We start from the raw sequence: 56839 nt of genomic DNA, 5'->3' as shown, positions 1-56839 counted from the left end.
TCGCTGTACAGGCCGCTGGTCGATTCGCGGATGACGGTGCCGAACCAGCCGAACAGCATGACCACCAGCAGCGCGATGCCAGCCCAGAAGATGTAGACACCATTGCCACCCTCGGGCTTGCCCGCCTGCGTCACCCACGATGCGGCCCCGTAGCCCACCAGCAACAGCGCGACCGCGCCGAAGATCGGCCAGCCGCTGTCGTGCGGCACGTAATACCTCTGATGCGTGGTACTCATGCTCATGCCTCCATTTGTGCGTGGGCCGCGGTGCGTGCGAGCCCGCCCGGATACGGACGCTCAGCGGCTGGCGGTGTGGGCGCTCTTGTACAGGCGATAAGACAAAGTCATGTTCCGAAAACGCTCGGGCAGTGCAGGATCGATGTAGAACTGCACCGGCATGGATCGCGTCTCGCCCGCGGCCAGTGCCTGCTCCTCGAAGCAGAAGCATTCGATCTTCTTGAAGTAGCGCGCAGCCTCGCCGGGTGATACCGAGGGCACGGCGGTCGCGACCAGGGCTTCGCCGCTGCGATTCGCGACCTCGAACTCGACGATCTGCAGGTCACCCGGGTGGATCCTTACGCGCTCGGTCAGCGGCACGAAGGTCCACGGCATGCCGGCATCGCTGCGCGCAAGGAACTCGACGCTGACCTCGCGCGACAGATCTACACCGGCGGGCTGCGCCGCGGCCACGCCCTCGGTCTTGCCATTGATGCCGGTGATGCGACAGAACACGTCGTACAGCGGCACCATCGCAAAGCCGAAGCCGAACATCGCGACGCACACCAGCAGCAGACGCCGTACCAGGCTTGCGTTGCTCGTCATGATCCTTGCTCCTTGCTACTGGTGCCACACGCTCACTTGACGACCGGCGGCGTGTCGAAGGTGTGGTATGGCGCCGGCGAGGGGATCTCCCACTCCAGCCCCTGGGCACCCTCCCAAACCCGGTCGCTGGCCTTGTCGCCGACACCGCGCATGCAGCGCACCACGCCCCATACGAAGAGCAGCTGCGACAGGCCGAACAGCAGGCCACCGATGCTCATCAGGGCGTTGAGGTCGGCAAACTGCAGGGCGTAGTCGGGAATCCGGCGTGGCATGCCGGCCAGGCCGACGAAGTGCATCGGGAAGAACAAGATGTTGACCGACACCAGCGAGCACCAGAAGTGGGTCTGTGCCAGGCGCTCGCTGTACATCACGCCGGTCCATTTCGGCAGCCAGTAATAGACGCCGGCGATGATTCCGAACACCGCGCCGGTCACCAGCACGTAGTGGAAGTGGGCGACGACGAAATAGGTGTCCTGGTACTGGAAGTCAGCCGGCGTGATGGCCAGCATCAGGCCGGACAGGCCGCCGATGGTGAACAGCACGATGAAGGCGAGCGCAAACATCATCGGCACTTCGAAGGTCATCGAGCCGCGCCACATGGTCGCCACCCAGTTGAACACCTTCACCCCGGTGGGCACGGCGATCAGCATGGTGGCATACATGAAGAACAGCTCGGCCGCCACCGGCATGCCCACCGTGAACATGTGGTGGCCCCACACCAGGAAGGACAGGATGGCGATGCTGGCGGTCGCCACCACCATCGACTCGTAGCCGAACAGCGGCTTGCGTGCGAAGGTGGGGATGATTGCCGAGATGATGCCGAAAGCCGGCAGGATCATGATGTACACCTCGGGGTGGCCGAAGAACCAGAAGATGTGCTGGAACATCACCGGATCGCCGCCGCCTGCCGCATCGAAGAAGCTGGTGCCGAAATACTTGTCGGTCAGCACCATCGTCACCACGCCGGCCAGCACCGGCATCACCGCGATGAGCAGGAAGGCGGTGATGAGCCAGGTCCACACGAATAGCGGCAGTTTCATCCAGGTCATGCCCGGTGCGCGCATGTTGAAGATGGTGACGATGATGTTGATCGCGCCCATGATCGAGGACACGCCCATCAGATGCACCGCCAGCACGAAGAAGGCGGTGGAGTCGCTGCTGTAGGTGGTCGACAGCGGCGCGTAGAAGGTCCATCCGGCCGCCGGGGCACCCCCCTCCATGAACAGCGTGGACAGCAGGATGGCGAAGGCGCAGGGCAGGATCCAGAAGCTCCAGTTGTTGACCCGCGGCAGCGCCATGTCGGGCGCGCCGATCATCAGCGGCACCATCCAGTTGGCCAGCCCGACGAAGGCCGGCATCACCGCACCGAACACCATCACCAGCCCATGCACGGTGGTCATCTGGTTGAAAAAGTGCGGATCGACGAACTGCAGCCCGGGCTGGAACAGCTCGGCGCGGATCACCATCGCCAGGCTGCCGCCGATGAACAGCATCGCCAGCGAGAACAGCAGGTAGAGCGTACCGATGTCCTTGTGGTTGGTGCTGTAGAGCCAGCGCGTGATGCCGCGCGGCTTGTGCTCGTGGTCCAGATGCTCGCCGGGGTGCAGGGCACCGGTCTGTTCTGTGCTCATCGCTCACTCCCCTCCCTGGATCGCGGCGGCCACGTCGGCCGGCTGCACCATGTCTCCGGTGTCGTTGCCCCAGGCGTTGCGCTCGTAGGTGATCACGGCCGCCAACTCGCTGGTGCTCAACTGGCGGGCGAAGGCCTGCATCGCCGTACCCGCCTTGCCAAATACGACAATGCGGATGTGACCGGGAATGTCGGCGGTAACCATGGCGCTGCCCTTGAGGCCCGGGAACACGCCAGGCAGGCCCTCGCCGGAAGCCTGATGGCAGACGGCGCAGGCCGTGCCGTAGACCTTCTCGCCGAGCGTCATCAACTCGTCCATGCTCATCGGCGTCGCTGCCGCATCGGCCATGCGCGCCGCCTCCTGCAGCGCGACCTGCTCGGCCGCCCAGGCTTCGAAGTCGGCCTCGCTCTTGACCTCGACCGCCACCGGCATGAATCCGTGGTCACGCCCGCACAGCTCAGCACACTTGCCGTAGTAGAGGCCGGGCTTGTCGACCCGCGTCCAGGTCTCGTTGATGAAGCCGGGGATCGCGTCCTTCTTGATCGCGAAATCGGGCACCCACCAGGAGTGGATCACGTCGTCGGCGGTGAGCAGGAAGCGCACCTTCTTGCCGGTGGGGATGACCAGCGGCTTGTCGACCTCGAGCAGGTAGAGCGCGTCCTTTTCCGCCTCGTTGGAGATCTGCGCCCGCGGGGTGGCGAGGACCGAGAAATACTCGATCGGGTAATCGAGATACTTGTAGTGCCACTTCCATTGCGAGCCGGTGACCAGCACGGTCAGATCGGACTCGGAAGCATCCTCCATCGCGATCAGGGCCTGCGTGGCCGGAATGGCCATGACGACGAGGATCACCACCGGAATCGCGGTCCACAGCAATTCGATCTTCATGCTGCCGTGGAACTGCGCAGGGACAGCGCCGGCCGACTTGCGATGGCGCACGATGGACCAGAACATCAGCCCGAACACGATGATGGCGATCACCACGCAAATGTAGAAGATCGTCATGTGCAGGCCATACACGCGCTGGCTGATCTCGGTCACGCCACGCGTCATGTTGTATCTGCTTTCCTGGGCAATTGCCGCCTGGCACAAGAACATGAACAAACCGCCAAGGCACAGCCGCGAATACCTTGCCGAATACAACGCGCTCAGGATGTGGTGTCTCACTGCACGACTCCTAATTATCGTTTGGGGGCTTGGCAACCCTGTAGGCGGAGGTCTGATGCAAAGGCCTTGGCGGACGCGTCGTGCACGCGGCCTGACGATTCACTATATGCAGGGAATCGGGAAACGCAAGAATCAGCGAGAACCTTAAGGAGAATTAGTCCAAGTTGAGAAAAAGCACAAAATCAATGGGCTACGGTCAATTGGGGATTACCTGCATGAGGCTGGTGCTCCGATGCTGCGACATCGCACCGCCCGGCTCGACTGATGGCATCAAAAATGGCGTGTGTCGGCTTTTTTTACACCCCGCACATGGCTGGATCATGGCGTTTGGCGATGAATGCGCGCGCACCCGCAAGAAGGGCGCGACCGTCAAGTTCCAGATCCGGCAGTCGGCGAATCATCCGTGACACACATCACAAATGAATGAGGGAACTGGGCGCTGTGTGAGCGCAAGAACACCCTGAAGAACGTCTCGCCGCGACGGAATCCTGCCTGGCACGGCTATTGCTTAGAGTCCTGCACTTAAAAACCGCTGCCTCGAAATCAGCAAAAAGCACAGCAGCCTTCTCCGCTGCTGGTCTGAACAGCCTCTGACGGAACGAAAGAAATGCTCAAGAAACTCGCGATTGCCCTTACCGCATCCATTGCCCTCGCCAGCAGCGCCAATGCTGCAGTGATCAACACCTTCAGCAATCTCGCAGCCTTCAGCGCAGCGGCAGGCACGACCGCGCTGGAAGACTTCAACGATAGCGCACTCGGGCGCTTCAGCTATGGCGTCGCCTACGACTTCGACGGTTTCACGCTGACTGCGGCAGCGAACCCGCGCGGCACGGGCCCCGGCGTCGGGATCGGGAACACGGCACGAAGCACGATCGACAACACGGCAAGACTGATCTGGGGCTCTCAGACCTTCGGCGCCAATGGCAGCGGCTGGGGTCCCCAGATCGAATTCATCTTCGACGCCCCGACCTACGCCTTCGGCTTCGACTGGCGCGACACGGACTCGACGGACTCCTACAAGCTGACCGTACTCGGCGTCGATTTCGGTGGCGCTACCACCGGTGGGCTCTTCCCGCGCAATGGCACGAGCACCTCCGGCTTCTTCGGCCTCGTAAGCGACACCGCATTCAGCTCGGTGCTGTTGCAGCAGGTTGCTCGAGGCGGCGTCCTCGACGATATGTCCATCGACAACGTGCGCTTCACCCCAGCGCCTGCCAGCGCGGTGCCCGAACCCACGGTACTCGCCCTGCTCAGCCTGGGCCTGCTCGGTCTTGGCGCGGTCCGCCGCAAGCAGCGCACCGCCTGAAGCTGAGTGCAAGCCACGAAAACGGCGACCCGCGGGTCGCCGTTTTCGTGCCAGCGCAGGCCCGGCTCAGCGCTTGAAGCGCTCCTCGGCAATTGCGTCAGCCACCTCGCCGGTCGGACGCTCCTCCTTGCGCGCGCGCTCGAAGACTTCCATGAGGTTGTCATGAATGCCCTCAATGTGCTTGAGCAATGCGGCGCGATCGAAGCCGATGCGCTCGTGATAGACGTCGATGATGCCGCCGGCATTGATGACGTAGTCTGGCGCGTACAGGATGCCACGCTTCATCAGTTCGACGCCGTGGCGCGGCTCGGCGAGCTGGTTGTTCGAGGCGCCCGCGACGACCTTCGCCTTCAACTGCGGAATGGTGCTGTCGTTGAGGATGGCGCCCAGCGCGCACGGTGCGAACACGTCGACGTCGAGGCCGAAGATCTCATCCGGCGCAACCACGGTCGCGCCCAGTTCCTTGCCCGCCTGCAGCAGCGGCTCGCGGTGGATGTCGGTGACCCACAGCTGGGCACCAGCCGCCTTGAGCTGGCGAGCGAGGTCGAAACCGACATTGCCGACACCCTGCACGGCGACGCGCAGGCCCTCGAGCGAATCGCGCCCGAGCTTCTCCTTCACCGCCGCCTTGATGCCGATGAAGGTCCCGTAGGCGGTGGCGGGCGAAGGATCCCCGCTGCGCGTGCCTTCGTCGGAGGGCTTGTCGTGAATGCCGGCCACATGCTGGGTAAATTGCGTCATGTACTTCATGTCGGCGACGCTGGTGCCGGAGTCCTCGGCGGCGATGTAGCGCCCGTTCAGCTGTTCGAGCGCGCGGGCGAAGGCGGCAAGCAGTTCGGGCGTCTTCTGCGTGCGCGGGTTGCCGATGATCACAGACTTGCCGCCACCGAGCTTCAGGTTGGCCATCGCCGACTTGTAGGTCATGCCGCGCGACAAGCGCAGCACGTCGCGGATCGCCTCCTCCTCGGAGGCGTAGGGCCACATGCGGCAACCTCCGAGCGCAGGGCCGAGGTTGGAATTGTGAACGGCGATGATCGCCTTCAGTCCGCTCTTGTCGTCGCTGACGAACACCACCTGCTCGTGGTCGGCGAAGTCGCTCAGGGAAAATACGGCCATGTTGTGTCTCCTTCCTTTTGGGAACGTGGGGATGAGCCGTCCCGCCGGCACCGCTCGTGGCGGGCCGGTGAGGCGGCGGGGGTAAGAAACGGGAGCGGGCTCAGCCCGGGATGATTGCGATCGTCTTGCGCACCTTGGTCGCCACCGGCGCGCTCACCGGGCGGCGGTGGCGGAAGTCCTCGAGCAGCGCTGCCTGGCGCTTGCGGGCGCTGGCGACATAGCGCTCGCGGACATGACCAAAGCCGCGGATCTGGTCTGGAATGGCCGCCAGCTCGATGGCAGCCTCGACGTTGGCCTGGTCGAGATTGACCAGGATCTCCTCGACGATGCGCTCGTAGTCGGCGATCAGCTCGCGATCAAGCTTGCGGTCGTGGCTGCGCGCAAAGGGATCGAGCATCGAGCCGCGCAGATGGCGGAACTTTGCCAGCACACGCATCGCCTTGAGCATCCACGGGCCGTAGGCCTTTTTCTTGAGCTCGCCGGTCTGGGCATCCTTGTCTGCCATGGTCGGCGGAGCAAGGTGGAAGACGAGCTTGTAGTTGCCCTCGAACTGCTCGTCGACACGCTTGAGGAAGTCGCTGTCGGTGTAGAGGCGCGCCACCTCGTACTCGTCCTTGTAGGCAAGCAGCTTGTGATAGCCGCGTGCCACCGCCTCGGTGAGCAGGCTGATGCCGGGAGCAACCCTCGCCTCGGCCGCACGCACGCGCTCGACCAGCCTGGTGTAGCGCGTGGCGTAGGCCGCATCCTGGTAGTCGTTCAGATGCGCCTTGCGGCGGGCGATGACCTCATCGACGCTGGTCGACAGGCGGTGGTGCTCCGGCGTCCCAAGCTGCGGCTTGGCGGCCTCGACCACTGCCTTGAGATCCACCGCGGCACGGCGCCCCCACAGGAAGGCAGCCTTGTTGGCGTCGACCGCGGCGCCGTTGATCTCGATCGCGCGCTCGATCGCCTGCCGCGACAGCGGCACCAGGCCGCGCTGCCAGGCAAAGCCAAGCATGAACAGGTTGGTCGCGATCGAGTCGCCCAGCAGGTCGGTCGCGAGCTTGGTGGCGTCGAGGAACTCGGCCTTGTCCGCACCCACCGCATCGACGATCTGCGCTTCCATGGGCTGCGCAGGGAACTGCGGATCCGGGTTGGCACCGACGTCGCCACTGCGCGCCTGGGCGGCAAAACCACGCACGAACTCGCTGGTGTTGGTCTGGTCGCGGTTGATGACGACGCGCGTGAGCCCCTTCTGCATCTTGGCCAGCGACTCATCGCTGGCCGCCACCACCAGGTCGCAGCCAATCACTGCGTTGGCCTCGCCGGCGGCGACGCGCGCGGCGTGGAGTTGGTCCTGGCGGTCGGCGATGCGCACATGCGACCACACCGCGCCGCCCTTCTGCGCCAGGCCCGCCATGTCGAGAACGGAGATGCCCTTGCCCTCCAGGTGGGCGGCCATGCCGAGCAGGGCGCCGATGGTGACCACGCCGGTGCCGCCCACGCCGGTGATGAGGATGCCCCAGGGCGCGGCGGTGTCGGGCAACTGCGGCTCGGGCAGCTCGGCCGCCAGTCGACCGGGCGCGCTCGCGCCACTCGCCTTGCCACGCCTGAGCGCGCCGCCCTCGACGGTGACGAAGCTGGGGCAGAAGCCCTTCACGCAGGAATAGTCCTTGTTGCACGACGACTGGTCGATGAAGCGCTTGCGGCCGAACTCGGTCTCCACCGCACCCACCGACATGCAGTTCGACTTGTCGCTGCAATCGCCACAGCCCTCGCACACGAGGTCGTTGATGACCACCCGCTTGGCCGGGTCGGGGAACTTGCCGCGCTTGCGGCGACGGCGCTTTTCGGCTGCGCAGGTCTGGTCATAGATGATCGCTGTCACGGCCGGCACCGTACGCAGCTCACGCTGCACGGCGTCGAGCTCGTCGCGGTGCCGCACGCCGACGCCGTGCGGCAGGTCGGCCGGACCATAGGCACGCGGCGTGCCGTCATTGACCACCACCACCGTGCCCACACCTTCGGCCAGCAGCTGGCGGGCGATGATCGGCACCGACAGCGTGCCGTCGTGTGGCTGGCCGCCGGTCATCGCGACCGCATCGTTGTAGAGGATCTTGTAGGTGATGTTCACCTTGGCCGCTACCGCCGCACGGATGGCGAGGATGCCCGAGTGCATGTAAGTACCATCACCCAGGTTGGCGAACACGTGCGGCGTGGCGGTGAAAGGCGCCTGGCCGATCCAGGGCACGCCCTCGCCGCCCATCTGGCAGAAGGTCTGGGTGTGCTCGGGCGACAGCCAGGTCGCCATGTAGTGGCAGCCGATACCGGCGATGGCGCGCGAACCTTCCGGCACCTTGGTCGAGCTGTTGTGCGGACAGCCCGAGCAGTAGTGCGGCACGCGCTGGATGGACAGCCGCGGCTTGGCAAGCGCCGCCTCCTTGGCCTCGATGAAGGCGAGCCGCGCCTTGATGCGGTCGGAGGTGTAGAAGCGCGCGATGCGGCCGGCGATGGCACGGGCGATCATCGCCGGGGTGAGCTCGCCGGCAGCGGGCAACAGCCATTCGCTGTGCGGCAGCGCCCACTCGCCCTTGTCGTCGAACTTGCCGATCACGCGCGGGCGCACCTCGTCCTTCCAGTTGTAGAGTTCCTCCTTGAGTTGGTACTCGAGGAACTGGCGCTTTTCCTCGATCACCAGGATCTCATCCAGCCCTTCGGCGAACTTGCGCACGCCTTCGGCCTCCAGCGGCCACACCATGCCGACCTTGTACAGGCGCAGGCCGATGGCGGCCGCCTTCGCCTCGTCGATGCCGAGGTCGTCCAGCGCCTGGCGCACATCGAGGTAGCTCTTGCCGCTGGTGATGATGCCGAGCTTCGCGTTCGGGCTGTCGATGATGGTGCGGTTGAGCTGGTTGAGCCTGCAGTAGGCGAGTGCAGCATAGAGCTTGTGATGCAGCAGGCGCTTCTCCTGCACCAGCGGCGGGTCGGGCCAGCGCAGGTTGAGCCCGTCCTCGGGCAGCGGAAAGTCCGCGGCAGTCGGGATCAGCGTCTGCACCTGGAACGGATCGACATTGACCGACGAGGACGTTTCCACCGTGTCGGTCAACGCCTTGAACGCCACCCAGCAGCCCGAATAGCGCGACAGCGCAAAGCCGTGCAGGCCGTACTCCAGGTACTCCTGGATACCGGCCGGCGCCAGCACCGGCATCATCAGGCCCTTGAACACATGCTCGGTCTGGTGCGGCAGCGTGGAAGACTTGGCGGCATGGTCGTCACCGGCGATCACCAGCACGCCGCCGTGCTTCGAGGTGCCGGCAGCATTGGCGTGACGGAAGACATCGCCCGTGCGGTCGACGCCAGGGCCCTTGCCGTACCAGATCGAGAATACGCCGTCGAACTTGGCGTTCGGATCCAGGTTGACCTGCTGCGTGCCCCACACCGAGGTCGCCGCGAGATCCTCGTTGAGGCCGGCCTGGAAGCGGATCTGCATCGGCTCGAGATACTTCTTCGCCTTCCAGAACTCCTGGTCGACGTTGCCGAGCGGTGAGCCGCGGTAGCCGGTGACGAAGCCGGCGGTATTGAGGCCGGCGGCTTCGTCGCGCATCTTCTGCATCATCGGCAGGCGCACCAGAGCCTGGATGCCGGTCATCCAGGCGCGGCCGGTCTTGAGGGTGTATTTGTCGTCGAGGCTGACGGGGGGCATGGTGTTCGACATGGTGGTGTGAACTGCCGCCTGGCGGTGAGCGGCGCGCGGTTGGCGCGGGCTTCCGGCGGGCCGGCGTTGTCTCCTCTGCATTAGGGGTTGTGGGCGCGTCACTCTGGCCACCGCAGGACGAATCGCTCCCCGTCCGACAGCGGCTTACGAACCGAATGCTAGAACGAAGTCGAGAAAAGAAATTCCGCATTCGGCCCGGATTCGGTCGATATAAGAAATATTTTTCCACTCATCAGCACTTACGATCCGCGTCATCCTGACCGCACACCACGGCCACGGATACGACATGGCACGGTGCCGGGTCGAGCCGCCTGCGTGCCAGCACTGGCCGCAGCCCGCCAACAAGCCTAGAATCCGCGGCTTTGCCCGGGCCAGAGGCCCACCGCGCCACAAGCGCAGAAAACTCGAGGAGACCAAAATGAACCATCACGCCGCCAGCGGCGGGCAGCCCATCCGGCAGCCGCGCCCCTGCATCGCCGCACGCCCCGCCGCACCCGATCACGCTTTGCAGGGGGCGTACTGACATGCAGAAGACGCACACCCACGGCCAGTGGACCTCGCGCATGGGCTTCGTGCTCGCGGCCACCGGTTCGGCAGTCGGCCTCGGCAACATCTGGAAGTTCCCCTACATGATCGGCCAGAGCGGCGGCGCAGCCTTCGTGCTGGTCTACCTGCTCTGCATCGCACTGATCGGCCTGCCGATCCTGGTCGCCGAATGGATGATCGGCCGCCGCGGCCAGAAGAATCCGATCAGCACAATGGGTGAGCTGGCGAAGAAGAACGGCCGCAGCGGCGCCTGGGCGCTGATCGGCTTCACCGGCGTGCTCGGTGCCTTCCTCATCCTGTCCTTCTACAGCGTCATCGGCGGCTGGGCGCTCTCCTATACCGGCGATGCGATCACCGGCGGCTTCACCGGCATGGACAAGGATGCCGTGGGCAATGCCTTCACCGGCTTCCTGGCCAATGCCGGCAGCCTGCTGACCTGGCACACCGTGTTCATGGCGCTGACCGTGGGGGTGGTGGCCATGGGCGTCGCAGGCGGCCTCGAGCGTGCCTCCAAGCTGCTGATGCCCTCGCTGGGCGTGCTGCTCTTCATCCTCGTCGGCTACGGCATGACCACCGGCGGCTTCGGCCAGGCCATGGCCTACCTGTTCAACCCGGACTGGAGCAAGCTCACCGGCGACGTCGTGCTGGCTGCGCTCGGCCACGCCTTCTTCACCCTGTCGCTGGGCATGGGCATCATGATGGCGTACGGCTCCTACCTCGGCGAGGACGTCGACCTGCTGCGTACCGCGCGCACCGTGGTGATCATGGACACGGTGATCGCGATCGCCGCCGGCCTGGCCATCTTCCCGATCGTCTTTGCCAACGGTCTCGACCCTGCTGCCGGCCCCGGCCTGATCTTCGTCACCCTGCCGATCGCCTTCGGCAACATCACCGGGGGCGTCATTCTCGGCACCCTTTTCTTCGTGCTGCTGACCTTCGCCGCGCTGACCTCGGCGATCTCGCTGCTGGAGCCGGTGGTGGAACTGGTCGAGGAGCGCACGCCGCTGTCGCGTGCAGGCGCGACCTTCGTCGCCGGTATCGCCACCTGGGCGCTGGGCATCGCCGCGCTGCTGTCCTTCAACCACTGGAGCGACGTGACGATCATCGGCCTCAACATCTTCGACCTGCTCGATCAGCTCACCAGCAAGTTCATGCTGCCGCTGACCGGACTGGGCGCCATCCTGTTCGCGGCCTGGTGCCTGGACCGCGACAGCGTGCGCAAGGAGTTGGGCCTCGGCGAGCTGGGTTTCAGTGTGTGGAACGTGGTGGCGCGCTTCGTGGCACCGGTGGGCGTGCTGATCGTCTTCGTCAGCAACCTCTGATCATCGCGTGCGCCGCACAGGCGCGATGAAGGCGAAAACGGCCCTGACCGCTTACAGCGGCAGGGCCGTTTCGTTCTTGATCTCGCGCAACGCCACCGCGGAGTGGGTGACGTCAATCTCCGGAATCTTGAGCAGGAAATCGTGCATGAAGGAGGACAGCGCCTCCAGATTGGGCAGGTAGAGCTTGAGCAGACAGTCGGTCTCGCCGAGCAGTTCGTAGCATTCGACCACCTGCTGGCAGCCCTTCACCACGCGCTCGAAGCGCTCGAGCACGTCTGCGCTGTGCTGCTTGAGCTTGACCCGCACCCAGACACAGGTGCCCAGACCGACCTTGTGGCGGTCGACGAGCGCCACGTAGCCGCTGATCACCCCCGCCTCCTCCAACTCCTTCACCCGCCGCCAGCAGGGCGTCGGCGACATGCCGACGCGCTCTGCAAGCACCTGGGTGCTGAGCGTGGAGTCCCGCTGCAGCAGGCTCAGGATATGACGCTGGGCCGGATCGAGTTTCATCGCGCGCCCGGCTCAGATCACCTTGAGCAGTTCAACCTCGAACACCAGCGTCGCATTGGGCGGGATCACACCGCCGGCGCCGCGCGCACCATAGCCAAGCGCCGGCGGAATGGTGAGCTTGCGCTTGCCGCCTTCCTGCATGCCTTCGACGCCTTCGTCCCAGCCGCGGATGACATGGCCGGCGCCGAGCGGGAAATTGAACGGGTCGTTGCGATCCTTGGACGAGTCGAACTTGCGACCGTCGGTCAGCCAGCCGGTGTAATGCACCGACACCATCTTGCCCTTGACGGCGGTCTCGCCGGTACCGACCTCGAGTTCATCGATGACGAGGCCGCTGGCTGTGGTGGTCTGGGTCATGCGTTTCTCCTGTGTGCGTGCAAAGGCGGCATTCTACCTGCCACTTCCGCGCCGGCGCTCGGCGAGTTTGGCGCGGTACTTGGCAATCTTGGGCGCCACCACGTACTGGCAGTAGGGCTGATCGCTGTTGTTCATATAGTAGTCGTGATGCTCGGCCTCGGCCGGCCAGAATACCGGCGCCCGCTCCACCCGCGTCACGATCGCCTTCGGGTAGATGCGCTGCTCGCCGATGTCCTCGATCAGCGCGAGCGCATCGTGCAGTTGCGCATCGCTGGTGACGAAGATCACCGAGCGGTACTGCGGGCCGACATCATTGCCCTGACGGTCGACCGTGGTCGGATCATGGATCAGGAAGAAGATCTCGAGCAGTTCGCGATAGCTCACCCGCGCCGGATCGAAATCGACCTTCACCACCTCCGCATGGCCCGTGCCGCCGGTGCACACCTGACGATAGCCCGGGTTATCGACGTGCCCGCCGCAGTATCCCGGCACCACCGACTCGACCCCATCGACGAGGTCGAACACGGCCTCCAGGCACCAGAAACAGCCTCCTCCGAGGATGGCGCTCTCGAGCACGGGGCCCTTCGCTTCTTCAGTCATTCATCCACTCCCTACAAGGAAATGCAGCACTTGCTGCAGACCACGGACAGCCTCATTCATTCCCCATGCGACCGGCTCGGCATCACTGCAGCTCAGCGGAAGGAGAAGCCGTAATGCAGATCGACCGAGGTGTCGGTTCCGCCACGCGCCACGAGCGACAGCCGGCGCGAGAGCTGGTAGCTCAGCTTGACCAGTGTGGCCGCCCCGCCCAGGCTCTGCTCGAAGGACAGGAACAGGTCGGGGCCAAGGCGCTTGCCCAGGCTGAGCACCTGGCCGGACACGGTGGGGCCGCTGGCAACCGTCGAGCCACTGCCGAGCACCCGGCTGCTTTGCGTGCGCGAGGTGCTGGTGAGCTCGCCCTGGCCAATGGAGAATGCGTCGAAGCCGAGGCTGCGCGAGAGCTCCTCGGTCATGCCGCCCCCCGGGCCGCCGAGCAACGCCGCGGCCGCCGGCAGCAACAGGCCCAGATCGGCCCCCGAAGCAGCGTCCGGGGCACGGCCAAGGACGATCCACGACAGCTTGGCGGGGTCGGGCACGTTGGGCTCGGACACCAGGCGCACCTGAGGGCGCTTGGCGCTGCCGGTGACGGCGACCCCAGCCTCCACCTCGAGCCCCTTGCGCAGTGCGACGATATTGAGCCCGGGCGCATCGAGCGGCCCCTGGAAGTTGACGACCCCGCGCTCGATCACCAGGTTCTGGCCATAGCCGCGGTAGCTGCCCCCTACGGTCGATACGGTACCGACGGCCGACAGCGCACGTCCGGGCTGCAGGCGGATACGCAGATCGCCAGCAAGGCGGGTCTCCAAACCCATCGCGGACAGGTATAGCGCATCGCCCAGTCCGACGCGGACATCGGCAGTGACGGCAAAGGCGCCGGCCTCGGCCACCTCGTCACGGCCGAGCACCACCACGTCATCCGACAGGCTGGGGGGCATTGCCTCGGCGAACTCGATGTAGCCGGCATCGGCACGGAACTCGGCGTCGAGCGCCAGCGACGACCAGGTGCTGCGCGCACTCCCCTGGCCCGACAACAGCATCCAGCGGTCGTCACGCTGGAGTAGCGGCAGCCGATCGGCGGCAAAACGGAAGCGGCCGGCGCCGTTGTCGAGCGCCACCTCGCCGCTGGCCTCGAAACGCCCCGGACTGGCCGTCAACGCGGCCACCGGGATGCGTCCATCGCGTGGCTGCACCCGGTTCGGGGATACGAACTCGAGGCGCAGAAGGCGCACGCGCTCTTGATCGAAGGCGAGATCGAGCTCGCCACCGGACAGCACCAGGCCCTGATCGACCAGCGTGAAGCCCAGCTCGCGTCCATTGATCGTGCCGCTCGCACGCGGCGCAGCCAGTGTCCCGGACACGGCGACCGCCCCCCCGATGCGTCCGGCGGTTTCCACATTCTCGCGCACGAGCCGGCCGAGCCAGGTGATCGACGGCATGTCCAGCCTGGCCGACGCACTGAGGGCCGCATCCGGTGGCAGGCTCCAGATGCCTTCGGCACTGCGCCGCGCACGCACGCTCGCTTCACCGGCGAGACTGCCGAATTCGCTGCCGCGCACGTCGAGCGCAAGTTCGAGACGGTCTCCGCGTGCCCGCAGGACGGCGTCGAGACGCTCCAGCCCCAGCCGGGTGCGCAACTCCCCTTCCAGGCGCACATCGCCCGCCTCGCGAAACACCCGCGCTTCGCCGTCGAGCGTGCGGCCGACGCTCAGATCCCAGCGCGCGCCCAGCACCAGCGGGTCGGCGCCACGCCGGCGCTGGCCATCGGCGCGCCGCGGCTCGAGTTCGAGCACGAGCCCGCTGAGCTCGCCACGCAGCACGCTGCGGGTCGGCGACCATGCCGTCTCGAGCAAGCGGATGCGGCCCTTGTCTCCGGCATTGAATTCGGCCGCACCCAGGCGTACCGCATCGGGCGCGAGCTCGAGGGCCACCGGGGCCAGCAGGCGCGCCGCCACGCGCCCAGTCGTCTGCAGCGCCGACAACTCGCCGCGCCAGCGCAGCGCAGTCCCTGCTGCCAGTCCGCCCTTCAACCCGAGCTCGAGGGCATCGGCTTCAACACCGGCCGGCGCCACGTTCCCACCGGCAATTGCAGCAAGCTCGATACGGTGGCTGGCGCGCGTACCCTCGGCCGCCAGGCGCAGGCTGGACACCCAGTCGGACTGCGGCCGGCCGTCCTCATCCGGCGCGCTGCTGCCAAGCCCGCTCACGCCGAGTGCGAGCGCGAACGGCCCGTCGGTGCCAGCATCGAGCTGTACGACACCGTTGACGCCGCCGATGCGCACCTCGCCCGGCAGGCGCAGGCCCTCGCCGAAGAACTGCACGCGCCCCACGGGCGCTGCAAGCGCGCCACCGATCGAGCCCTCTGCCGAGGCCCGCCCGCCGAGGCCCAGGCCAAGCGCTTCGAGCGCCGGCGCATCGAGACGCAGCGCGAGACGATCCTGTGGTGCGCCCAGCGCCCCCTCGGCAACCAGGCTGTTGCCCGCCAGCTGCACATCCAGTGCGAGTTCGGGCAAGCGCTCACCCTCGACCCTGAGCTGGCCCTTGCCGCGCAGCGGCAGACCTTCGAGCAGGCTGTCGAGGATGTCGAAACGCAGCGCCACGGACAGCGGCTCGTCGGCCACCGGCAGCGCGCCTTCGGCATGCAGGTCGAGATCGAGGCGCGCCGACGGCGCCTCGGCCACGAACGCACGCGGGTCGGCCCCGCGCAGACGGGCACTCAGTTCGAACACCTGGCGGCCGGCCGCAGCGGGTCCTGCCGATGTACTGCCGCCGGACTCGGTCTCCGCCGCGGCAGCGTCGGCAGTCACTGCCATGCCTTGCAAGAGCGCCTGGATGTCGATGCGGGCGCTCCCCGCCTCGAGCGCAACACGCGCCTGCTGCCGGGCCTCGTCGCCCTCGGCGTCGATGCGCCCCGCCAGCCGTTGCCGCGGCAGGCGACTGTCGAGCAAGCCCGGGTCTATGGCATCGAGCTCAAGCGCGGCAGCGGCATGGATGCGACCGAGGCCCCCCTCGCGGCGCGCATCGTCATCAGCCTGACCGCCGCGCTGCCACGCCACGCGACCGCCGATGCGCCCCGCGCCGGGCAGGCGCAGGTCGAGCGCATCGACGGCGAGGCCATCGTCCCGCCAGTCCAGGCGGCCATCGAGACTCAGCAGCGGAATACCCCCCTGGTCCACCGCCTGCGGCAGGCGATTGGTGACACGAATCGGCCCGGCAAGCAGGCTCGCCGCATCGGGCGTCGCCGCGAGTTCGGCCTCGAGGCTGAGCGCGGCGCGCGGCGCCCCGTCCACGAACGCAGCCGGGTCGATCTCGCCCGCCTTGACCGAAAGCCGACGCAGCGGCATCGCCGCCAGGCTCTCCGCCTCGACCTCGACCCGGGCGGTCAGCCCCTCGCCCTGGGCGTCGATGCTCAGATGGGGCTCGAGCAGGGTGTTGGTGGCGCCAAAGCGTGCGACCACGGCACGCCCGTCGATGACACCATCGAAGCGGCCCTCGCCATCGAGCGCGTGCGGTGCGGCGCCTTCGACACCCAGCGCGAGCTGCAGTCGTCCCTGGGGCAAGCTGAGCGCGAGCGTGCGCAACCGATGCCGACGGCCATCGCTGTCGAACGCGGCCTCGAGTTCGGTAAACAACGGTTGCGCGGCGTGATGCCCGGCACCGGAGCGGGCATCGAGATCGGCAGCGCCGCCATCCCCGGCCGGCTCGCCGGCACGCTCGTCGGCCTGGCCATGCGCCTCCTCTTCACCCAGCGTACGTATGACGAAAGCGCCCAGCACGAGGCTGCGCAGCTCGATGGCCAGCGGCACGGCGAGAGAGTCCGGCAGGGTGGTGGGGGCCGCGGGCGCAGTGTCGTCCGTGCTTGCCCTGGCGAGCTCGACGTGGCCCGCCGCGAGACGCTCGACCAGAAGGCGGCGCTCGAACAGCGCAGCAGGCTTCCATTCGAGTTCGAAGTCACGTACCTCGAGTTGCAGCCCGGGGGTTTCATAGCGCAGCACGTCGAGCTCGAAACCGCCGAGCACACGGCCTCGCGGACGCTCCGCATGCAGCGCGCCATCGGTGAGGCGGGTGCCGAGCGCCAGCGCGGTCTCAAGTCCGGACTGGGTACCGAGCAGCCAGGCCCCCAGTCCGGCCGCGCCCACAAGCGGCAGCAGCAGCACGGCAGCCAGGCCTCGCAGCCAGCGGCGCCCACGTAGCTCGGGCGGGCGTGTTGCGGGAGTGGCCGGATGCGCCGTCATTGCGCTCGATCAGCCGCCGAACAGGGCCTTGAGCTCCAGGCCCGGATCCGGCGCACGCATGAAGGCCTCGCCAACGAGGAAGGTATGCACGCCCTCACCCTGCATCAGCGCAACATCCTCGGCACGCAGGATGCCCGATTCGGTGACGACGATGCGACCAGCGGCGCCACTGGCGATGCGCGGCAGCAGGTCGAGCGTGGTCTGCAGCGAGACCTCGAAGGTGCGCAGGTTGCGGTTGTTGATGCCGATCAGCGGTGTCTGCAGCTGCAGTGCCTGCTCGAGCTCGGCGCCGTCGTGGACCTCGACCAGCACCGCCATGCCCAGCGCCTGGGCGATCGCCTCCATGTCGCGCATCTGCGCAAGGTCGAGGCAGGCGGCGATGAGCAGGATGGCGTCTGCCCCCATCGCGCGCGCCTCGAAGACCTGGTAGGGATCGACCAGGAAGTCCTTGCGCAGCACCGGCAGCGCGCAGGCCGCACGTGCCGCCTGCAGGTATTCGGGGGCGCCCTGGAAGAAGCCGCGATCGGTCAGCACGGACAGGCAGGCGGCGCCGGCCGCCTCGTAGCTGGCGGCGATGGCGGCCGGGTCGAAGTCGGCACGGATCACGCCCTTGGAAGGGCTGGCCTTCTTGATCTCGGCGATCACCGCGGGCAGGCCACCCGCATGGCGGTTACGAATGGCGGCAACGAAACCACGTGCAGGGGGCTCGGCCTCGGCCAGCGCGCGCACGACGACGAGCGGTGCCGCAGCCGACGCGGCCGCGACCTCCTCGACCTTGACTGCACAGATCTTCTGCAGGATGTCGCTCATGCTGCGGCTCCGAACTGGCGGGTGAACCGTACGAAGGCATCGAGCTTGGCACGTGCCGCGCCGCTCTCGATCACCTCGCGCGCGCGCGCCACGCCAGCGCCGATCGACTCGACCAGGTTGGCGGTGTAGAGCGCGACCCCCGCGTTCAGGACGACGATCTCGCGCGCTGGCCCGGCACGGTTTTCCAGCGTAGCGAGCAGCACGGCGCGGGATTCGTCGGCATCTGCGACACGCAGGTTGCGCGTACCGGCCATCTGCAGGCCGAAGTCCTCCGGGTGGATCTCGTACTCGCGCACCACGCCGTCCTTGAGCTCGCCGACCAGGGTCGAGGCACCGAGGCTGACCTCGTCCATGCCGTCCAGGCCATGCACGACCAGCACATGGTTGGCGCCCAGGCGCTCCATGACGCGCGCCTGGATGCCGACGAGGTCGGGATGGAACACCCCCATCAGGGTGTTGGGCGCGCCCGCTGGATTGGTGAGCGGACCGAGGATGTTGAAGATGGTGCGCACGCCCATCTCGCGCCGCACCGGCGCGACGTTCTTCATCGCACTGTGATGGTTGGGCGCGAACATGAAGCCGATACCGGTCTCCTCCACGCAGGCGGCAACCTGCTCGGGCGTAAGGTCGAGCCTGACGCCGAGCGCCTCGAGGACGTCGGCCGCACCGGACTTGGACGACACGCCACGCCCGCCGTGCTTGGCCACGCGCGCACCGGCCGCGGCAGCGACGAAGATGGTGGCGGTCGAGATGTTGAAGGTGTGCGTGCCGTCGCCACCGGTACCGACCACATCGAGGAAGTGGTCGTGCGGCGGCTTGACCACCACCTTGGTGGACATCTCGCGCATCACGGTGGCAGCGGCGGTGATCTCGCCGATGGTTTCCTTCTTGACGCGCAGTCCGGTGAGGATGGCCGCGGTCATCAGCGGCGAAACCTCGCCCGCCATGATCTGGCGCATCAACGACAGCATCTCGTCGAAGAAGATCTCGCGGTGCTCGATCGTGCGTTGCAGGGCTTGCTGGGCGGTAATCGTCATGTCGTTTTCTCCGACCGGTACTCAGGCGGCAGCCGGCAGTCGCGCGTCGCGGTCGAGGAAGTTCCTCAACAGCTCGTGGCCGCATTCGGTGAGGATGGACTCGGGGTGGAACTGCACGCCCTCGACGTCGAGCGTGCGGTGGCGCACACCCATGATCTCGCCGTCGTCCGTCCATGCGGTCACTTCAAGACAGTCGGGCAGGCTTGCGCGTTCAATGGCCAGCGAGTGGTAGCGCGTGCAGGTGAGCGGATTGGGCAGGCCGCGGAACACCCCTGCGTCGAGGTGGTGCACCGGCGAGGTCTTGCCGTGCATGAGCTTTCGCGCATGCACGATGCGCCCGCCGAAGGCCGCGCCGATGCTCTGGTGGCCAAGGCAGACGCCGAGGATGGGCAGCTTGCCGGCAAAGGCCTTGATTGCCGCCACCGAGATCCCGGCCTCGGCCGGCGAGCACGGCCCCGGGGAGATGACGAGCTGGTCCGGCTGCAGGGCCGCGATCTGTTCGAGCGTGATCTCGTCGTTGCGGAACACCTTCACCTGTGCCCCGAGCTCGCCGAAGTACTGCACGAGGTTGTAGGTGAAGCTGTCGTAGTTGTCGATCATCAGCAGCATGGTCTTCCCTTCGCGAAGGCCGGCCGCGGCCGGCTTCGTCAACATGAACGGCGCCGAGGCGCTCAGACGCGGGTGTCGAGCCCGCCTTCGGCCATTTCGGCAGCGCGCAGCATGGCGCGTGCCTTGCTCTGGGTTTCCTGCCATTCCGACTCGGGGTCGGAATCGGCGACGATGCCGGCACCGGCCTGGACGTGGATCTGACCATCCTTGACCACCGCGGTGCGGATCGCGATGGCGAGGTCCATGTCGCCATGAAAGCCCAGGTAGCCCGCCGCCCCGGCATAGATGCCGCGCTTGACCGGCTCGAGCTCGTCGATGATCTCCATCGCGCGCACCTTTGGGGCCCCCGACACAGTGCCGGCCGGGAAGGTGGCGCGCAGCACGGCGAGCGCGTTGAGACCTTCCTTGAGCCGGCCCTCGACGTTGGAGACGATGTGCATCACATGCGAATAGCGCTCGATGGTGAAGCGCTCGGTGACCTTGACGGTACCGGTCTCGGAGACGCGACCGGCGTCGTTGCGGCCAAGGTCGAGCAGTTGCAGATGCTCGGCACGCTCCTTCTCGTCGGCGAGGAGCTCCTGCTCGAGCGCGAGGTCCTCGGCCACCGTGGCGCCGCGCTTGCGCGTGCCGGCGATCGGGCGCACGGTAACGACCTCGTCCTCGAGCCGGGTGAGGATCTCGGGCGAGGCGCCGACGACGTGGAAGTCCTCGAAGTTGAAGTAGAACATGTAGGGCGAGGGGTTGAGCGAGCGGATCGCTCGGTACAGCGCCATCGGGCTGGCGGCGTAGGGCTTGCTCATGCGCTGCGACAGCACGACCTGCATGACGTCGCCATCGACAATGTACTGCTTGGCGCGCCGCACCGCGTCCTTGAAGGCGTCCTCGCCAAAGCTCGACACCGCCGCGGCCGGTTCGGCACGCACCTCGTCAGGGATCTGCACCGGCGCACGCAGACGGGCGAGGAGTTCGCGCAGGCGCTTCTGCGCACGCTTGTAGGCACCGGGCACCTCAGGCTCGGCGTACACCACGAGGGTGAGCTTGCCGCTGAGGTTGTCGACGATGGCGACCTCCTCCGAGAGCAGGAGCAGGATGTCGGGCGTGCCGACCGGATCGGGCTTGTCGGCCTTGGCGAGCTTGGGCTCGATATAGCGCACCGTGTCATAGCCGAAGCAGCCCACCAGGCCGCCCGCAAAACGCGGCAGGTGCTCGCGCGGCGGCACCTTGATACGGTTCATGAACTCGGCGACGAAGTTGAGCGGGTCACCATAGTCGCGACGCTCGACCAGGCGATTGCCGGTGAGCAGCAGCGCAGAGCGCTCATAGACCTCGATACGGGTAGGCGAGGACAGGCCGATGAAGGAGTAGCGCCCGAAGCGCTCGCCGCCCTGCACGGATTCGAGCAGATAGGTGTAGGGCTCGTTGGCGAGCTTCAGGTAGATGGACAGCGGGGTGTCGAGATCGGCAAAGGTCTCGAGCGTCAGCGGGATACGGTTGTAGCCCTCGGCGGCGAGGGCATTGAACTCTTGTTCGAGCATGGCGGCTCCACGTGCAGCAGATTGTTCTTCGGACGGTGCAGCGAATGCGGGGACAGGTTGGCGACAGGGTGCAGGCTGGCCTGCAGCGTGCGCCGCCCCGCGACAGGGTTGGCGTTCAGTGGCCCAAAGGCCAACGCCAAGCGCCGCGCCAGCAGGACTGGACGGTGAGGCAGGTGGCGGATGCGGAGCTGACCCTGTGTGCGAGCGTCACGATGGCGATCTGTCGTGGAGGTGAATGATGAGGGGGCGCAGCCCCTGTATTCATGCCGTAGCGATGTATTGCAGCGCCTCGGTGGCGATCGATAGTAGCCCATCGCATTCGATGGTGTCCACCGGCACGCCCTCGCTATAGCCATAGGTCACCAGCAGCACCGGCATACCCGCAGCCTGTGCGGCAAGCGCATCGTTGGCCGAGTCGCCGATCATCAGTGCGTCGGCCGTTGCAACACCGAGTCGCTCGCAGGCCAGCCTGACCACGGCGGGGTCCGGCTTCTTCACGTCAAGCGTGTCGCCACTGATGACGGTATCGAAATGGTGCGCGATGCCCATGCGCTCGAGCAGCGGCAGGGAGAAGGCCTCGGCCTTGTTGGTGACCACTGCCAGCTTGAGTCCAAGTGCACGCATCGCATCGAGGGTATCCGTTATACCCGGGTAGATGCGCGTACGCGCACCATTGACCACCGCGTAGTGGCGGCGAAACACGCCGATGGCGACGTCGATCTCGGCATCGCTGGCCTGCGTGCCCTCGGTCATGCAGCGCCGCACCAGGTTCGGGATGCCCTTGCCGACGAAGCTGTGGATCTCGTCCTGGCTGCGCAACGGGCGCCCGAGCTCGGCGAGGGTGAGGTTGGCGGCATCCGCAAGGTCGGTAATGGTGTCAAGCAGGGTGCCGTCGAGATCGAAGAGCACTGCGCGGGCGGCAAAGCGCGGCCGCGCGCTCATGCCGCCACCCCCGCGAGCTCGCTGCGCAGCGCACCGATGATCGAGTCGTAGCGATGCGGGTCACTGTCCTTGCCGGCACCGAACACGGCCGATCCGGCAACGAAGGTGTCGGCGCCGGCACGGGCGATCTCGGCAATGTTGTCGGTCTTCACCCCGCCATCGATCTCGAGCAGGATGCGCCGCCCGCTGCGCGCCGCGTAGGCGTCGATCTTCTCGCGCGCTGCACGCAGCTTGACGAGCGTCTCAGGGATGAACTTCTGCCCGCCGAAGCCTGGGTTGACGCTCATCAGCAGCACCACATCGAGCTTGTCCATGACGTGGTCCATGTGGTGCAGCGGCGTGGCCGGGTTGAACACCAGCCCGGCCTGACAGCCGGCATCGCGGATCAGGCCCAGGCTGCGGTCGATGTGTTCGGAGGCCTCGGGATGGAAGGTGATGACATTGGCGCCGGCCTTGGCGAAGTCGGGGATGATGCGATCGACCGGTTTCACCATCAGATGAACGTCGATCGGCGCCGTGGTATGCGGGCGGATGGCCTCGCACACCAGCGGTCCGATGGTGAGATTGGGGACGTAGTGGTTGTCCATCACGTCGAAGTGAATCCTGTCGGCGCCAGCGGCGATGACGTTGCGGACCTCTTCGCCGAGGCGGGCAAAGTCGGCGGACAGCAGGCTGGGGGCGATACGGTACATGGCGAACTCCGGGAGGGCTGAGGGCAGCCCCGATTCTACCCGCCTCGGTGCGCCCGGCACCCGCCGCGCGTCAGCGCACGCAGACCTTGCGCACCTGGCGAATGTCGGTGATGCCGGCCAGGATTTTCTCGATGCCATCCTGGCGCAGCGTGCGCATGCCCTCGGCAAGTGCCTGACCAAGCACCTGCTCGACGCGACCACGCTCCTGGATCAGGCGCTTGATCGCATCCGAGCCAAGCATCAGCTCATGCAGACCAACGCGCCCCTTGTAGCCCTCGGTGCAATGCTCGCAGCCAACCGCCCGGTAGAGCGTGAAGCGCCCCTCCTTGTCCGCGAACTCCGCCCGCCAGCGCTCGAGAACCTGCTCACGAGCGCGCTCCGGGTCTGCGCTGAACGCGGGCGTCAGGTGCATGTCCTCGCAGTACTCGTCGAGCAGATGCCCGATCTCCGCCGCTTCCGGCTCGTAGCGCTCGCGGCATTTGCCACAAAGGCGCTTTGCCAGGCGCTGGGCGAGCACGCCAAGGAGCGCATCGGAGAAATTGAACGGATCCATGCCCATGTCGAGCAGACGCACCACCGACTCGGGCGCACTGTTCGTATGCAGGGTGGAGAACACCAGGTGGCCGGTGAGCGAGGCTTCGATACCGACCGATACCGTCTCGTGATCGCGCATCTCGCCGACCATGATCACATCGGGATCGGCGCGCAGGAAGGCGCGCATCATGGTCGCGAAGTCGATCCCTGCCTTGCGGTTGACCTGCACCTGGCGCAGTCCCTTCTGGGTGATCTCCACCGGATCCTCGACCGTCCAGATCTTGGTGTCCGGCGTGTTGATGTGGCGCAGGATCGAATGCAGCGTGGTGGTCTTGCCCGAGCCGGTGGGGCCGCACACGAAGAAGATGCCATAGGGCTTGGCGATCGCAGCCTTGAGGCGCTCGAGATTGAACGGTAGCAGGCCAAGCTGATCGAGCGGAATGGGCTCGTTGCTCGCCAGCAGGCGCATCACCACGTCCTCCATGCCGCCCTGGGTAGGCAGGGTGGCGACCCGCAGCTCGATATCGAGCGGCGCGAACTTGCGGAACTTGATCTTGCCGTCCTGCGGGCGGCGGCGCTCGGCGATGTCCAGGTCGCACATGATCTTGATGCGGGTGATCAAGGGGTTGCGATAGCTGGCCGGAACCTCGATGTAGGGCACCAGCGAGCCGTCCTTGCGGAAACGGACCAGGGTCTTCTCGCGCCCCGGGCGAGGCTCGACATGGATGTCCGAGGCGCCCTGCCGGTATGCGTCGATGATGATCTTGTTGACCAGCTTGACCAGTTCATTGTCGGCCGCTGCCGTGACATCGTCCTTGAGCGACGGACCATCGTCATCGTGTTCCCCGAGGTCGGACAGCAGGTCGGTGACCGAGGCGTCATCGAGGGTGGCCCCGAAATACTGCTCGACCGTACGCTCGAAGTCATGCGTCGTCGTCACCCGGAAACTCAGGCGCTTCTTGAGCAACACGTTCTGCGCCACCCCGGAACTGCGCACCTGCTCGGGGTCGACGCACAGCACGACCACGCCCTCGTTGCTCTCCTCGTAAGGCAGCCACAGCATCTGCTCGACGTACTCGCGCTTGATGTTGCGCAGCAGGTCCATCGGCTTGACATGATTGGCCACGAAGGGCTGGTAGGGCACGCCGAAGAAGCGCGCCGCAGCGGCACCGAGCTCGGCGTAGGACAGGCCGAACTGCTCGACGAGCAAGGTCTCCACCGACGTGCCGCTCGCCCGCCCCTCGCGCGTCGCATCGGCGAACTCCTCGGCGGTGATGCGGCCGTCGGCAACCAGCGCATCGAAGCGCGAACGCAAGCGTGCGGGCTGGCGCGTATGCCTGAGAAACGCGACGCCGAGCGTCTGCGCCAGTCCGAGCACGCCCTCCTCGGCCACCTTGGAAAAAGGCTGGCCGTTTCGCGTGTTGATCAACTGCACCACGCCAAGGAGGCTGCCTGTGTCGGGATCACGTATCGGCGCCACCAACATCTGCCGCGAGTGAAAACCAGTGCTCGCGTCGACTTCGCGCCGCAACTTCAGCCCGGGCGAAATCGCACGCAGCTCGGAGTCGTCGTACACATCGCGCACGTTGACGAGCTCGCCGCTCAGCGCGACGTAGCCCGCGATGCTGTTCTCCCCGATCGGCAGGCGGATGCTCTGCACCCCGCTCAACCCGGTCTTGACCCGGGTCACGATCGAGCCCCCACCCTCCTCCACCGCGTAGATGGTGAAGCGCTCGGCCTCGAACAGCTCGCACAACTGCGGCGCCAGCTCGAGCATGATCTCCTCGACATCCTTGCTGGCATGGATGCGGTTGGTCAACGCCTGCAGGCCCTTGAAAAAGGAGAGACGGCCGGACACGGCACGACCCTGCGTCGTTGCAGCAGAGGATTCGCTCATGGTTTTCAGCTCATTCAGCGATTGGTCGGCGACTGCACGCCCGCACGACGATGACGGGCAGCAAGAAGCTAGAACTCCAGCACATCGCCCTGCTCGAGGCGGCGAGGCGCGAGTGCTGGAAGGCCTGCGCACAATTCTTCCATGATGCGCGAACTGCCGCCAGGCTTCAAATGGCTGATATGAACGACCGGTGCGACGTTCAGTTCCGCAAGCACAGTCAGCGACATGCTCGGGCACAGATGGCGCGACGCCAGCGCAAGCCCGTGCTGTTCGTCGGCAAACGCCGTCTCCAGGATCAAGTGGCGGAGCTGCGGCTGGGCGTTGATCGCGTCGATCAACTCGGGACAGTAGGCGGTATCGCCGGAAAACACCAGCTGCCCGCTACCGCTGTCGAGGCAGAAGGCGACCGCCGGTACCGTATGCCGCGCTGGCAGCGCGGTGATCCGACGTCCCCTCAGGTCGACATGCTCACCCACCATCATGGGCTGGAAACGCATGAAGGGTTGGTGTTGGTCCGGGATGGCCGAGAAATCCGGCCAGACGAGCCAGTTGAAGATATGAGAATGCAGGATGCGGATCGTCTCTGGTGTCGCGTGCACCAGCAGTGGCTTGCTGCGCAGCTCACCGACCGAATCAATGAGGAGCGGCAAGGCCGCGATGTGATCCAGATGGGCATGCGTCAGGAAGACGTGGTCGATACGGGACAGGACCTCGAGCGGCAGATCGCCCACGCCCGTGCCACAATCGACGAGGATGTCATCGTCGACAAGGAAGGAGGTGGTCCGCGACTGCGACCCCCCGATTCCACCACTGCAGCCGAGTACTCTGAGCTTCATCACCCCGTCCACCCGAATCGCCGGCCGCCTCCGCGCGCTGCGAGTCGATTCCTCATGACTGCAAAACGTAACACCGCGCACCGCCCCTGCGCGCGGAATAAAATCACGTCAGTAGACCGACTCAGGTGCGCAGGAAGAACTCCATCTTCACCCCGGCCAGTTCGATGATGTCATGATCATCGAGATGGCGGGCCTGCGCATCGATCGCCTTGCCATTGACGAGCGGAAAACTCGCACCCTCGACATGGGTGATGAAATAGCCATGCGGCCGACGGGTGATGACGGCGACCTGGCGACCTGGCTTGCCGAGTGTGGTCATCGACTTGGTCAGCTCCAGTTCGCGGCCGGCATTCGCACCACTGAGCACCTGAATCACGCCGACGAGATCGGTCGCGGCGGTTTGGGGTGTGCCTGGCTGCTGCCGCGCAGCGGCAGCCACAACCTGGGTTTCCGTCGGCGCCGGTCCGGCCGGCGCGGCAGTCACATCGGTGCTCACGCCCGGCATCTCGAAGGCCTTGAGCGCCGCGGTATCGACCATCTCCGACTGCGACGTGCCCGGCTTGGCATCGTCGGCGATGAACTTGATCCTGTACTTGCCTAGCTCGATGACGTCGTTGGCGCGCAGCACGTTCTTCTTGACTGGCTGACCATTGAGGTAAGTACCGTTGGTGCTGTTCTGGTCCTCGAGAAAGGCATCGCCGGTGATGCAGGTGATCACCGCGTGATGACCGCTGATGGCCAGGTTGTCGATCTGGATGTCGTTGTCGGGCTTGCGCCCGATGGTGGTGCGCTCCTTGTTGAGCGTCATCTCCTTGAGCACCAGACCATCCATGCTGAGGACCAGTTTCGGCATGCACCTACCCGTTCAATGATTGCTTCGACGACACCCGCGCGGCCTTGTGCCGGCGCGTGATCAACCTGCTCATTCTAACGCTGTCCCAAGGCGGGTTAACAAAAAAGGCGCCGGACCAGCCGGCGCCTTCGTGCAGGGACCCTGCAATGGATCAGAGCATGGCCTTGAGCAGCTTGGCCATCTCGGACGGGTTGCGCGTGACCTTGAAGCCGCACTCTTCCATGATGGCGAGCTTGGCGTCTGCGGTGTCAGCACCGCCGGAGATCAGCGCACCGGCGTGGCCCATGCGCTTGCCAGCCGGGGCGGTGACGCCAGCGATGAAGCCGACGATCGGCTTCTTCATGTTTTCCTTGCACCACAGCGCGGCTTCCGCCTCGTCCGGGCCACCGATCTCGCCGATCATGATGACCGCGTCGGTATCAGGATCGTCGTTGAACATGCGCATCACGTCGATGTGCTTGAGACCGTTGATCGGGTCGCCGCCGATGCCGACCGCCGAGGACTGGCCCAGGCCAATTTCGGTGAGCTGGGCAACGGCTTCATAGGTCAGCGTGCCAGAACGCGACACGACGCCGATGCGGCCCTTGCGGTGGATGTGGCCGGGCATGATGCCGATCTTGATCTCGTCGGGCGTGATCAGGCCGGGGCAGTTGGGGCCCAGCAGCAGGGTTTCCTTGCCGCCAGCGGCGACCTTCTGCTTCATCTTGTTGCGCACGACCAGCATGTCGCGAACCGGGATGCCTTCGGTGATGCAGATCGCCAGGTCGAGGTCGGCCTCGCAGGCTTCCCAGATGGCATCGGCAGCACCCGCGGGCGGCACGTAGATGACCGACACGGTGGCACCGGTCTCGGCGGCGGCTTCCTTGACCGAGGCGTAGATGGGGATGTCGAAGATCTTCTCGCCGGCCTTCTTCGGGTTAACGCCGGCAACGAAGCAGTTCTTGCCGTTGGCGTACTCCTGGCACTTCTCGGTGTGGAACTGACCGGTCTTGCCAGTGATGCCCTGAGTGATGACCTTGGTGTCTTTGTTGATCAGGATGGACATTCGAAGCTCTCCTTACTTGACCGCAGCGACGATCTTGGTCGCAGCTTCCGCCATCGTGTCGGCGGTGATGATCGGCAGACCCGACTCGGCGAGGATCTTCTTGCCGAGGTCTTCGTTGGTGCCCTTCATGCGCACCACGAGCGGGACGGAGAGATGAACTTCCTTGGCTGCAGCGACCACGCCGGTGGCAATGGTGTCGCAGCGCATGATGCCACCGAAGATGTTGACCAGGATGCCCTTGACCTTGGGGTTCTTGAGCATGATCTTGAAGGCTTCGGTGACCTTCTCGGTGGTCGCGCCGCCGCCGACGTCCAGGAAGTTGGCCGGCTCTGCGCCGAACAGCTTGATGGTGTCCATGGTGGCCATGGCCAGGCCGGCACCGTTGACCAGGCAGCCGATGTTGCCATCGAGGCTGATGTAGGCCAGGTCGAACTTGGAGGCTTCGATCTCGTCGGCATCCTCTTCGTCGAGGTCGCGGTAGGCGACGATCTCGGGGTGACGATAGAGCGCGTTGGAATCGAAGTTGAACTTGGCGTCGAGCGCCTTCACCGTACCGTCACCCTCGTGGATCAGCGGGTTGATCTCGGCCAGCGAGGCGTCGGTTTCCATGTAGCAGGTGTAGAGCTTCTTGAGCGCATCCACGGCCTGGGCAGCCGAAGCCTCCGGCATCCCGATGCCCTTGACCAGCAGCAGCGCCTGCTCGTCGGTGAGGCCGACCAGCGGATCGACGAAGACCTTGATGATCTTCTCGGGCGTGTTGTGAGCGACTTCCTCGATGTCCATGCCGCCTTCGGACGAGGCCATGATGGCGACCTTCTGCGTGGCACGGTCAGTCAGGGCAGCGACGTAGTATTCGTGCTGGATGTCGGCGCCTTCCTCGATCAGGAGGTTGCGCACCTTCTGGCCTTCGGGGCCGGTCTGGTGGGTGATCAGTTGCATGCCGAGGATCTGGGACGCGTACTGGCGCACTTCGTCCAGCGACTTGGCGACCTTGACACCACCGCCCTTGCCGCGACCGCCAGCGTGGATCTGGGCCTTGACCACCCAGATCTTGCCGCCGAGCTCCTGTGCTGCCTTGACCGCGTCATCGACGCTGGTGCAATGGATGCCTCGCGGCGTGACGACACCGTACTTTCTCAGTACTTCTTTTGCCTGATACTCATGAATCTTCATGGTTGCCCTTCGTTCTAAGTCGCGACGGCCGACCCGCCGCAAACAGGTTGATGGCATGCTTCGGAGCGCGCGCTCCACGACCGGCGCCGTCTCCCTCGACCGTCGCCCGCCGCCAAGAATCGGGACCCCCCGACCCGACCCGCGGCACGCACGCAACACACGCGCCACGCCCGCAAGACTCCATAATTATAACCAGTTTTGCGCAGTGCACAGGGCCGGCCGGCGTACGGCCGCTCAGCCCCCTGCCCGCTCCTTGCCGGGCTGCGCACGGTACCATCTGGGATAGTAGGCGCGGACCGCTGCCGCCGAGGTCTCGAGCGCATGACAACGATCGAGCTGGAAGGGCTTCACACCGTCATCCTCGTTATCGCGCCGGAAGGTTGCAAAGGTCTGGATTGCCGCGGTCGGCAAGGACAGAAGCATTTCGGTTAGATGAGTACAGCCGCGCACGTCGGCGAACATTTCGCCCACCGTGCGACGAAAGCCGCGCACCAGGTTCAGGCCGATCAAGCCGCGATAGACAGGCCCGATCGTGTCGCACATCCCCGGGTAGGGCACGCCGTCCGAACAGGCCTCGGCATCGACGATGTCGAAACTGTGGTCGATGGTGATGCGCACACGCATCAGATGCACCGGCTCGCCAGCCGGGCGCAGACCGGACGCAATCGGGTAATCGACATCCTTGACGTCGGTCAGCGAGGCCTCGAGTTCGTACAGGCCGTCGTCTCGCAAGAAGCCTTCGACTTCGATGCGCCGGGTGTGAAGGCGCCTGCGCGGCACCGCGGGGGCATTAAGGGGCATTGCGGTCCTCAGCGTACGCTAGCGTATGGATTGCCGCATCTTAAACCATTTCGCCGCACACCCGGAGCCAGGCCGCGGGCGACCTCGCAGCGGTCGAATCAAGCGCGCAACCCCCCAAAACATCACGTCTTGGCACATTTCTTCATACCCTGCGTGACGGCGACGCTGGAACACATACCAAGAGTCTGTTACAACCCCGGAATCGATCTCCCGCCGGATGCGCGGAACATGAAGACCCAACGTACGACTCTCGCTCTCGTCATCGCCCTCGCCCTGACCGGCATTGCACCAGCACATGCCTTTGTCCTCGGCGAACCCCAGGCACTCTCCGCAATCGGGGAACCCTTCAGGGTGGAGATCCCGCTCAGCGGCCAAGGGCGCGATGCCGCAGGCTGTTTTCAGGTCGCTGCAGCGACGGGGGCCTCATCCGAGTTGCCGCAGTTGACCGGGGCACGGACCGCAGTCGCAGGCACGGGCGCAAGCGCACGACTGGTCGTGACGCGCAACCGCCCCGTCAACGACCCCATCGTCACCCTAGTAATCGAGAACGTGTGCGAATCGCGCCTGCGCCGCGAGTACACCCTGCTCCTGCCGTATCCTTCCAGCGCGATCAGCCCTGCACAGATCACGCCCGCAGCGCCCCCGCCCTCCGTGCAGACAGCCCGCCCGGCCCGTCCCGCAGCCGTCGCGCCCGCCAACGTGCGCACCTGGAACACGGCGCCTGGAGAGTCGCTCGAGTCACTTGCCCACGCACTCTATCCGGACGACACCGGAGCGCGCAGCCGTTTCATCCGCGCTACTGCGGGCGCAAACCCCGACCTGTTCCCCGACGACGCCTCGCGACGACGCCCCCTGCCGACAGGGACGGCTGTCCTGGTTCCGGACCTTCGCCGACTCTCGGGCTCCGCCCCCTCCACCCCCCCAAGGCAGCGGCAGCCCGCGCACCTCGGCCCGCCGCCGCGAGCAGTGCTGCACGCGTGGCGCAGGATCGCGTCGAAGTCGACAAGGCGGTGTCCCCCGGGGCTCAGCGCGAGACCGCCCCGGGCGGGACCGCAGTTCCTCTCGACGTACAGGCGCGCGAGCGCGAACTTGCCGCGGCGATCGACCGCAGCATCATCGTCGAGATGGAGTTGCTGGCGCGGATCAAGGAGCTTGAAGAGCTGCAGGCGCGCCTGGAGGCACGCATCCGCGCGCTCGACACCACTCCCGTGGCTGCACCACAGCCCCCGGCGCCGCTGGTGGCACCGCCGGCAGTGGCCGCGACGCCGGCCGTAGCGGCCACTGCCCCTGCAGCGCCGCCTTCACCCCCCTTGGCGCCCGTTGCCGACCCGAACCAAGACCGTTACCTCATCGGCGGACTCGCGCTCGCGGCCCTGCTGCTGACCCTGGCCCTGCTGCGCCGCCGACGCACGCCCGCGTCAACCGTCGGCTCGCCGCATACAGCCATCCACACCCAGGCGCCCGCGGCCGACGCCGCACTCGCGCGCCTGCAGGCCAGAACCGCGGACAGCCCACCGCCAACGGTGGCCCCGTCCGTACCAGAAGGTCCCATGAGCCTGGTCGATTGGAACCCGCACGCAGTCGTCGAGCAGTCGATCGGCACGAAAGTGGACTCCAACCTGGACCTGAACGACGAGCACAAGTCGGCCGTCGAACTCGCCGACATCATGATGAGCTTCGGCCGCCTTCACGGCGCTGCCGAAACCCTGGCCGAGTTCATCCGCGGTAACCCGAAGCAGGCCATCACGCCCTGGCTCAAGCTGCTCGAGGTCTATCGCGCGGCCGGTCTGCGCGCCGAGTTCGACGCGATCGCGAACGAGCTGCACCGCACCTTCAACGTCAATACCGTGTATTGGCAGAACTACGACGCCTTGCGCGCCGTTGAAGCGAGCCTAGAAGATTACCCGCACATCGCCACCAAGCTCGAGAAGTCATGGCGCACGCCTGAATGCCAGCAGTTCCTCGAGGTTCTGCTGCGCGACAACCGGGATGGCAGCCGTAACGGCTTCCCGTTCCCGGTCATCGACGAGATCCTGCTGCTGTCGGCGATCCTCGAAGACGAGCTCGGCCCGTTCCGCCCGCCTCCCCCCTCAGCCGAATGACGCTTGCGACGCCGAGCGCCACGAACTGAGCGCTCAGACGGGATTGTCGAGATCGACGAAATCCGCCGTCAGCCCCGGCAGGGCGCTCAGGTGCGCGGCAATCGCACGCGCACCATAACGCTCGGTGGCATGGTGTCCTGCGGCGATGTAGGGCACGCCCGACTCGCGCGCAAGATGCACAGTCTGCTCGGAAATCTCGCCGGATACAAAAACATCTGCCCCCGCGAGGATCGCCTGCTCGAAATAGCCTTGCGCCCCTCCGGTGCACCAGGCGACACGGCGAACGATACGCTCGCCATCCCCCACCAGCAGCGGCAAACGCCCCAGCCTGTGCGCGATCTCGCGCGCCAGCACAGAGGCACCGACCGGCCCCTGGGGGGGCGCGACACGGCCGATCCACCCCAGATCCTGGTCGGCAAACCGACCTTCGGCCTGCCACCCCATGACCTGCGCCAGCTGGGCGTTGTTGCCCAGCTCCGGGTGAACATCAAGCGGCAGGTGATAGGCAAAGAGGCTGACATCGTTTGCCAGCAGGGTACGCAGGCGCTGACGGCGGATCCCGCAGATCCGGCCATCCTCGCCCTTCCAGAAGTATCCATGATGGACGAACACCGCGTCATATCCACCCGCCACCGCGTGGTCCAGCAGCGCCTGGCTGGCGGTGACGCCGCACAGCACGCGCGCGACCTCGGCGCGTCCTTCCACTTGCAGACCGTTTGGGCAATAATCCTTCAGCCGCGGCGCATCGAGCAGGGTATCGAGGTAATCCCTGAGCTCCGACAGTTGCATGCAATCTCCTTTGGTGGAAGGGGCTGGCCAGCGCCCCCATCACAACCGTCCCGGCCTCCAGGAGGCCGTCGTTCCAAGAGTCTCAATTATGCGCCGCTTGTGGCTCATTTTCGCCCAGGCCGTGACCATCAGCGTCGCGGTCCTGTTCGTCCTCAACACGCTCAAGCCCGAATGGCTGCGCGGCGCGACGCCTGCCTCCGTGATCGCGATCCTCGAGGCACCGAGCACAGGCGAGCGCACGCCAGCCACCGGCTCGTATGCCCAGGCCGCACAGCAATCGATGCCTGCGGTGGTCCACATCTTCACCAGCAAGGCTGGGCGCAGCCAACGCCATCCCCTGTTCGACGATCCCCTGTTCCGTCATTTCTTCGGCGAGCGCCCGGGCAACAGCCCAAACCAGCGCGAGTCAGGCCTTGGCTCGGGGGTGATCGTCAGCCCTGACGGCTACGTGCTGACCAATAACCACGTTATCGAAACCGCCGATGCGATCGAGGTCGCGCTCAACGATGGCCGCAAGTATCCGGCCCAGTTGATCGGCCGTGACCCCGAAACCGACCTCGCCGTGTTGCGCGTCGACACCGGCGGGCAGCTACCCGCCATCACCCTGTCGGCCAGCGACAGCCTCAGCGTGGGTGACGTCGTGCTGGCGATTGGCAACCCCTTCGGCGTCGGCCAGACCGTAACCATGGGCATCGTCTCGGCACTCGGCCGCAGCCAGCTCGGCATCAACACCTTCGAGAACTACATCCAGACCGACGCGGCCATCAACCCGGGCAACTCGGGCGGCGCACTGGTCGACAGCGCCGGCCACCTGGTCGGCATCAACACGGCCATATACTCGCGCTCGGGAGGCTCGCTCGGCATCGGCTTCGCCATCCCGGTATCGATCGCACGCAACGTCTTGACGCAGATTGTTTCCACGGGGGAGGTCATTCGCGGCTGGGTCGGCGTGGAAATCCAGGACCTTACCCCCGAGCTGGCCGAATCCTTCGGCTTTGCGGACGCGCGTGGCACGCTGATTGCCGGTGTACTGCGGGGCAGCCCGGCCGAGCGCGCAGGCATACGCCCGGGTGACGTGCTGATCGAGCTGGACGGTGCCGCAGTGCGCGATCCGAAGACCATGCTCGACATGGTTGCCGCACTGCCGCCGGGACGTGAGGCCACGTTCCGCATCCGCAGGGGCGGCCAGGAGATCGAGCTTGGCGTGGAGATCGGCCGCCGGCCGACACCACAGCCCAGTCGCTGAGAACTTTCAGCGTCCTGGCTGGGCGGGGTGTGCAGCCCGGATCAACCCTTGTCGCGCTCGCCGTCCTTGGCCTCGATTCGGCCCACCTCGCTGTCCCCGCCCGCAATCGACGGCGGCACGTAATCCGCTGCGGCTGCGGCCTGCGGCGAAGATTTGCTCATCCAGCCGGCGAGGATGATCCCGAGTTCGTAGAGCAGGCACATCGGCACTGCCAGCATGAACTGCGAAATCACATCGGGCGGCGTGACGATCGCTGCGATCACGAACGCGCCCACGATGACATAGGGGCGGGCCTCCTTGAGCTTGGCGACGTCCACAATGCCGGCCTTCACCATCAGGATCACCGCCACCGGCACCTCAAAGGTGATGCCGAAAGCGAGGAACATCGACATCACGAAGGACAGGTACTGTTCGATGTCCGGCGCGGGCACGATGCTCTTCGGCGCAAACTCGGCGATGAACTTGAACACCATGCCGAACACGAAGAAGTAGCAGAACGCCATGCCGATGAGAAACAGCAGCGTGCTACCCAGCACCAGAGGCAGCGCCATGCGCTTTTCATGCGCATACAGGCCCGGGGCGATGAAGGCCCACGCCTGATAGAGCACCCATGGCAGTGCAAACACGAAAGCGACCATCATCGTCACTTTCACCGGAACGAAGAACGGCGTGACCACGCCGGTGGCGATCATGTTGGTCCCCTCAGGGAGGGTATTCATCATCGGTCGCGCGAGGATGTCGTAGATGTCTCCCGCCCAGGGCATCAGGCAAACGAAGACGACGATCACCGCAAGCAGCGCGCGGATCAGCCGGTCGCGCAGCTCGATGAGGTGGGCGATGAAAGTTTCCTGTTGTGCGCTCATGCCTTTGTCTTGTCTGCGTTGGCTGACTCACGCGCTGCGGCATCCAGGCCAAGCTCGAGTTGCGGTCCGGCCTCTGCACCCGCGACAGGCGACGTGTCACCGCCGGCCACCGATGGCGGCACTGTCGCGCTGTCCGCAGGCGCCACCGGATTGCCGTCGGGCAGCATCGTGCGCAACTCCTCCGCGGTACGCCCGACCTCGGACTCGACACCCGCGACCCCGGAGCGCACCGAGGACTCGAGCTCCTGCGCCTGCTGCTTGACCTGCTCCTGCAGCTTCTTGAGCTCCTCGAGCTGCATTTCGCGCTGTATGTCGGATTTCACGTCCGACACGTAGCGCTGCACCCGTCCGAGCACATGACCCGCCGTGCGCGCGACCTTGGGCAGGCGCTCAGGCCCGACCACGACCAGCAGCACGACGCCGATCACCATGAGTTCAGTAAAACCGAAATCGAACATGTCCGCCCGCTCGATACGCGGCGCACCGGATGCGCACCGCAGTAAAACGAAGGGGCGCTCCCGTCAGGGCGCCCCTCCTGCTTCGAGTCGCGAAGCTCAGGACTGGGTCTTGTCGACCTTCTCCCGCGCTTCGCCTTCTATCGTCCTGCCATCGCCAGCAATCTTCTGCTGCGAAGCTGCGTCGGCATCGCCTTCCTTCATGCCGTCCTTGAAGCCCTTGACTGCCCCACCGAGATCAGAGCCGATGTTGCGCAGCTTCTTGGTGCCGAACACCAGCAGGACGATGACCAGCACGATCAGCCAGTGCCAGATGCTGAAAGAACCCATACCGCTCTCCTTAACGCTTCAACATGGGCGGCAGGGGATCCGCGCCGCCCAGAATATGAAGGTGCAGATGATACACCTCCTGCAAACCAACCCTTCCGGTGTTGATGATGGTCCGGAAGCCGTCGGTGCATCCTTGATCACGGGCAATCTGCCCGGCCGCAACCATCAGACGCCCCATTGCCACCTCATGTTCCGCCGTCAGGTGGGCCATGGAGTCGACATGCTGCTTCGGGACGACCAGAACATGCACGGGAGCAACCGGATTGATGTCGTGAAAGGCGTAGACGTGCTCGTCTTCATACACCTTCTTCGACGGAATCTCGCCGCGGACGATACGGCAGAAGATGCACTCGCTCATCGCGCCCCCTCAAGCCGTCCGCGACTTCTTCTCGTCGATGCCGGACACGCCCTCGCGACGACGGAACTCGGCGAGCACGTCGTCCACGGACAGGCCGTTGTGGGCAAGCAGGACCATGGAGTGGAACCACAGGTCGGTCACTTCCCAAACAAGGTGCAGCATGTCCTTGTCCTTGGCCGCCATGATGGTCTCTGCAGCCTCCTCGGCAACTTTCTTGCAGATCGCATCCGTCCCTTTCTGGTACAGGCTGGAGACGTAGGAGGAGTCAGGATCGGCCTTCTTGCGCGCGGCCAGGGTGTCGGACACACGATGCAGCACTTCGATATCGATCATTTGTAGATCTCCTGCGGGTCTTTCAAAACCGGTTCGACAGCCTCCCAGCGGCCATCTGCGAAATACTTCTGGAAGAAGCAGCTGTGCCGGCCGGTATGGCAAGCGATCCCGCCAACCTGCTCGATCTTCAACAACACGACGTCGTTGTCGCAATCGATGCGGATGTCGAGCACCTTCTGCACATGCCCGGACTCTTCCCCCTTGTGCCACAGCTTACGGCGCGAACGTGACCAGTAGATGGCTTCGCCGGTCTCCGCGGTACGCTGCAGCGCTTCGCGGTTCATCCAGGCGAACATCAGTACGTCGCCCGTTGCGGCCTCCTGGGCGATCACCGGCACCAGGCCATGCTCATCCCACTGCACCTCGTTCAACCAGCGCGTGTGCTCACTCACAGTCTCACCTCGATACCTCGCGCACGCATCAATTCCTTGGCCTCGCGCACGGTGTGCTGTCCGAAATGGAAGATGCTCGCCGCCAGCACCGCATCCGCACGCCCCTCGGAAACGCCCTCGGCAAGGTGCTCGAGGCTGCCGACGCCTCCGCTGGCGATCACCGGAATACGGACCGCGTCGGACACTGCCCGTGTCAAGGCCAGATCGAAGCCGCTCTTGGTGCCATCGCGGTCCATGCTGGTGAGCAGGATCTCACCCGCCCCCAGGGCCTCGACCTTGCGCGCCCATTCGATGGCGTCCAGCCCGGTGTTGTTGCGCCCGCCATGGGTGAACACTTCCCATCTGCCCGGCGCCGTCTGCTTGGCGTCGATTGCGACCACGATGCACTGGCTGCCCACCTTGCTCGAAGCGTCGTGCACGAGCTGGGGGTTGTTGACGGCCGCAGTGTTCATGCTCACCTTGTCGGCACCGGCATTGAGCAAGCGACGCACGTCCTCGACCACACGTACACCGCCGCCGACGGTGAGCGGAATGAACACCTGCTCTGCGACCTGCTCGACGACGTGGAGAATGATGTCGCGATCGTCGGAGCTGGCCGTGATGTCGAGGAAGGTGATCTCGTCCGCGCCCTGCTCGTCGTAGCGGCGGGCGATCTCGACAGGGTCGCCTGCATCGCGCAGCTCAACGAAATTTACGCCCTTGACCACACGCCCGGACTTCACGTCCAGGCAGGGAATGATGCGCTTGGCCAACATCAGCTGCGCTCGCTCGGAAGAATCATTCGGTCACACCGTTGAGCTCGTCTGCACGCGCCTGGGCGGCAGCGAAGTCGAGCGTGCCTTCGTAGATCGCCCGCCCGGTAATGGCGCCGAGGATGCCTTCCTCCTCGACCGCACACAGCGCATCGATGTCGCGCATGTCGGTGATGCCGCCGCTGGCGATGACCGGTATGCGCAGCGCACGTGCCAACCGCACGGTGGCCTCGATATTGACGCCCGACAGCATGCCGTCGCGGCCGATGTCGGTGTAGATCACCGACTCGACACCGTAGTCCTCGAACTTCTTCGCCAGATCGACGACGTCGTGCCCCGTGAGCTTGGACCAGCCGTCGACCGCCACCTTGCCGTCCTTGGCATCCAGACCGACGATGATGTGCCCTGGGAAGGCACTGCAGGCGTCGTGCAGGAAGCCGGGATTCTTGACCGCGGCAGTGCCGATGATGACGTAGCTGATGCCGTTGTCGAGGTAGTGCTCGATGGTATCGAGATCACGAATCCCACCCCCGAGCTGCACGGGAATGTCTTCGCCGACCACGTCGGTGATCGCACGAATCGCAGCGCCGTTCTTGGGCTTGCCGGCAAAGGCGCCGTTGAGGTCCACCAGGTGCAGACGACGGGCACCGGCGTCGAGCCAGTGGCGCGCCATGGCGCCCGGATCTTCGGAGAAGACCGTGGCGTCGTCCATTTCGCCTTGCTTCAGGCGCACGCAGTGACCGTCCTTGAGGTCGATGGCGGGAATGAGCAGCATACCGGGAGATATAGTGTGACTGAAAGTGGGTCGGATCCGGCGCTCAGGGCTGCCAGCGGATGAAATTGGCGAGCAGGCGCAAGCCTGCTGCGGCGCTCTTTTCCGGGTGGAACTGGGCGGCGAAGATATTAGCCCGCGCTACCGCACTGGTAAAGCGAAGGCCGTAATCGGTCTGGGCAGCAACGATGTCGTCATCGGCCGGCGCAACGAAATAGCTGTGCACGAAATAGAAGCGCTCACCATCGGGAATGCCGTCCCACATCGGGTGCGGCTGGCGCTGCCAGACCTCGTTCCAGCCCATGTGCGGAACCTTCAGGCGCAAGCCGTCCGCCCCCTGCATGGCCGCATCGGGAAAGCGGACGACCTCGCCGCGCAGAATGCCGAGCCCAGGGACGTCGCCTTCCGCACTGTGATCGAACAACATCTGCTGGCCGATGCAGATCCCCAGGAAGGGCTTGCTGGCAGCAGCCTGCATCACCGCGGGACGCAAACCGCGGACATCCAATTCACGCATGCAATCGGGCATGGCTCCCTGACCGGGAAAGACGACGCGCTCTGCAGCAGCGACGCGCGCAGGATCGGACGTAACGAAGACTTCATGGCCGGGCGCCACATGCTCGATCGCCTTGGCGACGGAGCGCAGATTACCCATGCCGTAATCGAGGATGGCCACGGTGGTCATCGGTTTGACTCGCAGTTGAACGGGTGGGCGGCCGCTGCCGTGGGCCGCGAAGCGATGCGAAAGCGACTCAGAGCGCGCCCTTGGTCGAGGGAATGGTGCCGGCGGCACGCTCGTCGTGCTCGGCTGCCATGCGCAGGGCACGCGCAAAGGCCTTGAACACGGTCTCGCACTGATGGTGGGCGTTGTCGCCACGCAGGTTGTCGATGTGCACCGTGACCCCGGCATGATTGACGAAGCCCTGGAAGAACTCGCGCGCCAGATCCACATCGAAGTTGCCGATGCGGGCACGGGTGTACTCGACGAAGTAGTGCAGCCCCGGGCGCCCGGAGAAATCCACCACCACGCGCGACAAGGCCTCATCCAACGGCACGTAGGCGTGCCCGTAGCGACGCAACCCCTTCTTGTCACCCAGCGCCTTGGCAAAGGCCTGGCCGAGCGTGATACCGACATCCTCGACGGTGTGGTGGTCGTCGATATGGGTATCGCCTTCGCAATGGATGTCCAGATCGATCAGGCCATGGCGCACGATCTGGTCGAGCATGTGATCGAAGAAGGGCACCCCGGTGTCGAGCTTACCCTTGCCGCTGCCATCGAGGTCGATGCGCACGGTGATCTTCGTTTCGAGTGTATTGCGAGTGACTTCGGCTTGCCGCATGACTGACTGGAGGCTGGAGAATGTAAGGTTCGGAGCATGATAACATCGCCCGACAACTTGGCTGCAATGCACAATCCATCGCCGTGATGGCGCCTGGCTATGGCAGACGCAGCCAGACGCAGCCCAATCCGCCCGCAGATCCAACAGGCTTGCCGCCTGCACCGAGCCCAATCCGCATGAGCCGCTTCTGGAGCGCCGTCGTCCACGGCCTGACCCCCTACGTTCCGGGCGAACAGCCCAAGCTCGACAACCTGGTCAAGCTCAACACCAATGAGCATCCCTACGGCCCCTCACCCAGGGCGCTGGAGGCGATCCGCGCGGCGACCAGCGACGGCCTGCGCCTCTACCCCGACCCCAACAGCGATGCGCTCAAGTCGGCGCTCGCCCGTCGTCATGGCGTGCAGCCGCAACAGATCTTCGTCGGCAACGGCTCGGACGAAGTGCTGGCACACGCTTTCATGGCGCTGCTCAAGCAAGAGCGCGCGCTGTGGTTCCCGGATATCACCTACAGCTTCTATCCGGTGTATTGCGGGCTGTATGGCATCGCACAACGCACCATCCCGCTTGCTGACGATTTCTCGATCCGAGTCGAGGACTACCTGCCCCAGGGCGACGAGCGTCCGGGGGCAATCATATTCCCCAACCCCAATGCACCCACCGGCATGCCGCTCGCACTCGTCGACGTCGAGCGCATCGTCGCCGGCAACCCGGACGTCGTGGTGGTCGTGGACGAAGCCTATGTGGACTTCGGCGGCGAGAGCGCGATCACGCTGATCGACCGCCACCCCAACCTGCTCGTCACCCACACCTTCTCCAAGAGCCGCTCTCTGGCAGGCCTGCGCGTCGGCTACGCCGTAGGCCATGTCGACCTGATCGAGGGCCTGGAGCGGGTCAAGGACAGTTTCAACTCCTACCCGCTCGACCGCCTGGCGACGGCGGGCGCAGTGGCATCGGTAGCGGACGAGGCCCACTTCCAGGACAGTTGCGCCAAGGTGATCGCAACTCGCGAGAAGCTGGTGACCAGCATGCAGGCACTGGGCTTCGAGGTGCTGCCATCAGCGGCGAACTTCATCTTCGCCCGCCATCCCGGTCGCGACGGCGCCGAGCTGACCGCGGAGCTGCGCAAGCGCGCAATCATCGTGCGCCACTTCAAGGCTGCGCGCATCGATCAGTTCATGCGCATCACGATCGGCACGGACGAACAGTGCGGTATTCTGGTCGACGCGCTGAGGGACATTCTCGGCCGCTGAAGCGGCCCTGAACCAGGCCGGCGGCCTGGAGCCGCCGCCGGGGTCAAACCTTCAGCCGCATCTCCGCCGAGCGCGCATGCGCCTGCAGGCCTTCGCCATGAGCAAGAATGGACGCGACCTTGCCCAGGTGCTGCGCCCCGGCCTGCGAGATATTCACGATGCTGGTGCGCTTCTGGAAGTCGTAGGTGCCGAGCGGCGACGAGAAGCGCGCACTCCGCATGGTCGGCAGCACATGATTGGGGCCGGCGCAGTAGTCACCCAGCGCCTCCACCGCCCAATGGCCGACGAAAATCGCGCCAGCATGACGGATGCGGTCGATCCAGACCTCGGCGTTATCCATCGACAGCTCGAGATGCTCGGGCGCGATCCGGTTGGCGATGGCGCAGGCCTGCTCCAGGCTATCAACGTGAATGAGTGCACCACGATTGGCCAGCGACTTGGCGATCGTATCGCGGCGCGGCATGGTCGGCAGCAGCCGATCGATCGCTTCATGCACCGCGTCAATGAAGGCCACATCGGTGCACAGCAAGATGGACTGCGCAAGCTCATCATGTTCAGCCTGGGCGAAGAGATCCATCGCCACCCAGTCCGCATGCCCCGAGCCATCCGAGATGATCAGCACTTCCGAGGGCCCTGCGACCATGTCGATGCCGACGGTACCGAACACCCGACGCTTGGCCTCGGCCACATAGGCGTTTCCCGGACCGACGATCTTGTCCACCTGCGGGATGGTCTGCGTGCCATAGGCCAACGCCGCCACTGCCTGCGCGCCGCCGATGGTGAAGACACGATCCACGCCGGTAATGGCCGCAGCAGCCAGCACCAACGGGTTCTTCTCGCCACGCGGCGTGGGCACCACCATGATCAGCTCGCCGACGCCAGCCACCTTGGCCGGGATCGCGTTCATCAGCACCGAGCTCGGGTAGGACGCACGCCCACCCGGCACATAAAGACCAACGCGATCGAGCGGTGTCACCTTCTGTCCCAGGCGAGTGCCATCGGCTTCGGCAAACTCCCAGGATTCGCCCTTCTGGCGCTCGTGGTAGATGCGCACGCGATCAGCGGCGATGGTGAGCGCCTCGCGCTGCGCGGACGCCAGACTGTCCAGGGCCGCATGCAACTCCGTCCGCGGCAACTCCAGCGCCCCCATCGAATGCACATCCAGGCCATCGAAGCGTCGGGTGTACTCCACCACCGCAGCGTCGCCGGTAGCGCGCACCGCGCGCAGGATCTCGGTCACCGCGGCATCGATGCGCTCGTCGGCCTCGGATTCGAAAGCGAGCAGGGCATCGAGCGTGGACAGGAATTCGGGCTCGCGCGCATCGAGGCGGCGGATGGGCGTCTGGCTCATGAAACAGTCCTTACGGTTTGATCGCGCCGGAAAACGCTTCGAGTACCGGCTGCAGCAGATCGCGCTTGAGTTTCAGCGAGGCCTGATTGACGATCAGGCGCGAGCTGATCGGCATGATGTCCTCGACCTCTTCCAGATTGTTGGCACGCAGCGTGCCGCCAGTCGACACCAGATCGACGATGGCATCGGCCAGCCCGACCAGGGGCGCAAGCTCCATCGAACCGTAGAGCTTGATCAGGTCAACATGCATGCCCTTGCCGGCAAAGTGCGCCTTGGCGGCATTGATGTACTTGGTGGCAACGCGGATGCGCCCTCCTGGACGCGTGGCCGCCGCATAGTCGAAGCCCTTTTGTACCGCAACGCACAGGCGGCACTTGGCGATATTGAGATCCAGCGGCTGGTAGAGTCCTGCACCGCCATGCTCGATGAGCACGTCCTTGCCCGCGATACCGAGGTCGGCTGCACCATACTGGACGTAGGTCGGCGTGTCGGTCGCGCGCACGATGACCAAGCGCACGTCGGGCCGGTTGGTACCGATGATGAGCTTGCGCGAAGACTCCGGATTGTCGGTTGGTACGATGCCCGCTGCAGCGAGCAGCGGCAGGGTTTCTTCGAAGATGCGCCCCTTGGACAGGGCGAGCGTGATGCTGGACACGTGAAAAGCCTTGGTCTGGTCGAGTGCGCATTGTAACCCGGCGCCGCATCTGTTAACCTCTGCCTCGACTGGCTGAACCGCAAGTGGCGGTTCGGCCTTTTCTTTTGCTTCGCCCCCATTACAGCCGTATGGCCGGCGAACCCCGCTTGCAGGAAGCCCGTACCATGAAACCGTCGATCATCGTCTCCAGCAACGACCTCGAACGCCTCGAGGGCCTGCTTACCCTCCCCGCCTTCCGCAGCCGCAGCGACCTGGACGGCCTGCGCGCGGAGCTCGAGCGTGCCGACGTGCGCGAACCGCAGGACATGCCGGCCGACGTCATCACCATGAACAGCCGCGCCCGTTTCCGCGAGGAAGGCACGGGCCGTGAGTACGAACTGACGCTCGCCTACCCCAAGGACGCCAACGCCGAGGCACAGCGCGTATCGATCTTCTCGCCCGCTGGCAGCGCACTCCTCGGTCTGTCCGCCGGGCAGTCGATCGACTGGATCACACCCGACGGCAAGGCGCTGCACCTCAAGGTACTGGAGGTTACGTGGCAGCCCGAGGCGAACGGCGAATACGAACTCTGACCGCGCGAACTCTGACCGCGCGAACTTTGACCGTGCGAGCTTCGACCGCAGCGCCCACAGACCATTGATCCAGGTCCAAGGGCGCGCAAGCAGAGCTGCCTTGGCGCGCGGATCAGCCCAAACGCCTGACCTTCGCCCCCAGCGCAGCGAGCTTCTCCTCAAGGCGCTCGTAGCCGCGGTCGAGATGGTAGATGCGCTCGATCGTGGTTTCGCCTTCCGCCACCAGGCCGGCCACGACCAACGAGGCCGAGGCACGCAGGTCGGTCGCCATCACCGTCGCCCCCTCGAGCTTCGCCACCCCTTGCACCACCGCGGTATTGCCGTCGATACGGATATCGGCCCCCAGGCGCTGCAACTCGACCGCATGCATGAAGCGGTTCTCGAAGATGGTCTCGCGGATCATCGCCACACCATTGGCCACGCAGTTGATGGCCATGAACTGCGCCTGCATGTCGGTCGGAAAGGCCGGATAGGGCGCAGTACGCAGACTCACCGCGTTGAGCCTTGACGGCGCCGACAGGCGGATCGCGTCACGCTCGGACACAACCTCGCAGCCGGCATCCATGAGCTTGTCGATGACCGCGTCGAGGTAGCACGACGAGGTCCCGGTGAGCCGCACCGAACCGCCGGTGGCCGCGGCCGCGCACAGATAGGTGCCGGTCTCGATACGGTCAGGCATGATGCGATGGGTCGCACCATGCAGGCGCTCGACGCCGCGAATGCGGATGACGTCGCTGCCCGCGCCGGAGATCTGCGCACCCATCGCCACCAGGCAGTTGGCCAGGTCGAGAACCTCGGGTTCGCGCGCGGCATTCTCGATGACGGTGACGCCATCGGCGAGCACGGCCGCCATCATGAGGTTCTCCGTCCCGGTCACCGTCACCATGTCGGTGAACAGACGCGCGCCCTTGAGGCGCGGCACGGTCGCATGCACATAGCCATGCTCGACCCGGACCTCGGCACCCATCGCCTGCAGGCCCTTGATATGCTGGTCAACCGGACGGGCGCCGATCGCACACCCCCCCGGCAGCGACACCCGCGCCTCGCCGCAGCGTGCCACCAGGGGCCCCAGCACGAGGATGGATGCGCGCATGGTCTTGACCATGTCATAAGGCGCAACCGGGTTGTCGAGCCCCGAGGCGTCGAGCGTGACGGTGTCACCCGCGCGCTCGACCTTCACCCCCATCTGCGCAAGCAGTGCGAGCAAGGTGCCGATATCCTTGAGCTGCGGCACATTGGTATAGGTCACCGGCTCCGCAGTCAGCAGCGCGGTGCACAGGATGGGCAGCGCGGCGTTCTTGGCGCCGGAAACAGCGATCTCGCCCGACAGGCGGGCGCCGCCTTCGATCAACAGCTTGTCCATGAAGCGATCACATCCCCAGTTCGCCGCGACCCTCTTCCCACTGCGCGGGCGTGAAGGTCTGCAGTTGCAGGGCGTGGATCTCGTTGCCCATCAATCGGCCCAGGGTTGCATAGACGGCCTGGTGCTGGCGCACCTTGGGCTTGCCCTCGAAGGCGGCGCTCACCACGATGCCGCGGAAATGCACGCCATCCTCACCCTCGATGACGACCAACTCGCAGGGCAACCCCTGCTCGATCAGGCGCTTGACTTCGCTTGCTTCAAACATGTCTTGAATCCTTTACGAACGCAGCTTGTACCCCCTGGCCAGCATCGCCAGGGTGAGCGCCGCGAGTACGACGAAACAGGTGCTCACCACGCCGAGCGAAAGCCAGGGCGAAGTGTCCGATTGACCGAAAAACCCATAGCGGAACCCGTCGATCATGAAGAAGAACGGATTGAAATGCGACACGTCCTGCCAGAACTGCGGCAGCGAATGAATGGAGTAGAACACGCCCGACAGCATCGTCAGCGGCATGATCAGGAAGTTCTGGAATGCGGCGAGCTGGTCGAACTTGTCGGCCCAGATGCCAGCGATCACGCCGAACGATCCGAGGATCGCGCCACCCAGCACGGCAAAGCCGAGCACCCACAAAGGGTGAGCCATCGGCAGTTCGACGAAGGGCGTTGCCACCAGCAAGACCCCGGCGCCGACCATCAGCCCGCGCAGGATGGAGGCGATCACGTAAGCGGCAAAGAACTCGCGATAGGACAGCGGCGGCAGCAGTACGAAGATGATGTTGCCGGTGATCTTGCTCTGGATCAGCGACGACGAGCTGTTGGCGAAGGCGTTCTGCAGCACCGACATCATCACCAGCCCGGGCACCAGGAAGCTGGTGTAGGCGACGTCGCCATACACGGTCACATGGCGGTCGAGCACATGCGAGAAGATGAGCAGGAACAGCAGCGCATTGAGCACCGGTGCGGCCACGGTCTGGAAGCTGACTTTCCAGAAGCGCAGCGTTTCCTTGTACAGCAGGGTGCGGAAACCGGTAAGCGGCGACTCGGCCACCATCGGCTCGATGCGCGCACGCACGGCGCGAGGCTCGACATCAGGCACGATTCATTACCTCAACGAAGACGCGCTCGAGATCAGGCTCGCCGAGCTGCAGCTCGCGCACGCCGGCGCCCTCCTCGCGCAGGCGTGCAAGCAGCCCCTCGACCTCGGCGTAGGCGTCGAACTCGAATACGATCCAACCCTCTGCGTCCGTTAGCCCCCCGGCAGCAAGTGCCGCACCGGGCTGATCGACCCGCACACGCAGGCTATGCGTGGCAAAACGCCGCAACAGATTTCCGGTGGTATCGAGTGCCACCACCTTGCCCGCCTTGAGCATCGCAATGCGCCCGCACAGGGTCTCTGCCTCTTCGAGGTAGTGCGTGGTGAGGACAATGGTGTGGCCGTCGCGGTTGAGCTTGCGGATGAACTGCCACAACCCCTGGCGCAGCTCGACGTCGACGCCCGCGGTCGGTTCATCGAGCACGATCACCGGCGGCCGGTGCACCAGGGCCTGCGCCACCAGCACACGTCGCTTCATGCCGCCTGACAGCGCGCGCGTGTTGGCCTGCGCCTTATGGCTGAGGTCCAGACTGGCGAGGATTTCGTCGATCCAGTCGTCGTTGTTGCGGATGCCGAAATAGCCCGACTGCATGCGCAGCAGCTCACGCACCGAAAAGAATGGATCGAAAACCAGTTCCTGCGGCACCACACCCAGGTTGCGGCGAGCATTGCGGTAATCGGCCACCACATCGTGCCCCATGATCTCCAGGCTACCCGCATCGGGGCGCACCAGGCCGGACAGCGCGGAGATCAGCGTCGTCTTCCCGGCACCGTTGGGCCCGAGCAGGCCAAAAAACTCGCCCTGCCCGATCTCGAGGTCAACGCCACCCAAGGCCTGAAGCGTGCCGTAGCGCTTGGCAACGCCGCTGATGCGAATCGCAGGCAGGCTCAAGCGCTACCCTCTACAGGCAGCAATGCATCGATGTCGTACAACCGTGACAGACTGGCCAGCCCGGCAGGCAGACCACGAACCGAGAGCGCATACCCCTCCGCCCGCGCGCAGCGCATCCACTCGAGCAGCAAGGCGAGCGCTGACGAATCGGCCGCGGTGACGGCAGAGAAATCGACGACGAGGTCGCCCGCCGCCGCCAGCCGCCGCCCCTCCTCGAGCTGCGCGGGCGCCGACTGCATGGTCAGCTCACCGACGGGTGCGAACACGCGCACCGCCGCCTCTCCACTCACGAGGCAGCTCCCGCGCCCGCGGGCGCGAGGCCCTGCTCGGTGGCGAGCGCGTTGTTGCGAGATTCGAGCGCGCGGATCAGGCCGTCGATGCCACCGCTGCGGACCTCCTGGCTGAAGCTGCTGCGGTAATTGGTCACCAGGCTGACGCCGGCGACGACGACGTCAAACACCTTCCAGCCCTGCTCGCCCTTCTCGAGCATGTAATCGATACCGATCGGCTGCGCACCCGGACGCACGACCTCGGTGCGAATCTGCACGCGGGTATCGGCCGCTGCAAAGCGCGACGGCGGGAACACCACACGCTCGTCACGGTACTGGGTGAAGGCATTGGCATAGGTACGCACGAGCAGGGTACGGAAGCCCTCGATCAGGCGCGCCTGCTGCTCGGGCGAAGCGTCACGCCAATCGCGCCCCACGGCGAGCATGGTCATGCGACGGAAATCGAAGTGCGGCAGCACGAGCGCCTCGGCCAGTTCGACCACGCGTCGGATGTCACCCGAGCGCAGCGCGACATCGGTGCGCACGATCTCGAGGACTTCGTTGGTGACGTCGCGGATGAGCACATCGGGGGCCTTGGGCTCCGCCGCCGCGGCCACGCCCGGCAGCAATCCAGCGAAGAGGAAACAGACGAGGGTGATGAACTTGTTCATGTGCTTGCTTTATCGGATATCGGTTGGGGACAAGGCCGGCGCATCGAGCTCGGCGAACTCGAGGCGCTCGACCGCGGCCGCTGCGGCGGTGTCGACCTCATCGCCAAGCGGCACCGCCGACTGCTCATCGAAATCTTCGTACACCCGCTCCACCTGTCCATCACTGACTTTGTAACGGCGTTGCTGGAGGTAGAAGTCGCGCACGAAGGCATAGCGGTCGACCGCCTTTTCATCCAGGGTACGCTCGGTGCCGAGCAGGGTGGAGCGCTGATGCACGATCTGCGTGGCGCGCACCGTGTTGCGCGTCGGCACGTGATCCATGCGCAGCGGCATGTTGCCCATCATGTCAGCCGGCATGGCCACAGTGTCACGCACGGTGCGCGGCCCGAAGAAGGGCAGCACGACGTAAGCGCCCTCGCCCACCCCCCAGCGACCAAGCGTCTGGCCCAAATCCTCATCGTGCTTGGCGAGGCCGGCCTCGCTGGCGATATCGAGCAGACCGAACAGCCCCCAGGTAGAGTTGAAGGCGAACCGCATGAAGTCGCTCATCGCCTCTGCCACCTTGCCCTGCAGCAGGTTGTTGAGCCCGATCCAGGGGTCGGCGAGGTTACCCAGCACGTTACCGACGCCGGTGCGCACCGGACGCGGCAAGACCGCTTGATAGACCTCGGCCGCGGGCTTGACCACCACCTTGTCGACCTGCTCGTTGAAGGCGAACATCGCGCGGTTGTAACCCTCGAGCGGATCGTCGGGATTGACGGTGGTCGCACAGCCAGTCGTCAGCACGATGGACGCGGCAAGCACGGCAAGGCCACGCTGGCCGGGAACGGGTCTGGTACGCATTGTTGTTTTCTCCCGAACGATGTTTGCTTACTGCGCCGGCGCATCGGCCGCGCGGTCGAAGAGGAACTGACCGATGAGCTTCTCGAGCACGACGGCCGACTGGGTGATCAGGACGCGATCGCCGTCCTTGAGCATGTCGACGTCGGCCCCGGCCTCCAGGCCCACATACTGCTCGCCAAGCAGGCCGGAGGTCAGGATCGAGGCCGTGGTGTCGGCAGGAAAAGGGTAGCGCGCATCGAGTTCGAGCACCACGACGGCGCGATAGATCTCGGTATCGAAGCGGATACTTGCAACCCGCCCGACGAGCACGCCCGAACTCTTGACCGGCGCGCGCACCTTGAGCCCGCCGATGTTGTCGAAGGGCGCCTCGACGCGATAGGCCGTGGAGGCATCGAAACCGGAAAAATTCGCCACCCGCATCGCCAGAAAGATCAGCGCTGCAAAGCCCAGCGCCACGAAAATGCCGACCCACAAGTCGAGCGTCGTACGGCTCATCATAGCCCCCGGAACATGAAGGAAGTGAGGACAAAGTCCAGCGCCAGGATGGCGAGCGCGGAGGTCACCACGGTACGGGTGATCGCCCGCGAGACGCCCTCGGCCGTGGGCTGGCAGTCGTACCCCTCGAACACCGCGATCAAAGACACCACCGCGCCGAACACGAAGGACTTGATCACACCATTGACCACGTCATAGCGAAACTCGACGGTCGCCTGCATCTGCGACCAGAAGGCGCCGTCGTCGACGCCGATCACCACGACGGTGATCAACCAGCCGCCGAAGATGCCCATTGCCGAGAACAGGGCCGCGAGCAGCGGCATCGACAGCACGCCGCCCCAGAACCGTGGCGCCACCACACGGGCGATCGGGTCTACCGCCATCATGTCCATCGCCTTGAGCTGCTCGGTGGTCTTCATCAGGCCGATCTCGGCGGCGATTGCCGAACCTGCCCGGCTCGCGAACAGCAGGCCGGCGATGACCGGCCCCAGCTCGCGCAACAGCGACAGCGCCACCATCACCCCGACCGCATCGGCCGAGCCGAAGCGCTGCAGGATGTCGTAGCCCTGCAGCCCCAGCACCAGGCCAACGAAAAATCCCGACACCGCGATGATCAGCAGCGACAGTACGCCGCTGAAGTAGAGCTCGCGGATCGTGAGATGGAGGCGCCGGATCGACTGTCCGGAGGCGAGCAACACGGCGAGCAGGAAGCGGGCCGCAAAACCGAGCCGCCAGATACCGCCGATGGTGAGCGCGCCGATGTGGCGCAGGCCGCTGGCCAGCGCAGCGAACATGCCGTTCATACGCCCCTCCCGCCGAGCAGGCTGTCGATCGGTGGCGCCGGGTAATGGAAAGGCACCGGACCGTCGGCCTCTGCATTGACGAACTGGTGCACGAAGGGGTCGGTGGAAGCACGAATCTCATCCGGCGTTCCGCGCGCGACGATGCGGCCGTCGGAGACGAAGTAGATGTAGTCCACGATCTCGAGCGACTCATGCACGTCGTGGGTAACCATCACGGAGCTTGCTCCGAGCGCGTCATTGAGCCGCCGTATCAGCTGGCCGATGATACCCAGCGAGATCGGGTCGAGGCCGGCGAAGGGCTCGTCATACAGAATCAGCATCGGATCGAGCGCTACCGCCCGCGCCAGCGCCACGCGACGTGCCATGCCGCCCGAAAGCTCGCCCGGGCTGAGTGTCGCCGCGCCGCGCAGCCCAACCGCCTGCAGCTTCATCATCACCAGGTCGCGGATCATGCCTGCGGGCAGGCTGGTGTGCTCGCGCATCGGAAAAGCGACGTTGTCGAACACGCTCATGTCGGTGAACAACGCACCGAACTGGAACAGCATGCCCATGCGCCGGCGCAGCGCATAAAGCTCCGCACCCGAGAGGTGCGCCATGTTGCGCCCTTCGACCTCGACCGCACCCGACGAAGCGCGCAGCTGCCCGCCGATCAGTCGCAACAGCGTGGTCTTGCCACAGCCGCTGCCCCCCATGATGGCCACCACCTGGCCGCGGTGCACGCTCAGATCGATGCCGCGCAGGACCTCACGCTCGCCATAGGCGAAACGCACGTCGCGCAGCGAAACCAGCGGGGCGGAGGGCTCGGGGGGAAGGGACACGAGAGGTAGACGGGACTGAAAAAAGCTTCGCATTGTATCAGAGCGGTCCGCGACTGAGCGGCGATGGTGCTGCAACGCAACACCATCGCCTGGCCCCGCACCGAGAGCGTGACCAGACAAAGAGCGCTTCTGCCGCAGGCACTTGCAACAGACCACCCAAGGCTGCAGGCGTTCCCGAATTATCCCATTATCGTATTCCAATTGGCGCCGAATGCATTTAGCATTGCGGCATGACCCGATGCACCTTCGCCCCTGCTCGTCTCGCTGGCATGGCCATGGTCTCCGCGCTGATCGCCGGATGCACCCCACTCGCCCCCGCCCGGCTGCCACCGGGGCACCTCCACGCCACGGGTACGGCTGCGCTCGCCACCTCCCCTGCAGCAACGCAGACCGCCGAAGAAACAGCGCCAACGCATGAGCCGACGCCCGCCACGGGCTGGACGGGCACCTCCACCCCCGGCATCGACGCGGCAGCACCCGAGCCCGTCGAAACCTACTCCCTGTCGGTCAACGACCTGCCCGTACACCAACTGCTGTTCGCGATCGGCCGCGACGCCGGGCTCGAACTCGACCTCCACCCGGGCATCGAGGGCCGGGTCACCATCCATGCGGCCGGCCAGCCACTCGGTCTGCTGCTCGAACGCATCGCGGCACAGGCAGAGATCCGCTACGAACTGCGCGGTCGCCACCTCTCGGTCCGTCCCGACACCCCATTCATCCGCAGCTACGCCCTCGACTACGTAAACCTCAGCCGCGAGATGCGCGGCTCGGTCGCCACCAGCACACAGATCGCCACCACGGGCGCGCACCAGCAGGGCGCTGCCAACACCGCCGGGAACACCTCGGTGACCCAGATCGAGACCCGCGCCAGCAATGATTTCTGGAACTCGCTCGAGATCAGCCTGGGCGCAATCCTCGAGGAGGCTGGCGGCACGCCCCGTCCTTGCCGCACCAACAGCGCCGGTCCGTGCAGCGCCGACGTCATGGTCAACCGCGAGAGCGGCGTCGTCACCGCACGTGCAAGTGCACGCCAGCACGCACACCTGAAGGCCTTCCTGGACCAGGTCCAGCAAGCAGCGCGCCGACAGGTCATGATCGAAGCCACCATCGTCGAGGTCACGCTTGCCGACGGCTACCGCCAAGGCATCGACTGGACGCGTATCGGCGTGCCGGGCTGGAACGTGCGCCCGCGCGGCACGGGCGATGCCGCAAGCGGACTGCCCACGCTCAGCTACCTGTCATCGAGTGCAGACGTGCAGATCGAGCTGCTCGAGACCTTCGGCACGGTGAAGGTCCTGTCCAGCCCGCGCCTTTCTGTGCTCAACAACCAGACGGCCATGCTCAAGGTGGTCGAGGAAGTGGTGTATTTCCTGGTCGACAGCACGACCACCGAGTATGACGACCGCCAACAATCGCGCATCACCGCAACCACCACCCCGCAGTCGGTCTCGGTCGGCATGGTGATGTCGGTCACGCCACAGATCAGTGCCAACGGCGAGATCACCCTCAACGTGCGCCCCACCATCTCCGGCATTTCGGGCTTCAAGGACGACCCCAACCCCTCGCTGCGCAGCATTCCAAATCGCGTGCCGCAGATCCGCACGCGCGAGATCGAGTCCATGCTGCGCCTGCGCAGCGGCGAAACCGCCGTGCTCGGCGGCCTCATGGAAGACCGCGTCGACCTCGATACCGGCCGTATCCCCTTGCTCGGCGACCTACCCGTGGTCGGCGAACTATTCACTCGCCGCGCCAACGCAGTGCGCCGCACCGAGTTGCTCATCTTCCTGCGTCCGCTGTTGATCTCCGAGCCCGGAATTCACGGCGACTACGCCGGCTACGCCACACACCTCCCCGCCGACGACTTCTTCACCCGCGCCCCCTCGCCGGGTCAGCGCAACTTTCCCACCATGCCGCTGCGCCCCACGGTGCTGCCGGCAGCTTCCCCTGCCGCCACGGCGATGCCAATCACCACGCCATGAACGCCCCCCAATCCATTGGCCAGACCCTACTCGCCGCCGGCCTCATCGGCGAGGATCAGCTGCGCATCGCCCTGCGCGAACAGCCCGCGCGCCGCCAGCCGCTCGGTCGGGTGCTCGTAGACATGGGCTTCGTCAGCGAGGCAGCCCTGCGTGAGACCCTCGCCACACGCAGCGGGCTGCCCTTCGTGGATCTCTCGGTTGCACTCGCCGACCCCGACGCCGTCGCTCGCGTACCGCAGGCACTTGCCCGCCGCCACCGCCTGCTTCCACTGCAATACGATGCCGCTCGCCACCGCCTGATCGTCGCCATGGCCGATGCGCATGACATCGTCGCCCTCGACCGCCTGCGTGGCGAGCTGGGCCCCGACGTGCACATCGAACTCCGGCTGGCCGGCGACACCGAGCTGGGCCGCGCAATCGATCACCACTACGGTGAAGCAGGCTCGATCGAGGATCTTGTGCGGGCGCTCGAATCGCGCACACCGTCCGAGGTGCGCGACGGACAGCTGGTCGTGCGCCTCGTCGATGCGCTCCTCGCCGACGCTGCCGCGCGCGGCGCATCCGACCTCCACTTCGAGCCCGAACCCGCATTTCTGCGCATCCGCCACCGCATCGACGGCACACTGCGCCAGGTACGGGCAATCCACAAGGCATGCTGGCCGGAGCTCGCCGTGCGCCTGAAGGTCATGGCCGGCCTGGACATCGCCGAATCGCGCAGCCCCCAGGACGGCCGCATCAGCGTCGCCGTCGGCGGCCGCGCCATCGACTTCCGCGTCGCCACCCAGCCGACCTTGCATGGCGAGAACATCGTGCTGCGCATTCTCGACCGCGACAAGGGCATCGTCCCCCTTCCCGCGCTCGGCCTGGACGAGGGCCAGGCGGCCACGCTCGCGCGCATCCTCGGCCGCCCCGACGGACTCACCCTCGTTGTCGGGCCAACCGGGAGCGGCAAGACCACTACGCTCTACTCCATCCTCAACCACCTCAACACCGAGGCGGTCAACATCATGACCCTGGAGGATCCGGTCGAGTATCCGCTCGCCATGATCCGCCAGACGCAGATCGGCGATGCCGCCCGCCTGGGCTTTGCCGACGGCGTGCGCGCCCTGCTGCGTCAGGACCCCGACGTGATCCTGGTCGGCGAGATCCGCGACGCCGACACGGCCGCAATGGCCCTGCGCGCGGCACTCACCGGCCACCAGGTGTTTGCCACCCTGCATGCGAACTCGGTATTCGGCGCCCTGCCGCGCTTGCTGGACATCGGACTCAACGCCGAACTGCTCGCAGGCAACCTCGCCGGCATCCTCTCCCAGCGCCTGGTGCGCTGCCTGTGCCCCCACTGCCGCACAGCCCATGTCGCGGACGGGGCCGAGCGCGCACTGCTCGGCCTCGCCACCGACACCGCCACCCCCGTTCTGTACCACGCCGCAGGCTGCCCGGCCTGCGACTTCCGCGGCTATAGCGGGCGGCGCGCCATCTTCGAGATCCTGCATCTCACGCCCGAGCTCGACGAGCTCATTGCGCGCAAAGCCAGCCCCGGCATGCTCCAGGCCGCGGCGCGCGAGGCAGGGCATCGCAGCCTGCTCGAAGACGGTCTGCGCCGCGTGGCCGACGGCACCACCTCCCTTCACGAACTGGCGCGCGTGGTCGATCTGGGCCAGGCAGGCAAGGCGGCCGCGCGCGGGGCGTGCGCATGACCCTCTTCAGATACCGTGCGCTCACCCTCTCCGGCACGCGTCAACGCGGCCGCATGGAAGCCACGGACCTGCGCGACCTCGAGCAGCGCCTGCACGCAAGCGGGCTCCAACTCATCAACGGCGAGCCCTGCCGCATGATGCTGCCACGGCGGCGCCTGCCGCGGCGCGAGCTGATCCCCTTCTGCTACCAGCTCGAACAGCTCCTTGGTGCCGGTGTCCCCCCGTTCGAGAGCCTCGCCGTGCTGCGCGATTCACACCCCGACAGCCGGGTCAAGAATATGGTTTCGGGGCTGCTCGACGACATCGAGAACGGCTGCCCCCTGTCGCAAGCGGCGGCCCGCCAGCCGGGCGCGTTCTCGGCCGTCGCCGTGAGCCTGCTGCGCGCGGGCGAAGAAGCCGGGCGCCTGCCCGAGGCCGTGCGCGACATCGGCAGCGCCCTGGCGCGCGACGAGGCGCTCGCCGCGCACGCACGCCGGATCGCGATCTACCCGGCGATCGTCGCCAGCGTGCTGCTGCTGGCCGTGGTCGTCGCCCTCACCCAGGTCGTACCCGAACTGGAGAAGCTGCTGCGCAGCAGTGGGCAAGTACTGCCGCTGCAGACACGGTTGCTCGTCGGCCTGTCACAGGCGGTGCGCGACTGGGGCGGCTACGCGCTGCTGGCGCTATGTGCCGGCATGGGTGCGTCATGGCAGGCGCTGGCCCGCTCGGCAAGGCTGCGCACCCACGCCGACGCACTCATCCTGCGCCTGCCCGTAGTCGGCGACATCCTGCGCAAACTCGCGCTTGCACGCTTTGCCGGCCTCTTCGCAACCCTCTACACCGCCGGGATCAACGTCATTGACGCACTGCGCGCGAGTGAGGGCGCCACCGGCAACCTGGCCCTGCGCGAAGGCCTGCGCAGCGCGCGGGACGCCATCGAGCGCGGCCGCCCCATCTCGACCGCCTTCGAGGCCGCAGGCATCTTCCCGCCTCTGGTCACCCGCATGCTGGCCCTCGGCGAACAGACAGGCAGCCTCGACAACGCCCTCCACAAGCTCGGCGAGCTTTACCAGCGCGACGTCAGCGAGGGCACGGCCCGCCTGCAGGCGGTGGCCGAACCCGCACTCACCCTGTTGATGGGTGGCCTGCTGCTCTGGATCGCCAGCGCAGTGCTGGGGCCGATCTACGACATCATCACCCGCCTGCCGGTCTGATCCGCGATGCGCACACCACTGCTGCTCCGCATCGATGAACTCGGCCTCGACGCATGGCAAGTGCATGAAAACGAAGTCATCCGGGTCGCCGTCTTCGACAGCACTGCACAGCCCGCATTCCGAGCCTGGCTGGAAGAGCGCCCCACCCGCGCCCCATGCAGGCTTCTGGTCGACCTGGCCGATGAGGCCTACGAGAGCGAGGACATCCCGCGCGTTCGCGGAGCCGATCGACGCGCACTGATCACACGCAGGCTGGCCGCCTGGTTCCCAGACCCCGCCTACGCACGTGCCATCAGGCTCGACGACACGAGCGGCCAGACAACGCCCGGTCGCGAACGCATGCTGTTCTCCGGCCTCAACCAACCCGCAACGCTGCAGGCCTGGATAGACCCCCTGCGCGCAACCGGCCGTCGCGTCGAACGCATCGTACCCGCGGCGGAGTTGCTGGCCCATCTCCACGCCCGGGCCGTCGGTACGCGAGCACAGGTGATGGTGCTCGGCCGCACGCGCGCCGGCCTGCGCATCAGCCTCCTCATGCACGGTCAGGCGCTGTTCTCGCGCATCGTAGGCCATTCGGCAGCGTGGCAGGACGAACTCGCACGCACACGCAACTACCTGCGCGCCCAGCATCGTGTGGCCAGCAAAGACGCACTCGACGCACTCGTCATCGGCACCCCCGAGCAGTTCCACACCACGGCCGCCGTCACCGAAGATGACCCGTCAATCACCTTCATTCCATCCGAGCGCCTCGGTCCCAACCAGATGCGCGACGACACGGATGCACCGACCACAGCCGACGAACTCGCGCCGCTACTGCTGCACGCCCTGCGCCGGGCACCCGCCCGCCTGGGCTGGGCCGCAGCGTCGGCGCCACGCCGCCCAGGCGGGCTCCTGCTCGGTGGCGGGCTGCTCGCAGCCTGCCTGGCGTTGGGCGCCGGATACTGGCTGCACGCCCAGGCTGCAGCGCGTGCCGGTGCCGAGCACAGCGCACGCCCGTCCCCCCTCGAAGCTGTGCCCGCGCAGCCGACACACGACGCCGCGCCTGCGCCTCCCGACGACCTCGCCCCACCACCCGAGCCGGTCGCAACCGCCTCCAC

General features: G+C 65.8%; 56 protein-coding genes and 1 pseudogene (1 of these 57 cut by a window edge). 12 read left to right on the top strand and 45 right to left on the bottom strand.

Annotation, left to right across the window (positions count from 1 at the left end; genetic code table 11):
* The 4 genes in view from B447_RS13045 to coxB are tightly spaced (at most 60 nt apart) and all read right to left on the bottom strand, a layout consistent with a single transcriptional unit that may run on beyond the window.
* Positions 1 to 236, bottom strand: the beginning of a protein-coding gene (locus B447_RS13045) for a cytochrome c oxidase subunit 3 (protein ID WP_002940831.1). It extends 646 nt beyond the left edge of the window; only the first 236 of its 882 coding nucleotides appear in the window; it begins with the start codon at positions 234 to 236; its stop codon lies beyond the left edge, outside the window.
* A 60-nt stretch (positions 237 to 296) separates the two neighbouring features.
* Complete coding sequence (locus tag B447_RS13040; protein ID WP_002940819.1) at positions 297 to 821, bottom strand: cytochrome c oxidase assembly protein; 525 nt, start codon at positions 819 to 821, stop codon at positions 297 to 299.
* 32 nt (positions 822 to 853) lie between these two features.
* On the bottom strand, positions 854 to 2452 hold the full coding sequence (gene ctaD, locus B447_RS13035) for a cytochrome c oxidase subunit I (protein WP_002940817.1): 1599 nt from the start codon (positions 2450 to 2452) through the stop codon (positions 854 to 856).
* 3 nt (positions 2453 to 2455) lie between these two features.
* Positions 2456 to 3619, bottom strand: coding sequence for a cytochrome c oxidase subunit II (coxB, locus tag B447_RS13030; RefSeq protein WP_232431620.1), 1164 nt, complete (start codon positions 3617 to 3619; stop codon positions 2456 to 2458).
* Positions 3620 to 3834: 215 nt separating this feature from the next.
* Here coxB and B447_RS22555 point away from each other — a divergent pair, with 215 nt between their 5' ends.
* Positions 3835 to 4026: a hypothetical protein gene (locus B447_RS22555; RefSeq protein WP_002928634.1), complete on the top strand. Its 192-nt coding sequence runs from the start codon at positions 3835 to 3837 to the stop codon at positions 4024 to 4026.
* A 200-nt stretch (positions 4027 to 4226) separates the two neighbouring features.
* Positions 4227 to 4925: a PEP-CTERM sorting domain-containing protein gene (locus B447_RS13025; protein ID WP_002928629.1), complete on the top strand. Its 699-nt coding sequence runs from the start codon at positions 4227 to 4229 to the stop codon at positions 4923 to 4925.
* A 66-nt stretch (positions 4926 to 4991) separates the two neighbouring features.
* On the opposite strand, the gene B447_RS13020 is transcribed toward B447_RS13025, so the two are convergent.
* Both B447_RS13020 and B447_RS13015 read right to left on the bottom strand, forming a co-directional pair.
* Positions 4992 to 6041, bottom strand: coding sequence for a Glu/Leu/Phe/Val dehydrogenase dimerization domain-containing protein (locus B447_RS13020; RefSeq protein WP_002928627.1), 1050 nt, complete (start codon positions 6039 to 6041; stop codon positions 4992 to 4994).
* A 100-nt stretch (positions 6042 to 6141) separates the two neighbouring features.
* Positions 6142 to 9735: an indolepyruvate ferredoxin oxidoreductase family protein gene (locus tag B447_RS13015; protein WP_002940811.1), complete on the bottom strand. Its 3594-nt coding sequence runs from the start codon at positions 9733 to 9735 to the stop codon at positions 6142 to 6144.
* A gap of 524 nt (positions 9736 to 10259) precedes the next feature.
* On the opposite strand from B447_RS13015, the gene B447_RS13010 reads away from it, so the two are divergent.
* Entirely contained in the window at positions 10260 to 11603 is a 1344-nt protein-coding gene (locus tag B447_RS13010; RefSeq protein WP_002940808.1) for a sodium-dependent transporter, read from the top strand.
* 51 nt (positions 11604 to 11654) lie between these two features.
* Here B447_RS13010 and B447_RS13005 read toward each other — a convergent pair whose 3' ends face one another.
* From B447_RS13005 to B447_RS12925, 16 genes are all read right to left on the bottom strand, one after another.
* Complete coding sequence (locus B447_RS13005; protein ID WP_002928610.1) at positions 11655 to 12113, bottom strand: Lrp/AsnC family transcriptional regulator; 459 nt, start codon at positions 12111 to 12113, stop codon at positions 11655 to 11657.
* Positions 12114 to 12125: 12 nt separating this feature from the next.
* Positions 12126 to 12470, bottom strand: coding sequence for an FKBP-type peptidyl-prolyl cis-trans isomerase (locus tag B447_RS13000; RefSeq protein ID WP_002928608.1), 345 nt, complete (start codon positions 12468 to 12470; stop codon positions 12126 to 12128).
* A 33-nt stretch (positions 12471 to 12503) separates the two neighbouring features.
* Positions 12504 to 13070: a peptide-methionine (S)-S-oxide reductase MsrA gene (gene msrA, locus B447_RS12995; RefSeq protein WP_002940807.1), complete on the bottom strand. Its 567-nt coding sequence runs from the start codon at positions 13068 to 13070 to the stop codon at positions 12504 to 12506.
* A gap of 92 nt (positions 13071 to 13162) precedes the next feature.
* Positions 13163 to 17302, bottom strand: a complete 4140-nt coding sequence (locus B447_RS12990; protein ID WP_002940806.1) for a translocation/assembly module TamB domain-containing protein — start codon at positions 17300 to 17302, stop codon at positions 13163 to 13165.
* A gap of 9 nt (positions 17303 to 17311) precedes the next feature.
* Positions 17312 to 18112, bottom strand: a complete 801-nt coding sequence (gene trpC / locus B447_RS12985; RefSeq protein WP_002928602.1) for an indole-3-glycerol phosphate synthase TrpC — start codon at positions 18110 to 18112, stop codon at positions 17312 to 17314.
* Complete coding sequence (trpD, locus tag B447_RS12980) at positions 18109 to 19149, bottom strand: anthranilate phosphoribosyltransferase (protein ID WP_002940805.1); 1041 nt, start codon at positions 19147 to 19149, stop codon at positions 18109 to 18111. Before trpD ends, trpC begins: the two co-directional genes overlap by 4 nt.
* 21 nt (positions 19150 to 19170) lie before the next feature.
* Positions 19171 to 19758 (bottom strand): aminodeoxychorismate/anthranilate synthase component II, encoded by a 588-nt coding sequence (locus B447_RS12975; protein ID WP_002928596.1) that lies wholly within the window; start codon positions 19756 to 19758, stop codon positions 19171 to 19173.
* Between the two features lie 62 nt (positions 19759 to 19820).
* Positions 19821 to 21293, bottom strand: a complete 1473-nt coding sequence (gene trpE / locus B447_RS12970; protein WP_002928589.1) for an anthranilate synthase component I — start codon at positions 21291 to 21293, stop codon at positions 19821 to 19823.
* A gap of 261 nt (positions 21294 to 21554) precedes the next feature.
* Positions 21555 to 22235, bottom strand: coding sequence for a phosphoglycolate phosphatase (locus tag B447_RS12960; protein WP_002928588.1), 681 nt, complete (start codon positions 22233 to 22235; stop codon positions 21555 to 21557).
* Positions 22232 to 22927, bottom strand: coding sequence for a ribulose-phosphate 3-epimerase (gene rpe, locus B447_RS12955; RefSeq protein WP_002940804.1), 696 nt, complete (start codon positions 22925 to 22927; stop codon positions 22232 to 22234). Before rpe ends, B447_RS12960 begins: the two co-directional genes overlap by 4 nt.
* Before the next feature lie 70 nt (positions 22928 to 22997).
* On the bottom strand, positions 22998 to 25358 hold the full coding sequence (locus B447_RS12950; RefSeq protein ID WP_002928582.1) for a GspE/PulE family protein: 2361 nt from the start codon (positions 25356 to 25358) through the stop codon (positions 22998 to 23000).
* 68 nt (positions 25359 to 25426) lie between these two features.
* Positions 25427 to 26194 carry an MBL fold metallo-hydrolase gene (locus tag B447_RS12945; RefSeq protein ID WP_002928572.1) on the bottom strand — a complete coding sequence of 256 codons (768 nt, stop codon included), beginning with the start codon at positions 26192 to 26194 and terminating at the stop codon, positions 25427 to 25429.
* A 121-nt stretch (positions 26195 to 26315) separates the two neighbouring features.
* On the bottom strand, positions 26316 to 27047 hold the full coding sequence (locus B447_RS12940) for an FHA domain-containing protein (RefSeq protein ID WP_002940803.1): 732 nt from the start codon (positions 27045 to 27047) through the stop codon (positions 26316 to 26318).
* 151 nt (positions 27048 to 27198) lie between these two features.
* On the bottom strand, positions 27199 to 28092 hold the full coding sequence (gene sucD / locus B447_RS12935; RefSeq protein ID WP_002928570.1) for a succinate--CoA ligase subunit alpha: 894 nt from the start codon (positions 28090 to 28092) through the stop codon (positions 27199 to 27201).
* A gap of 12 nt (positions 28093 to 28104) precedes the next feature.
* Entirely contained in the window at positions 28105 to 29265 is a 1161-nt protein-coding gene (sucC, locus tag B447_RS12930) for an ADP-forming succinate--CoA ligase subunit beta (RefSeq protein ID WP_002928569.1), read from the bottom strand.
* A gap of 234 nt (positions 29266 to 29499) precedes the next feature.
* Positions 29500 to 30066 (bottom strand): DUF2889 domain-containing protein, encoded by a 567-nt coding sequence (locus B447_RS12925; RefSeq protein WP_002928568.1) that lies wholly within the window; start codon positions 30064 to 30066, stop codon positions 29500 to 29502.
* A 228-nt stretch (positions 30067 to 30294) separates the two neighbouring features.
* Between B447_RS12925 and B447_RS23050 the strand changes: the two are divergent.
* A pseudogene (locus B447_RS23050) lies at positions 30295 to 30648 on the top strand (type IV pilus assembly protein FimV); the annotation flags it as partial.
* A gap of 395 nt (positions 30649 to 31043) precedes the next feature.
* The gene (locus B447_RS12920) at positions 31044 to 32168 is read left to right on the top strand and encodes a type IV pilus assembly protein FimV (protein WP_002940799.1); all 1125 of its coding nucleotides are present in this window, start codon (positions 31044 to 31046) and stop codon (positions 32166 to 32168) included.
* Between the two features lie 33 nt (positions 32169 to 32201).
* Here the strand turns inward: B447_RS12920 and B447_RS12915 are convergent, their stop codons facing one another.
* A complete protein-coding gene (locus tag B447_RS12915) occupies positions 32202 to 32957 on the bottom strand; it encodes a Nif3-like dinuclear metal center hexameric protein (RefSeq protein ID WP_002940786.1) in 756 nt (251 codons plus the stop codon).
* Between the two features lie 88 nt (positions 32958 to 33045).
* On the opposite strand from B447_RS12915, the gene B447_RS12910 reads away from it, so the two are divergent.
* Entirely contained in the window at positions 33046 to 34203 is a 1158-nt protein-coding gene (locus B447_RS12910; protein WP_002928564.1) for a Do family serine endopeptidase, read from the top strand.
* Between the two features lie 41 nt (positions 34204 to 34244).
* On the opposite strand, the gene tatC is transcribed toward B447_RS12910, so the two are convergent.
* The 10 genes from tatC to hisB all read right to left on the bottom strand — a co-directional run bounded on the left by tatC (position 34245) and on the right by hisB (position 39798).
* The gene (gene tatC / locus B447_RS12905) at positions 34245 to 35066 is read right to left on the bottom strand and encodes a twin-arginine translocase subunit TatC (RefSeq protein ID WP_002928562.1); all 822 of its coding nucleotides are present in this window, start codon (positions 35064 to 35066) and stop codon (positions 34245 to 34247) included.
* Positions 35063 to 35524, bottom strand: coding sequence for a Sec-independent protein translocase protein TatB (gene tatB, locus B447_RS12900; RefSeq protein ID WP_002940782.1), 462 nt, complete (start codon positions 35522 to 35524; stop codon positions 35063 to 35065). Before tatB ends, tatC begins: the two co-directional genes overlap by 4 nt.
* Before the next feature lie 96 nt (positions 35525 to 35620).
* Positions 35621 to 35851, bottom strand: coding sequence for a Sec-independent protein translocase subunit TatA (gene tatA, locus B447_RS12895; protein WP_002928559.1), 231 nt, complete (start codon positions 35849 to 35851; stop codon positions 35621 to 35623).
* Positions 35852 to 35861: 10 nt separating this feature from the next.
* Positions 35862 to 36209: a histidine triad nucleotide-binding protein gene (locus B447_RS12890; protein WP_002928558.1), complete on the bottom strand. Its 348-nt coding sequence runs from the start codon at positions 36207 to 36209 to the stop codon at positions 35862 to 35864.
* A 9-nt stretch (positions 36210 to 36218) separates the two neighbouring features.
* Entirely contained in the window at positions 36219 to 36542 is a 324-nt protein-coding gene (locus B447_RS12885) for a phosphoribosyl-ATP diphosphatase (protein WP_002928557.1), read from the bottom strand.
* Positions 36539 to 36934 (bottom strand): phosphoribosyl-AMP cyclohydrolase, encoded by a 396-nt coding sequence (gene hisI, locus B447_RS12880; RefSeq protein ID WP_002928556.1) that lies wholly within the window; start codon positions 36932 to 36934, stop codon positions 36539 to 36541. The genes B447_RS12885 and hisI overlap by 4 nt, the downstream gene beginning before the upstream one ends.
* Complete coding sequence (gene hisF / locus B447_RS12875; protein ID WP_002928554.1) at positions 36931 to 37689, bottom strand: imidazole glycerol phosphate synthase subunit HisF; 759 nt, start codon at positions 37687 to 37689, stop codon at positions 36931 to 36933. The genes hisI and hisF overlap by 4 nt, the downstream gene beginning before the upstream one ends.
* A gap of 22 nt (positions 37690 to 37711) precedes the next feature.
* On the bottom strand, positions 37712 to 38461 hold the full coding sequence (hisA, locus tag B447_RS12870) for a 1-(5-phosphoribosyl)-5-[(5-phosphoribosylamino)methylideneamino]imidazole-4-carboxamide isomerase (RefSeq protein WP_002928550.1): 750 nt from the start codon (positions 38459 to 38461) through the stop codon (positions 37712 to 37714).
* Positions 38462 to 38504: 43 nt separating this feature from the next.
* A complete protein-coding gene (gene hisH, locus B447_RS12865; protein ID WP_002940776.1) occupies positions 38505 to 39143 on the bottom strand; it encodes an imidazole glycerol phosphate synthase subunit HisH in 639 nt (212 codons plus the stop codon).
* A gap of 67 nt (positions 39144 to 39210) precedes the next feature.
* Complete coding sequence (gene hisB / locus B447_RS12860) at positions 39211 to 39798, bottom strand: imidazoleglycerol-phosphate dehydratase HisB (RefSeq protein WP_002928543.1); 588 nt, start codon at positions 39796 to 39798, stop codon at positions 39211 to 39213.
* Positions 39799 to 39974: 176 nt separating this feature from the next.
* On the opposite strand from hisB, the gene hisC reads away from it, so the two are divergent.
* Positions 39975 to 41048 (top strand): histidinol-phosphate transaminase, encoded by a 1074-nt coding sequence (gene hisC, locus B447_RS12855; RefSeq protein WP_002940774.1) that lies wholly within the window; start codon positions 39975 to 39977, stop codon positions 41046 to 41048.
* 43 nt (positions 41049 to 41091) lie between these two features.
* On the opposite strand, the gene hisD is transcribed toward hisC, so the two are convergent.
* Together hisD and hisG are read right to left on the bottom strand one after the other, a co-directional pair.
* Positions 41092 to 42399 carry a histidinol dehydrogenase gene (hisD, locus tag B447_RS12850; RefSeq protein WP_002940771.1) on the bottom strand — a complete coding sequence of 436 codons (1308 nt, stop codon included), beginning with the start codon at positions 42397 to 42399 and terminating at the stop codon, positions 41092 to 41094.
* 10 nt (positions 42400 to 42409) lie between these two features.
* A complete protein-coding gene (gene hisG / locus B447_RS12845; RefSeq protein WP_002940767.1) occupies positions 42410 to 43054 on the bottom strand; it encodes an ATP phosphoribosyltransferase in 645 nt (214 codons plus the stop codon).
* A 164-nt stretch (positions 43055 to 43218) separates the two neighbouring features.
* Here hisG and rnk point away from each other — a divergent pair, with 164 nt between their 5' ends.
* On the top strand, positions 43219 to 43626 hold the full coding sequence (gene rnk, locus B447_RS12840) for a nucleoside diphosphate kinase regulator (protein ID WP_002928531.1): 408 nt from the start codon (positions 43219 to 43221) through the stop codon (positions 43624 to 43626).
* 112 nt (positions 43627 to 43738) lie between these two features.
* Here the strand turns inward: rnk and murA are convergent, their stop codons facing one another.
* The 10 genes from murA to B447_RS12790 are packed head-to-tail and all read right to left on the bottom strand — an operon-like array spanning position 43739 to position 50906.
* On the bottom strand, positions 43739 to 44989 hold the full coding sequence (gene murA, locus B447_RS12835; protein WP_002928528.1) for a UDP-N-acetylglucosamine 1-carboxyvinyltransferase: 1251 nt from the start codon (positions 44987 to 44989) through the stop codon (positions 43739 to 43741).
* Between the two features lie 7 nt (positions 44990 to 44996).
* The gene (locus B447_RS12830) at positions 44997 to 45254 is read right to left on the bottom strand and encodes a BolA family protein (RefSeq protein ID WP_002928523.1); all 258 of its coding nucleotides are present in this window, start codon (positions 45252 to 45254) and stop codon (positions 44997 to 44999) included.
* 12 nt (positions 45255 to 45266) lie between these two features.
* Complete coding sequence (locus tag B447_RS12825; RefSeq protein WP_198291802.1) at positions 45267 to 46040, bottom strand: ABC transporter permease; 774 nt, start codon at positions 46038 to 46040, stop codon at positions 45267 to 45269.
* Positions 46041 to 46077: 37 nt separating this feature from the next.
* Positions 46078 to 46974, bottom strand: a complete 897-nt coding sequence (locus tag B447_RS12820) for an ABC transporter ATP-binding protein (protein ID WP_002940764.1) — start codon at positions 46972 to 46974, stop codon at positions 46078 to 46080.
* Positions 46971 to 47246 carry an STAS domain-containing protein gene (locus B447_RS12815; RefSeq protein WP_002928513.1) on the bottom strand — a complete coding sequence of 92 codons (276 nt, stop codon included), beginning with the start codon at positions 47244 to 47246 and terminating at the stop codon, positions 46971 to 46973. Before B447_RS12815 ends, B447_RS12820 begins: the two co-directional genes overlap by 4 nt.
* A gap of 14 nt (positions 47247 to 47260) precedes the next feature.
* On the bottom strand, positions 47261 to 47914 hold the full coding sequence (locus B447_RS12810) for an MlaC/ttg2D family ABC transporter substrate-binding protein (RefSeq protein WP_002928510.1): 654 nt from the start codon (positions 47912 to 47914) through the stop codon (positions 47261 to 47263).
* Between the two features lie 9 nt (positions 47915 to 47923).
* Positions 47924 to 48757, bottom strand: a complete 834-nt coding sequence (locus B447_RS12805) for an MlaA family lipoprotein (protein WP_002940763.1) — start codon at positions 48755 to 48757, stop codon at positions 47924 to 47926.
* Between the two features lie 27 nt (positions 48758 to 48784).
* Positions 48785 to 49252 carry an outer membrane lipid asymmetry maintenance protein MlaD gene (gene mlaD, locus B447_RS12800; RefSeq protein WP_002940762.1) on the bottom strand — a complete coding sequence of 156 codons (468 nt, stop codon included), beginning with the start codon at positions 49250 to 49252 and terminating at the stop codon, positions 48785 to 48787.
* Positions 49252 to 50046 carry a lipid asymmetry maintenance ABC transporter permease subunit MlaE gene (gene mlaE, locus B447_RS12795; protein WP_386040592.1) on the bottom strand — a complete coding sequence of 265 codons (795 nt, stop codon included), beginning with the start codon at positions 50044 to 50046 and terminating at the stop codon, positions 49252 to 49254. Before mlaE ends, mlaD begins: the two co-directional genes overlap by 1 nt.
* Before the next feature lie 5 nt (positions 50047 to 50051).
* Entirely contained in the window at positions 50052 to 50906 is an 855-nt protein-coding gene (locus B447_RS12790) for an ABC transporter ATP-binding protein (protein ID WP_198291801.1), read from the bottom strand.
* Between the two features lie 197 nt (positions 50907 to 51103).
* On the opposite strand from B447_RS12790, the gene B447_RS12785 reads away from it, so the two are divergent.
* The 4 genes from B447_RS12785 to B447_RS12770 all read left to right on the top strand — a co-directional run.
* Positions 51104 to 52852 carry a type II secretion system protein GspD gene (locus B447_RS12785; protein ID WP_002928499.1) on the top strand — a complete coding sequence of 583 codons (1749 nt, stop codon included), beginning with the start codon at positions 51104 to 51106 and terminating at the stop codon, positions 52850 to 52852.
* Positions 52849 to 54549 carry a GspE/PulE family protein gene (locus B447_RS12780; RefSeq protein ID WP_002940760.1) on the top strand — a complete coding sequence of 567 codons (1701 nt, stop codon included), beginning with the start codon at positions 52849 to 52851 and terminating at the stop codon, positions 54547 to 54549. The genes B447_RS12785 and B447_RS12780 overlap by 4 nt, the downstream gene beginning before the upstream one ends.
* Complete coding sequence (locus B447_RS12775; RefSeq protein ID WP_002940759.1) at positions 54546 to 55742, top strand: type II secretion system F family protein; 1197 nt, start codon at positions 54546 to 54548, stop codon at positions 55740 to 55742. Before B447_RS12780 ends, B447_RS12775 begins: the two co-directional genes overlap by 4 nt.
* 6 nt (positions 55743 to 55748) lie before the next feature.
* The coding region (locus B447_RS12770; protein ID WP_002940757.1) for a hypothetical protein at positions 55749 to 56839 on the top strand (1091 nt) is incomplete at its 3' end.

Origin of the sequence: Thauera sp. 27 (assembly GCF_000310125.2) — a bacterium.
GTDB lineage: Bacteria > Pseudomonadota > Gammaproteobacteria > Burkholderiales > Rhodocyclaceae > Thauera > Thauera mechernichensis.
Note: the sequence above shows the minus strand (reverse complement) of the source record. Positions and strands in the feature narration are given on the sequence as shown.

Bases quoted from the DNA above. Each gene is read 5' to 3' on its own strand.
- B447_RS12940 (WP_002940803.1), bottom strand. From the start codon at position 27,047: ATGCCGAAACTGGTCCTCAGCATGGATGGTCTGGTGCTCAAGGAGATG.
- B447_RS12775 (WP_002940759.1), top strand. From the start codon at position 54,546: ATGACCCTCTTCAGATACCGTGCGCTCACCCTCTCCGGCACGCGTCAA.
- hisF (WP_002928554.1), bottom strand. From the start codon at position 37,689: ATGTTGGCCAAGCGCATCATTCCCTGCCTGGACGTGAAGTCCGGGCGT.
- mlaE (WP_386040592.1), bottom strand. From the start codon at position 50,046: ATGTTCGCTGCGCTGGCCAGCGGCCTGCGCCACATCGGCGCGCTCACC.
- B447_RS12805 (WP_002940763.1), bottom strand. From the start codon at position 48,757: ATGCGTACCAGACCCGTTCCCGGCCAGCGTGGCCTTGCCGTGCTTGCC.
- murA (WP_002928528.1), bottom strand. From the start codon at position 44,989: ATGGACAAGCTGTTGATCGAAGGCGGCGCCCGCCTGTCGGGCGAGATC.
- hisC (WP_002940774.1), top strand. From the start codon at position 39,975: ATGAGCCGCTTCTGGAGCGCCGTCGTCCACGGCCTGACCCCCTACGTT.
- B447_RS12885 (WP_002928557.1), bottom strand. From the start codon at position 36,542: ATGATCGATATCGAAGTGCTGCATCGTGTGTCCGACACCCTGGCCGCG.
- B447_RS13015 (WP_002940811.1), bottom strand. From the start codon at position 9,735: ATGTCGAACACCATGCCCCCCGTCAGCCTCGACGACAAATACACCCTC.
- B447_RS12910 (WP_002928564.1), top strand. From the start codon at position 33,046: ATGCGCCGCTTGTGGCTCATTTTCGCCCAGGCCGTGACCATCAGCGTC.
- tatA (WP_002928559.1), bottom strand. From the start codon at position 35,851: ATGGGTTCTTTCAGCATCTGGCACTGGCTGATCGTGCTGGTCATCGTC.
- B447_RS12790 (WP_198291801.1), bottom strand. From the start codon at position 50,906: ATGCGAAGCTTTTTTCAGTCCCGTCTACCTCTCGTGTCCCTTCCCCCC.
- B447_RS12825 (WP_198291802.1), bottom strand. From the start codon at position 46,040: ATGGTGGCCGAGTCGCCGCTTACCGGTTTCCGCACCCTGCTGTACAAG.
- B447_RS12990 (WP_002940806.1), bottom strand. From the start codon at position 17,302: ATGACGGCGCATCCGGCCACTCCCGCAACACGCCCGCCCGAGCTACGT.
- B447_RS12785 (WP_002928499.1), top strand. From the start codon at position 51,104: ATGACCCGATGCACCTTCGCCCCTGCTCGTCTCGCTGGCATGGCCATG.
- trpC (WP_002928602.1), bottom strand. From the start codon at position 18,112: ATGAGCGACATCCTGCAGAAGATCTGTGCAGTCAAGGTCGAGGAGGTC.
- B447_RS12780 (WP_002940760.1), top strand. From the start codon at position 52,849: ATGAACGCCCCCCAATCCATTGGCCAGACCCTACTCGCCGCCGGCCTC.
- B447_RS13010 (WP_002940808.1), top strand. From the start codon at position 10,260: ATGCAGAAGACGCACACCCACGGCCAGTGGACCTCGCGCATGGGCTTC.
- B447_RS22555 (WP_002928634.1), top strand. From the start codon at position 3,835: ATGAGGCTGGTGCTCCGATGCTGCGACATCGCACCGCCCGGCTCGACT.
- rnk (WP_002928531.1), top strand. From the start codon at position 43,219: ATGAAACCGTCGATCATCGTCTCCAGCAACGACCTCGAACGCCTCGAG.
- B447_RS13000 (WP_002928608.1), bottom strand. From the start codon at position 12,470: ATGACCCAGACCACCACAGCCAGCGGCCTCGTCATCGATGAACTCGAG.
- trpD (WP_002940805.1), bottom strand. From the start codon at position 19,149: ATGACGATTACCGCCCAGCAAGCCCTGCAACGCACGATCGAGCACCGC.
- tatC (WP_002928562.1), bottom strand. From the start codon at position 35,066: ATGAGCGCACAACAGGAAACTTTCATCGCCCACCTCATCGAGCTGCGC.
- hisH (WP_002940776.1), bottom strand. From the start codon at position 39,143: ATGACCACCGTGGCCATCCTCGATTACGGCATGGGTAATCTGCGCTCC.
- sucC (WP_002928569.1), bottom strand. From the start codon at position 29,265: ATGAAGATTCATGAGTATCAGGCAAAAGAAGTACTGAGAAAGTACGGT.
- B447_RS13020 (WP_002928627.1), bottom strand. From the start codon at position 6,041: ATGGCCGTATTTTCCCTGAGCGACTTCGCCGACCACGAGCAGGTGGTG.
- sucD (WP_002928570.1), bottom strand. From the start codon at position 28,092: ATGTCCATCCTGATCAACAAAGACACCAAGGTCATCACTCAGGGCATC.
- B447_RS12975 (WP_002928596.1), bottom strand. From the start codon at position 19,758: ATGCTGCTGATGATCGACAACTACGACAGCTTCACCTACAACCTCGTG.
- trpE (WP_002928589.1), bottom strand. From the start codon at position 21,293: ATGCTCGAACAAGAGTTCAATGCCCTCGCCGCCGAGGGCTACAACCGT.
- B447_RS13005 (WP_002928610.1), bottom strand. From the start codon at position 12,113: ATGAAACTCGATCCGGCCCAGCGTCATATCCTGAGCCTGCTGCAGCGG.
- hisD (WP_002940771.1), bottom strand. From the start codon at position 42,399: ATGAGCCAGACGCCCATCCGCCGCCTCGATGCGCGCGAGCCCGAATTC.
- mlaD (WP_002940762.1), bottom strand. From the start codon at position 49,252: ATGAGCCGTACGACGCTCGACTTGTGGGTCGGCATTTTCGTGGCGCTG.
- B447_RS12945 (WP_002928572.1), bottom strand. From the start codon at position 26,194: ATGAAGCTCAGAGTACTCGGCTGCAGTGGTGGAATCGGGGGGTCGCAG.
- hisA (WP_002928550.1), bottom strand. From the start codon at position 38,461: ATGCTGCTCATTCCCGCCATCGACCTCAAGGACGGTCACTGCGTGCGC.
- tatB (WP_002940782.1), bottom strand. From the start codon at position 35,524: ATGTTCGATTTCGGTTTTACTGAACTCATGGTGATCGGCGTCGTGCTG.
- B447_RS12960 (WP_002928588.1), bottom strand. From the start codon at position 22,235: ATGAGCGCGCGGCCGCGCTTTGCCGCCCGCGCAGTGCTCTTCGATCTC.
- B447_RS13025 (WP_002928629.1), top strand. From the start codon at position 4,227: ATGCTCAAGAAACTCGCGATTGCCCTTACCGCATCCATTGCCCTCGCC.
- B447_RS12915 (WP_002940786.1), bottom strand. From the start codon at position 32,957: ATGCAACTGTCGGAGCTCAGGGATTACCTCGATACCCTGCTCGATGCG.
- B447_RS12925 (WP_002928568.1), bottom strand. From the start codon at position 30,066: ATGCCCCTTAATGCCCCCGCGGTGCCGCGCAGGCGCCTTCACACCCGG.
- ctaD (WP_002940817.1), bottom strand. From the start codon at position 2,452: ATGAGCACAGAACAGACCGGTGCCCTGCACCCCGGCGAGCATCTGGAC.
- B447_RS12810 (WP_002928510.1), bottom strand. From the start codon at position 47,914: ATGAACAAGTTCATCACCCTCGTCTGTTTCCTCTTCGCTGGATTGCTG.
- B447_RS12830 (WP_002928523.1), bottom strand. From the start codon at position 45,254: ATGTTTGAAGCAAGCGAAGTCAAGCGCCTGATCGAGCAGGGGTTGCCC.
- B447_RS12950 (WP_002928582.1), bottom strand. From the start codon at position 25,358: ATGAGCGAATCCTCTGCTGCAACGACGCAGGGTCGTGCCGTGTCCGGC.
- msrA (WP_002940807.1), bottom strand. From the start codon at position 13,070: ATGACTGAAGAAGCGAAGGGCCCCGTGCTCGAGAGCGCCATCCTCGGA.
- rpe (WP_002940804.1), bottom strand. From the start codon at position 22,927: ATGTACCGTATCGCCCCCAGCCTGCTGTCCGCCGACTTTGCCCGCCTC.
- B447_RS12890 (WP_002928558.1), bottom strand. From the start codon at position 36,209: ATGAGCGAGTGCATCTTCTGCCGTATCGTCCGCGGCGAGATTCCGTCG.
- B447_RS13040 (WP_002940819.1), bottom strand. From the start codon at position 821: ATGACGAGCAACGCAAGCCTGGTACGGCGTCTGCTGCTGGTGTGCGTC.
- hisB (WP_002928543.1), bottom strand. From the start codon at position 39,798: ATGCGGCAAGCCGAAGTCACTCGCAATACACTCGAAACGAAGATCACC.